47 protein-coding genes and 4 pseudogenes (2 of these 51 running past the window's edge) are annotated in these 57,671 nt (G+C 61.9%); 24 read left to right on the top strand and 27 right to left on the bottom strand.

Translation table 11 applies throughout. The features are described 5' to 3' along the window. Positions 1–429, bottom strand: the 5' end (the start) of a protein-coding gene (locus tag LU682_RS24515) for an inorganic phosphate transporter (protein WP_003251935.1). Its footprint begins 1,044 nt before the window's first position; 429 of the gene's 1,473 nt are visible here — the first part of the coding sequence; its start codon is at positions 427–429; the stop codon falls past the left edge of the window. A 312-nt stretch (positions 430–741) separates the two neighbouring features. Further along, complete coding sequence (locus LU682_RS24510) at positions 742–942, bottom strand: hypothetical protein (protein WP_003251937.1); 201 nt, start codon at positions 940–942, stop codon at positions 742–744. Positions 943–1,421: 479 nt separating this feature from the next. Between LU682_RS24510 and pcaR the strand changes: the two genes are divergently transcribed. The 8 genes and pseudogenes from pcaR to pcaC all read left to right on the top strand — a co-directional run bounded on the left by pcaR (position 1,422) and on the right by pcaC (position 9,538). Next, positions 1,422–2,297 (top strand): pca regulon transcriptional regulator PcaR, encoded by an 876-nt coding sequence (gene pcaR, locus LU682_RS24505; RefSeq protein ID WP_003251938.1) that lies wholly within the window; start codon positions 1,422–1,424, stop codon positions 2,295–2,297. 320 nt (positions 2,298–2,617) lie between these two features. Further along, positions 2,618–3,964, top strand: a complete 1,347-nt coding sequence (gene pcaK / locus LU682_RS24500; RefSeq protein ID WP_010952484.1) for a 4-hydroxybenzoate transporter PcaK — start codon at positions 2,618–2,620, stop codon at positions 3,962–3,964. Between the two features lie 231 nt (positions 3,965–4,195). Next, positions 4,196–4,291, top strand: a pseudogene (locus LU682_RS24495) (CoA-transferase subunit beta); the annotation flags it as partial. Beyond that, entirely contained in the window at positions 4,288–5,493 is a 1,206-nt protein-coding gene (pcaF, locus tag LU682_RS24490; RefSeq protein ID WP_172835047.1) for a 3-oxoadipyl-CoA thiolase, read from the top strand. The pseudogene LU682_RS24495 and the gene pcaF, both read left to right, overlap by 4 nt. A 187-nt stretch (positions 5,494–5,680) precedes the next feature. Then, the gene (locus LU682_RS24485; protein ID WP_010952486.1) at positions 5,681–6,970 is read left to right on the top strand and encodes an MFS family transporter; all 1,290 of its coding nucleotides are present in this window, start codon (positions 5,681–5,683) and stop codon (positions 6,968–6,970) included. Positions 6,971–6,979: 9 nt separating this feature from the next. After that, positions 6,980–8,332 carry a 3-carboxy-cis,cis-muconate cycloisomerase gene (locus tag LU682_RS24480; protein WP_010952487.1) on the top strand — a complete coding sequence of 451 codons (1,353 nt, stop codon included), beginning with the start codon at positions 6,980–6,982 and terminating at the stop codon, positions 8,330–8,332. Between the two features lie 11 nt (positions 8,333–8,343). Next, complete coding sequence (gene pcaD, locus LU682_RS24475; RefSeq protein ID WP_010952488.1) at positions 8,344–9,135, top strand: 3-oxoadipate enol-lactonase; 792 nt, start codon at positions 8,344–8,346, stop codon at positions 9,133–9,135. A gap of 10 nt (positions 9,136–9,145) precedes the next feature. Beyond that, a complete protein-coding gene (gene pcaC / locus LU682_RS24470) occupies positions 9,146–9,538 on the top strand; it encodes a 4-carboxymuconolactone decarboxylase (RefSeq protein WP_010952489.1) in 393 nt (130 codons plus the stop codon). A 52-nt stretch (positions 9,539–9,590) separates the two neighbouring features. Here the strand turns inward: pcaC and LU682_RS24465 are convergent, their stop codons facing one another. The 5 genes from LU682_RS24465 to ttgA form a co-directional block, all read right to left on the bottom strand. Further along, positions 9,591–10,115, bottom strand: coding sequence for an Mpo1 family 2-hydroxy fatty acid dioxygenase (locus tag LU682_RS24465; RefSeq protein ID WP_010952490.1), 525 nt, complete (start codon positions 10,113–10,115; stop codon positions 9,591–9,593). A gap of 209 nt (positions 10,116–10,324) precedes the next feature. Next, complete coding sequence (locus LU682_RS24460; RefSeq protein ID WP_010952491.1) at positions 10,325–11,581, bottom strand: OprD family porin; 1,257 nt, start codon at positions 11,579–11,581, stop codon at positions 10,325–10,327. 312 nt (positions 11,582–11,893) lie between these two features. Then, positions 11,894–13,348 (bottom strand): AdeC/AdeK/OprM family multidrug efflux complex outer membrane factor, encoded by a 1,455-nt coding sequence (locus LU682_RS24455; RefSeq protein WP_010952492.1) that lies wholly within the window; start codon positions 13,346–13,348, stop codon positions 11,894–11,896. Continuing rightward, positions 13,345–16,497, bottom strand: a complete 3,153-nt coding sequence (gene ttgB / locus LU682_RS24450; protein WP_232885694.1) for a multidrug efflux RND transporter permease subunit TtgB — start codon at positions 16,495–16,497, stop codon at positions 13,345–13,347. Before ttgB ends, LU682_RS24455 begins: the two co-directional genes overlap by 4 nt. Positions 16,498–16,500: 3 nt before the next feature. Next, positions 16,501–17,655, bottom strand: a complete 1,155-nt coding sequence (gene ttgA / locus LU682_RS24445) for a toluene efflux RND transporter periplasmic adaptor subunit TtgA (RefSeq protein ID WP_010952494.1) — start codon at positions 17,653–17,655, stop codon at positions 16,501–16,503. A 257-nt stretch (positions 17,656–17,912) separates the two neighbouring features. Between ttgA and ttgR the strand changes: the two genes are divergently transcribed. Further along, positions 17,913–18,545, top strand: coding sequence for an efflux transport transcriptional regulator TtgR (gene ttgR, locus LU682_RS24440; protein WP_010952495.1), 633 nt, complete (start codon positions 17,913–17,915; stop codon positions 18,543–18,545). 117 nt (positions 18,546–18,662) lie between these two features. On the opposite strand, the gene LU682_RS24435 is transcribed toward ttgR, so the two are convergent. After that, a complete protein-coding gene (locus tag LU682_RS24435; protein ID WP_010952496.1) occupies positions 18,663–20,114 on the bottom strand; it encodes an MDR family MFS transporter in 1,452 nt (483 codons plus the stop codon). Between the two features lie 381 nt (positions 20,115–20,495). Here LU682_RS24435 and LU682_RS24430 point away from each other — a divergent pair, with 381 nt between their 5' ends. Continuing rightward, complete coding sequence (locus tag LU682_RS24430) at positions 20,496–21,365, top strand: isocitrate lyase/PEP mutase family protein (RefSeq protein WP_003251963.1); 870 nt, start codon at positions 20,496–20,498, stop codon at positions 21,363–21,365. Positions 21,366–21,597: 232 nt separating this feature from the next. Here LU682_RS24430 and LU682_RS24425 read toward each other — a convergent pair whose 3' ends face one another. Continuing rightward, positions 21,598–22,506: a LysR family transcriptional regulator gene (locus tag LU682_RS24425; protein WP_010952499.1), complete on the bottom strand. Its 909-nt coding sequence runs from the start codon at positions 22,504–22,506 to the stop codon at positions 21,598–21,600. Positions 22,507–22,689: 183 nt separating this feature from the next. On the opposite strand from LU682_RS24425, the gene LU682_RS24420 reads away from it, so the two are divergent. Next, entirely contained in the window at positions 22,690–23,304 is a 615-nt protein-coding gene (locus tag LU682_RS24420) for an NAD(P)-dependent oxidoreductase (protein WP_010952500.1), read from the top strand. A 19-nt stretch (positions 23,305–23,323) separates the two neighbouring features. Here the strand turns inward: LU682_RS24420 and LU682_RS24415 are convergent, their stop codons facing one another. Beyond that, positions 23,324–24,199 carry a LysR substrate-binding domain-containing protein gene (locus LU682_RS24415; RefSeq protein ID WP_010952501.1) on the bottom strand — a complete coding sequence of 292 codons (876 nt, stop codon included), beginning with the start codon at positions 24,197–24,199 and terminating at the stop codon, positions 23,324–23,326. Between the two features lie 113 nt (positions 24,200–24,312). Here LU682_RS24415 and LU682_RS24410 point away from each other — a divergent pair, with 113 nt between their 5' ends. Next, a complete protein-coding gene (locus tag LU682_RS24410) occupies positions 24,313–25,950 on the top strand; it encodes a 5-guanidino-2-oxopentanoate decarboxylase (protein ID WP_060488862.1) in 1,638 nt (545 codons plus the stop codon). A gap of 123 nt (positions 25,951–26,073) precedes the next feature. Here LU682_RS24410 and LU682_RS24405 read toward each other — a convergent pair whose 3' ends face one another. Next, positions 26,074–26,994, bottom strand: coding sequence for an AraC family transcriptional regulator (locus LU682_RS24405; protein ID WP_010952503.1), 921 nt, complete (start codon positions 26,992–26,994; stop codon positions 26,074–26,076). 202 nt (positions 26,995–27,196) lie between these two features. Between LU682_RS24405 and LU682_RS24400 the strand changes: the two genes are divergently transcribed. Together LU682_RS24400 and LU682_RS24395 are read left to right on the top strand one after the other, a co-directional pair. Then, positions 27,197–27,490, top strand: a complete 294-nt coding sequence (locus LU682_RS24400) for a putative quinol monooxygenase (RefSeq protein WP_010952504.1) — start codon at positions 27,197–27,199, stop codon at positions 27,488–27,490. Positions 27,491–27,506: 16 nt separating this feature from the next. Next, positions 27,507–27,773: a hypothetical protein gene (locus LU682_RS24395; RefSeq protein WP_010952505.1), complete on the top strand. Its 267-nt coding sequence runs from the start codon at positions 27,507–27,509 to the stop codon at positions 27,771–27,773. Here the strand turns inward: LU682_RS24395 and LU682_RS24390 are convergent, their stop codons facing one another. The 6 genes from LU682_RS24390 to bglX all read right to left on the bottom strand — a co-directional run bounded on the left by LU682_RS24390 (position 27,774) and on the right by bglX (position 36,284). After that, the gene (locus tag LU682_RS24390) at positions 27,774–28,379 is read right to left on the bottom strand and encodes a flavin reductase family protein (RefSeq protein WP_010952506.1); all 606 of its coding nucleotides are present in this window, start codon (positions 28,377–28,379) and stop codon (positions 27,774–27,776) included. A gap of 119 nt (positions 28,380–28,498) precedes the next feature. Then, the gene (locus tag LU682_RS24385; RefSeq protein ID WP_049587354.1) at positions 28,499–28,903 is read right to left on the bottom strand and encodes a hypothetical protein; all 405 of its coding nucleotides are present in this window, start codon (positions 28,901–28,903) and stop codon (positions 28,499–28,501) included. A 300-nt stretch (positions 28,904–29,203) separates the two neighbouring features. Continuing rightward, the gene (locus LU682_RS24380) at positions 29,204–30,523 is read right to left on the bottom strand and encodes an MFS transporter (protein WP_010952508.1); all 1,320 of its coding nucleotides are present in this window, start codon (positions 30,521–30,523) and stop codon (positions 29,204–29,206) included. A gap of 253 nt (positions 30,524–30,776) precedes the next feature. Then, entirely contained in the window at positions 30,777–32,111 is a 1,335-nt protein-coding gene (locus LU682_RS24375; RefSeq protein WP_010952509.1) for a sigma-54-dependent transcriptional regulator, read from the bottom strand. After that, complete coding sequence (locus LU682_RS24370) at positions 32,105–33,862, bottom strand: sensor histidine kinase (RefSeq protein ID WP_010952510.1); 1,758 nt, start codon at positions 33,860–33,862, stop codon at positions 32,105–32,107. Before LU682_RS24370 ends, LU682_RS24375 begins: the two co-directional genes overlap by 7 nt. A 130-nt stretch (positions 33,863–33,992) precedes the next feature. Beyond that, positions 33,993–36,284, bottom strand: a complete 2,292-nt coding sequence (bglX, locus tag LU682_RS24365; RefSeq protein WP_060494942.1) for a beta-glucosidase BglX — start codon at positions 36,282–36,284, stop codon at positions 33,993–33,995. Between the two features lie 186 nt (positions 36,285–36,470). Between bglX and LU682_RS24360 the strand changes: the two genes are divergently transcribed. Further along, the gene (locus LU682_RS24360; protein WP_010952512.1) at positions 36,471–37,088 is read left to right on the top strand and encodes a TPM domain-containing protein; all 618 of its coding nucleotides are present in this window, start codon (positions 36,471–36,473) and stop codon (positions 37,086–37,088) included. Between the two features lie 166 nt (positions 37,089–37,254). Then, positions 37,255–38,469, top strand: coding sequence for a class I SAM-dependent methyltransferase (locus LU682_RS24355; protein ID WP_014754346.1), 1,215 nt, complete (start codon positions 37,255–37,257; stop codon positions 38,467–38,469). 32 nt (positions 38,470–38,501) lie between these two features. On the opposite strand, the gene LU682_RS24350 is transcribed toward LU682_RS24355, so the two are convergent. The 3 genes from LU682_RS24350 to LU682_RS24340 form a co-directional block, all read right to left on the bottom strand. Continuing rightward, complete coding sequence (locus LU682_RS24350) at positions 38,502–39,512, bottom strand: DUF4917 family protein (protein ID WP_010952514.1); 1,011 nt, start codon at positions 39,510–39,512, stop codon at positions 38,502–38,504. Between the two features lie 132 nt (positions 39,513–39,644). Beyond that, complete coding sequence (locus tag LU682_RS24345; RefSeq protein WP_010952515.1) at positions 39,645–41,351, bottom strand: SulP family inorganic anion transporter; 1,707 nt, start codon at positions 41,349–41,351, stop codon at positions 39,645–39,647. Positions 41,352–41,726: 375 nt separating this feature from the next. Then, entirely contained in the window at positions 41,727–42,368 is a 642-nt protein-coding gene (locus LU682_RS24340; RefSeq protein WP_003158902.1) for a substrate-binding domain-containing protein, read from the bottom strand. Between the two features lie 106 nt (positions 42,369–42,474). On the opposite strand from LU682_RS24340, the gene LU682_RS24335 reads away from it, so the two are divergent. Beyond that, positions 42,475–42,795: a helix-turn-helix domain-containing protein gene (locus LU682_RS24335; protein ID WP_023464294.1), complete on the top strand. Its 321-nt coding sequence runs from the start codon at positions 42,475–42,477 to the stop codon at positions 42,793–42,795. Positions 42,796–42,893: 98 nt separating this feature from the next. Here LU682_RS24335 and LU682_RS24330 read toward each other — a convergent pair whose 3' ends face one another. The 4 genes from LU682_RS24330 to LU682_RS24315 all read right to left on the bottom strand — a co-directional run bounded on the left by LU682_RS24330 (position 42,894) and on the right by LU682_RS24315 (position 47,748). Then, positions 42,894–45,242, bottom strand: a complete 2,349-nt coding sequence (locus tag LU682_RS24330) for a S8 family peptidase (RefSeq protein WP_176031468.1) — start codon at positions 45,240–45,242, stop codon at positions 42,894–42,896. A gap of 139 nt (positions 45,243–45,381) precedes the next feature. Further along, the gene (locus LU682_RS24325; protein WP_003158906.1) at positions 45,382–46,413 is read right to left on the bottom strand and encodes an AAA family ATPase; all 1,032 of its coding nucleotides are present in this window, start codon (positions 46,411–46,413) and stop codon (positions 45,382–45,384) included. Next, positions 46,406–46,723: a helix-turn-helix domain-containing protein gene (locus LU682_RS24320; protein WP_023464296.1), complete on the bottom strand. Its 318-nt coding sequence runs from the start codon at positions 46,721–46,723 to the stop codon at positions 46,406–46,408. Before LU682_RS24320 ends, LU682_RS24325 begins: the two co-directional genes overlap by 8 nt. Before the next feature lie 134 nt (positions 46,724–46,857). Further along, a complete protein-coding gene (locus tag LU682_RS24315; protein WP_003158908.1) occupies positions 46,858–47,748 on the bottom strand; it encodes a LysR family transcriptional regulator in 891 nt (296 codons plus the stop codon). Between the two features lie 279 nt (positions 47,749–48,027). Here LU682_RS24315 and LU682_RS24310 point away from each other — a divergent pair, with 279 nt between their 5' ends. From LU682_RS24310 to LU682_RS24295, 4 genes are read left to right on the top strand one after another with little or no spacing between them, the layout of a single operon-like run. Next, on the top strand, positions 48,028–48,936 hold the full coding sequence (locus LU682_RS24310) for a WYL domain-containing transcriptional regulator (RefSeq protein ID WP_003158909.1): 909 nt from the start codon (positions 48,028–48,030) through the stop codon (positions 48,934–48,936). A 12-nt stretch (positions 48,937–48,948) separates the two neighbouring features. Continuing rightward, positions 48,949–52,170 carry a helicase-related protein gene (locus tag LU682_RS24305; RefSeq protein ID WP_003160812.1) on the top strand — a complete coding sequence of 1,074 codons (3,222 nt, stop codon included), beginning with the start codon at positions 48,949–48,951 and terminating at the stop codon, positions 52,168–52,170. Beyond that, entirely contained in the window at positions 52,167–52,973 is an 807-nt protein-coding gene (locus tag LU682_RS24300; RefSeq protein WP_003158911.1) for a DUF4391 domain-containing protein, read from the top strand. Before LU682_RS24305 ends, LU682_RS24300 begins: the two co-directional genes overlap by 4 nt. 9 nt (positions 52,974–52,982) lie before the next feature. Then, positions 52,983–53,654 carry a DUF262 domain-containing protein gene (locus tag LU682_RS24295; protein WP_232888271.1) on the top strand — a complete coding sequence of 224 codons (672 nt, stop codon included), beginning with the start codon at positions 52,983–52,985 and terminating at the stop codon, positions 53,652–53,654. Positions 53,655–53,897: 243 nt separating this feature from the next. On the opposite strand, the gene LU682_RS24290 is transcribed toward LU682_RS24295, so the two are convergent. The 3 genes and pseudogenes from LU682_RS24290 to intI1 all read right to left on the bottom strand — a co-directional run. Further along, positions 53,898–55,430, bottom strand: coding sequence for an IS91-like element ISCR3 family transposase (locus tag LU682_RS24290; protein ID WP_001747814.1), 1,533 nt, complete (start codon positions 55,428–55,430; stop codon positions 53,898–53,900). A gap of 226 nt (positions 55,431–55,656) precedes the next feature. Beyond that, positions 55,657–56,010: pseudogene (locus tag LU682_RS24285) on the bottom strand (TCP-1/cpn60 chaperonin family protein); the annotation flags it as partial. Then, positions 56,011–56,310, bottom strand: a pseudogene (gene intI1 / locus LU682_RS24280) (class 1 integron integrase IntI1); the annotation flags it as partial. It lies immediately after the preceding pseudogene. 166 nt (positions 56,311–56,476) lie between these two features. Here intI1 and LU682_RS24275 point away from each other — a divergent pair. From LU682_RS24275 to LU682_RS24270, 3 genes and pseudogenes are all read left to right on the top strand, one after another. Further along, on the top strand, positions 56,477–57,277 hold the full coding sequence (locus LU682_RS24275; protein ID WP_032492008.1) for a subclass B1 metallo-beta-lactamase VIM-4: 801 nt from the start codon (positions 56,477–56,479) through the stop codon (positions 57,275–57,277). 14 nt (positions 57,278–57,291) lie between these two features. Further along, positions 57,292–57,447 (top strand): annotated as a pseudogene (locus LU682_RS30090) (VIM family subclass B1 metallo-beta-lactamase); the annotation flags it as partial. Between the two features lie 96 nt (positions 57,448–57,543). After that, positions 57,544–57,671 carry the 5' end (the start) of a hypothetical protein gene (locus LU682_RS24270; RefSeq protein WP_152993012.1) on the top strand. The gene runs 253 nt beyond the window's last position, so 128 of the gene's 381 nt are visible here — the first part of the coding sequence; the start codon lies at positions 57,544–57,546; the stop codon falls past the right edge of the window.

The raw sequence follows: 57,671 nt of genomic DNA, 5'->3' as shown, positions 1-57,671 counted from the left end.
CAGCGGAATGTCGTTGATCAGGGCGTTGGCCAGGCCAACACCGAGGATGGAGCCGATCAGCGTGTGCGAACTGGAGGCGGGGATGCCAAAGTACCAGGTGCCCAGGTTCCAGGTGATGGCCGCAGCCAGCAACGAGAAGACCATGGCCAGGCCGTGGCCGGTGTTCACATTGATCAGCAGCTCTACCGGCAACAGGTGCACGATGGCATAGGCCACCCCTACACCGCCGAGCAGAACGCCAAGGAAGTTGAACACGCCGGAGAAGAACACGGCGAGGTGCGGCGGCATGGCTTTGGTATAGATGACGGTAGCTACCGCGTTGGCGGTGTCATGAAAGCCATTGATGAACTCGAAGGCGAGTACGAAGGTCAAGGCGAGCAGCAGGCTCACCAACACCCAGGCATCCAGTCCGCTGAATAAATCGATCATGAAGGTTGTCTGGCGGGTCTTAGGGGGGCGGGATTATGCCAGAAAACCTTGGCAATCGATGCACCTGTAACAGGCAGATGACAGTCTTCATGGTGCAAGCGTGTCATGCAGAGGGGGGCGGTACGGGAGGTAAATAGCGGCTAAAAATCACAAAGTAGGGCGAAAAAAGGCCGAAATCTTGAGAAAAATCCATTTCGCAAAAATTCAAACGGCTGTATGAAATTTGTGTGATTCCATTTCATCATCGGCCAGACAGTAAAGATCGAGCTCGCCCGGGTAGGCCGGGCGACGACGCGCAGAGGGCCCCGAGGCTCAGGGATTGTCGCTGCGCAGTTCTTTTTCGATGCGTTCCAGTTCCTGGCTGAAGGCCTGGTCGCGAACGCTGGCACGCTTGCGCCAGGGTTTGCGTTCCGGATCCGGTTGTGCGGCGTATGTGGTGACTTCGCCACCATAAACATCCTTGTAACGTTCAGCCTGGCGCTCGAGTTCCGCGCGCAGTTCATCTTTCGTCACGTGCAGTACCTGAAATAAGTGTAATGACTGTTGTCATGCATTGTGCAACATGCATTTTGCCTTGCTGGCCGCAACGGCTTGATAAAGCGGAAGGTTCAACGACCACGGTAAGCGGAGGGCCTGCGCAATCGATTATAGCAACCGATAATTCGCCGAACATCGATAATTTACGCAACCCTGACATCATCTGGCGTAAGTAGCAGATTGTGCCCGCGAACAGTTGGGACCTTTCGTACAAAGTTTGAAAGGAATGGCGGATAGAAGTTCGTTGCAATGTCAGGGCGGGCCGTAATGAAAAACGGCCTCGCCGAAAGGCGAGGCCGTTGCCTGGGGACTTCTACGGTGGGTACCTGACCAGTCTCTCCAAAGAAGCCACAAGTGGCATGGGAAAGGTATAAGCAAAAGTGTCGGCGGTCAATTGCGATTATCGGCCGTTTGTTCGATAATCGCACGAACCGGTGTTTTTTTTGAGGTGTGCGATGAGTGACGAAACCCTGGGCAACGATTCCGGCAATGCTGAGGTGGCGCGACCTGCTTCGGCTGCCATGGCGCCGCCGATCGTGGCTTCCCCGGCCAAGCGCATCCAGGCCTTTACCGGTGACCCGGACTTCATGACCTCACTGGCACGTGGCCTGGCCGTGATCCAGGCATTCCAGGAGCGCAAGCGCCACCTGACCATCGCCCAGATCAGTCACCGTACCGAAATCCCTCGCGCGGCGGTGCGCCGTTGCCTGCACACGTTGATCAAACTGGGTTACGCCACCACCGACGGGCGTACCTATTCGCTGCTGCCCAAAGTGCTGACCTTGGGGCATGCCTACCTGTCGTCGACGCCGCTGGCAATTTCTGCACAGCCGTACCTGGATCGCATCAGCGACCAGCTGCATGAGGCGGCCAACATGGCCACCCTCGAGGGCGACGACATCCTTTATATAGCCCGTTCGGCCACGGTCGAGCGGCTGATCTCGGTCGATCTGTCGGTGGGCGGGCGCCTGCCGGCCTATTGCACGTCGATGGGGCGCATTCTGCTGGCGGCCATGGATGACACCAGCCTGCGTGAGTACCTGGAACGTGCCGACCTCAAAGCGCGCACCAGCCGCACCCTGAATGACCCCGAATCGTTGTTCGCCTGCATCCAGCAGGTGCGCGCACAGGGCTGGTGTGTGGTAGACCAGGAACTGGAACAGGGGCTGCGATCGATTGCCGTGCCGGTGTATGACGCTTCGGGGCAGGTGTTGGCTGCGCTGAACGTCAGTACCCATGTCGGGCGGGTGACCCGCAGTGAACTGGAGCAGCGGTTCTTGCCGATTTTGCTGGCAGCCAGCCGGGACCTTTGCCACCAGTTGTTTGGTTGAGACCGCAGGGAGCACTTTGCGGCCCCGGATCAGAACAGGCAAAACCGTTTCCTGTGCGATAAACGCACAGTGTCGTGCCGGGTGAATTGCGTCACCTCGGCCGGCTGATTAATGTCTCTCGCAACGGTCGGCTAGCCGACCGAACAAGAAAAACACTAGAGGCACTCACTCATGAATACTGTCACCTCGCTGCTGCGGCCGCACCCGCATGCAGTATCGTTATATCCAGGCTGACCCAGGCCATATACCCCAATCATCGCCCTTGTACCGGATGCCCGCGTGCAATGGCCTGACTGTGCCCCACATTCTGGATAACAATAATGAACCAAGCGCAAACCAACGTCGGCAAAAGCCTCGACGTTCAGTCATTCATCAATCAGCAGCCGCTGTCCCGCTATCAGTGGCGGGTCGTGCTGCTGTGCTTCCTGATCGTCTTCCTCGACGGCCTGGACACCGCTGCCATGGGGTTCATCGCCCCTGCACTGTCGCAAGAGTGGGGGATCGACCGCGCCAGCCTTGGGCCGGTCATGAGTGCCGCGTTGATCGGCATGGTGTTCGGTGCCTTGGGCTCCGGGCCGCTGGCTGACCGTTTCGGCCGCAAAGGCGTGCTGGTGGGGGCGGTGCTGGTGTTCGGTGGCTTCAGCCTGGCCTCGGCCTATGCCACCAACGTCGACCAGTTGCTGGTACTGCGCTTCCTGACTGGCCTGGGCCTGGGTGCAGGCATGCCCAACGCTACCACGCTGTTGTCCGAATACACCCCGGAGCGCCTCAAGTCGCTGCTGGTGACCAGCATGTTCTGTGGCTTCAACCTGGGCATGGCGGGTGGTGGCTTCATTTCCGCCAAGATGATCCCGGCCTACGGCTGGCACAGCCTGCTGGTCATCGGTGGCGTGCTGCCGTTGCTGCTGGCGCTGGTGCTGATGATCTGGCTGCCGGAGTCGGCGCGGTTCCTGGTGGTGCGCAACCGCGGCACCGACAAGGTGCGCAAGACCTTGTCGCCAATCGCGCCGCAAGTGGTGGCCGAGGCAGGCAGTTTCAGCGTGCCTGAGCAAAAGGCGGTGGCTGCGCGCAACGTGTTCGCGGTGATCTTCTCTGGCACCTATGGCTTGGGCACCGTGTTGCTGTGGCTGACCTATTTCATGGGCCTGGTGATCGTCTACCTCCTGACCAGCTGGCTGCCAACCCTGATGCGTGACAGCGGCGCGAGCATGGAGCAGGCGGCGTTCATCGGCGCGCTGTTCCAGTTTGGCGGCGTGCTAAGTGCAGTCGGTGTGGGTTGGGCCATGGACCGTTTCAATCCGCACAAGGTAATTGGCATTTTCTATCTGCTGGCCGGGGTGTTCGCCTACGCAGTGGGGCAGAGCCTGGGCAACATCACTCTGCTAGCCACGCTGGTGCTCGTCGCTGGTATGTGCGTGAACGGTGCGCAGTCGGCAATGCCATCGCTGGCGGCGCGCTTCTATCCCACCCAGGGCCGGGCCACAGGCGTATCGTGGATGCTGGGTATTGGCCGCTTTGGTGCGATTCTCGGCGCCTGGAGTGGTGCAACGCTGCTGGGCCTGGGCTGGAGCTTCGAGCAGGTGCTGACGGCGTTGCTGGTACCGGCGGCGCTGGCGACCGTGGGAGTGGTCGTCAAGGGGCTGGTCAGCCACGCCGACGCAACCTGAGGGCGAGGGCCGCGTTGCGGCCCATTCACAGCGTAACGCCGCTCCCGCAGGGGCGGCGTTGTGCTGCAATCAGGGCGCACAGTTGCCCTGCGCGTGGGGTGGATAGTCGTGCAACAAATGGTTCGTTAATCGCACAGATAGTCGATTATCGGATTGTAAGGTACCTACCAGTCTCCTTAATCTGGGTTTACCGAAGCACCCTGACCAGGAGCCTCCAAATGCCACGCGCAGACCATTTCCGAACCCACCCAAATCGAGCTGTCCGCCATGCGTGACCTCGACGCCCGTACCGCCGCTGACCATGGCCAGCTGGCAGGAGAAGCCTGATGCACGACGTATTCATCTGTGACGCCATCCGTACCCCGATCGGCCGCTTCGGCGGCGCCCTGGCCAGCGTGCGGGCCGACGACCTGGCCGCCGTGCCGCTGAAGGCGCTGATCGAGCGCAACCCTGGCGTGCAGTGGGACCAGGTAGACGAAGTGTTCTTCGGCTGCGCCAACCAGGCCGGTGAAGACAACCGCAACGTGGCCCGCATGGCACTGCTGCTGGCCGGCCTGCCGGAAAGCATCCCGGGCGTCACCCTGAACCGTCTGTGCGCGTCGGGCATGGATGCCGTCGGCACCGCGTTCCGCGCCATCGCCAGCGGCGAGATGGAGCTGGTGATTGCCGGTGGCGTCGAGTCGATGTCGCGCGCCCCGTTCGTCATGGGCAAGGCTGAAAGCGCCTATTCGCGCAACATGAAGCTGGAAGACACCACCATTGGCTGGCGTTTCATCAACCCGCTGATGAAGAGCCAGTACGGTGTGGATTCCATGCCGGAAACCGCCGACAACGTGGCCGACGACTATCAGGTTTCGCGTGCTGATCAGGACGCTTTCGCCCTGCGCAGCCAGCAGAAGGCTGCCGCTGCGCAGGCTGCCGGCTTCTTTGCCGAAGAAATCGTGCCGGTGCGTATCGCTCACAAGAAGGGCGAAATCATCGTCGAACGTGACGAACACCTGCGCCCGGAAACCACGCTGGAGGCGCTGACCAAGCTCAAACCGGTCAACGGCCCGGACAAGACGGTCACCGCCGGCAACGCCTCGGGCGTGAACGACGGTGCTGCGGCGATGATCCTGGCCTCGGCCGCAGCGGTGAAGAAACACGGCCTGACTCCGCGTGCCCGCGTTCTGGGCATGGCCAGCGGCGGCGTTGCGCCACGTGTCATGGGCATTGGCCCGGTGCCGGCGGTGCGCAAACTGACCGAGCGTCTGGGGATAGCGGTAAGTGATTTCGACGTGATCGAGCTTAACGAAGCGTTTGCCAGCCAAGGCCTGGCGGTGCTGCGTGAGCTGGGTGTGGCTGACGATGCGCCCCAGGTAAACCCTAATGGCGGTGCCATTGCCCTGGGCCACCCCCTGGGCATGAGCGGTGCACGCCTGGTACTGACTGCGTTGCACCAGCTGGAGAAGAGTGGCGGTCGCAAGGGCCTGGCGACCATGTGTGTGGGTGTCGGCCAAGGTCTGGCGTTGGCCATCGAGCGGGTTTGACCTGTACCGGCCTCTTCGCGGGGAAGCCCGCTCCAACAGGGATCCACGCAATCACCTGTGGGAGCGGGCTTCCCCGCGAAGAGGCCTCTCCTGTGAGACATAAGGCCCATTGCCAGCCCGATAGCGGAACGAGTGTGTTACTAGGTATGTCTAGAACTACCTAGGACCCTCCAGGAGTAAACCCGTCATGACCTCAACCTATTACACCGGCGAAGAACGCAGCAAGCGCATCTTCGCTATTGTCGGTGCCTCATCAGGCAACCTGGTGGAATGGTTCGACTTCTACGTCTACGCCTTCTGCGCGATCTACTTCGCCCCGGCCTTCTTCCCCTCCGACGACCCCACCGTGCAGCTGTTGAACACGGCGGGTGTATTCGCCGCGGGCTTTTTGATGCGCCCCATTGGTGGCTGGATCTTCGGCCGCCTCGCCGACCGCCATGGTCGCAAGAATTCCCTGATGATCTCGGTGCTGATGATGTGCTTCGGCTCCCTGATGATCGCCTGCCTGCCCACCTATGCCAGCATCGGCACCTGGGCCCCGGCGCTGCTATTGCTGGCCCGCCTGATCCAGGGGCTGTCGGTAGGGGGCGAATACGGCACCACGGCCACCTACATGAGTGAAGTAGCGCTGCGTGGGCAGCGCGGCTTCTTTGCTTCGTTCCAGTACGTCACCCTGATCGGCGGCCAGTTGCTGGCAGTCCTGGTCGTGGTGATCCTGCAACAGCTGCTGACTGAAGATGAACTGCGGGCCTGGGGCTGGCGCATTCCCTTCGTGGTGGGCGCCATCGCCGCCCTGATCTCGCTGATGCTGCGCCGTTCGCTGCACGAGACCAGTAGCGCCGAAGCCCGCAATGACAAGGATGCAGGTTCGATCGGAGGTTTGTTCCGCAATCACGCAGCGGCGTTCATCACGGTACTGGGCTACACCGCGGGTGGCTCGCTGATTTTCTATACTTTCACCACCTATATGCAGAAGTACCTGGTCAACACCGCGGGCATGACCGCCAAGAACGCCAGCTACGTGATGACCGGGGCGTTGTTCCTGTTCATGGTGGTGCAGCCGTTCTTCGGCATGCTGTCCGACCGTATCGGCCGGCGCAATTCGATGCTGCTGTTCGGCGGCCTCGGTACCCTGTGCACCGTGCCGCTGCTGATGGCGCTGAAAACCGTGACCAGCCCGATCATGGCCTTCGTGCTGATCAGCCTGGCCCTGTGTATCGTGAGTTTCTACACCTCGATCAGCGGTCTGGTGAAGGCCGAGATGTTCCCGCCGCAGGTGCGTGCACTGGGTGTTGGCCTGGCCTACGCGGTGGCCAACGCAGCATTCGGCGGTTCGGCCGAGTATGTGGCCCTGGGCCTGAAAACCCTGGGGATGGAAAACACTTTCTATTGGTACGTGACGGCGATGATGGCGATTGCCTTCCTGTTCAGCCTGCGCCTGCCGAAGCAGGCGGCGTACCTGCACCATGATGATTAAGGACGCTGCATGAGCAACCAACTGTTCGACGCCTATTTCACCGCGCCGGCCATGCGCGAGATTTTCTCCGACCGAGGCCGCCTGCAGGGCATGCTGGATTTCGAAGCCGCGCTTGCCCGAGCCGAAGCCTCTGCCGGTTTGGTCCCGCACAGCGCGGTAGCGGCCATCGAGGCGGCATGCCAGGCCGAGCGCTATGACGTTGGCGCGCTGGCCAATGCCATCGCCACCGCGGGCAACTCGGCCATTCCGCTGGTGAAAGCGTTGGGCAAGGTGATCGCCACCGGCGTGCCAGAGGCTGAGCGCTATGTGCACCTTGGGGCCACCAGCCAGGATGCGATGGATACCGGTCTGGTTCTGCAGCTGCGCGATGCCCTCGATTTGATCGAGGCCGACCTCGGCAAGCTGGCCGATACCCTGTCGCAGCAGGCCTTGAAGCACGCCGATACGCCCTTGGTGGGTCGTACCTGGTTGCAACACGCCACCCCGGTGACCCTGGGCATGAAACTGGCCGGTGTACTGGGTGCTTTGACCCGCCACCGTCAGCGCCTGCAGGAACTGCGCCCGCGCCTTCTGGTCCTGCAGTTCGGCGGTGCCTCGGGCAGCCTGGCGGCGCTGGGCAGCAAGGCGATGCCGGTGGCCGAAGCGCTGGCCGAACAGCTCAAGCTGACCCTGCCCGAGCAGCCCTGGCACACCCAGCGCGACCGCCTGGTGGAGTTTGCCTCGGTATTGGGCCTGGTTGCCGGCAGCCTGGGCAAGTTCGGCCGTGATATCAGCTTGCTGATGCAAACCGAGGCGGGGGAGGTGTTTGAGCCTTCTGCGCCGGGCAAGGGTGGTTCTTCGACCATGCCACACAAGCGCAACCCGGTGGGTGCCGCCGTGTTGATCGGTGCCGCGACCCGCGTGCCGGGCCTGCTGTCGACGCTGTTCGCAGCCATGCCTCAGGAGCACGAACGCAGCCTGGGCCTATGGCATGCCGAGTGGGAAACCCTGCCGGATATCTGCTGCCTGGTCTCTGGCGCCCTGCGCCAGGCTCAAGTGATTGCCGAGGGCATGGAGGTGGATGCCGCGCGCATGCGCCGTAACCTCGACCTGACCCAAGGCCTGGTGCTGGCCGAAGCGGTGAGCATCGTCCTCGCCCAGCGTCTGGGTCGCGACCGTGCCCACCACCTGCTGGAACAATGCTGCCAACGCGCGGTGGCCGAACAGCGGCACCTGCGTGCCGTGCTGGGTGACGAGCCGCAGGTCAGCGCCGAGCTGTCTGGCGAAGAACTCGATCGCCTGCTCGACCCTGCCCATTACCTGGGCCAGGCCCGCGTCTGGGTGGCGCGCGCCGTGTCCGAACATCAACGTTTCACTGCCTGAAGGAGACCGCTGTGGCGCACTTGCAACTGGCCGATGGCGTTTTGAATTACCAGATCGATGGCCCGGATGACGCCCCGGTGCTGGTCCTGTCCAACTCGCTGGGTACCGACCTGGGCATGTGGGACACCCAGATTCCGCTCTGGAGTCAGCACTTCCGGGTGCTGCGCTATGACACCCGTGGTCACGGCGCATCGCTGGTCACTGAAGGCCCTTACAGCATCGAACAGCTGGGCCGCGACGTGCTGGCCCTGCTCGATGGCCTGGACATTCAAAAGGCTCACTTCGTCGGCCTGTCGATGGGCGGCCTGATCGGCCAGTGGCTGGGTATCCATGCAGGTGAGCGCCTGCACAGCCTGACCCTGTGCAACACGGCCGCCAAGATCGCCAATGACGAGGTGTGGAACACCCGTATCGACACGGTACTCAAAGGCGGCCAGCAGGCCATGGTCGACCTGCGCGATGCCTCCATCGCCCGCTGGTTCACCCCGGGCTTTGCCCAGGCGCAGGCGGAGCAGGCCCAGCGTATCTGCCAGATGCTGGCGCAAACCAGCCCGCAAGGCTACGCAGGCAACTGTGCAGCGGTACGTGACGCTGATTATCGTGAGCAACTGGGCCGCATCCAGGTGCCTGCGCTGATCGTTGCCGGTACCCAAGACGTGGTTACCACCCCTGAGCATGGCCGCTTCATGCAGGCCGGTATCCAAGGTGCCGAGTACGTCGACTTCCCGGCGGCGCACCTGTCCAATGTCGAGATTGGCGAGGCCTTCAGCCGCCGCGTGCTCGATTTCCTGCTGGCTCACTGAGGACAACGCCATGGACGAGAAACAACGTTACGACGCTGGCATGCAAGTGCGCCGCGCAGTGCTGGGTGATGCCCACGTGGACCGCAGCCTGGAGAAGCTCAACGACTTCAATGGCGAGTTCCAGGAAATGATCACCCGCCACGCCTGGGGTGACATCTGGACCCGCCCGGGGCTGCCGCGCCATACCCGCAGCCTGATCACCATCGCCATGCTGATTGGCATGAACCGCAACGACGAGCTGAAGCTGCACCTGCGTGCGGCGGCCAACAATGGCGTGACCCGCGACGAGATCAAGGAAGTGCTGATGCAGAGCGCGATCTACTGCGGCATTCCGGCGGCCAATGCCACGTTCCACCTGGCTGAGTCGGTGTGGGATGAACTTGGCGTAGAGTCTCGCCAGTAAACCGTGATCACGGGCAGGCCCCTGCAACAGGGCGCTTGCCCGCGAATGGCCTTTACACCGATGCCTTTTTTTGCCGCATGGCAATCGGGCCGGCGTTGGCTTCCACGGCGCGCTTCAGGGTCGGGCACAGGCCCAGCATGAACGCAGCTTCCGCCACCACGAACAGTGGCCCGATGATCAGGCCGCTCACGTCGTCGACAAATGCCGGTTTGCGGCCTTCGTAGTAATGGCCGATGAACTGGATGATCCAGCCCACCACGAACGCCCCCAGCCCGGCGCCGAGCCATAGCGTTGTCGACTGCACTGCCAGCGCCTCACCGACCCACAGGCACAGGCCCAGCAACAGCCCCATCACCAGCCCGAAGCGCAGGTCCAGGCGCAAGTAGAACCACACAGATGCCGCCGCTGCCAGCAGGGCAGGGGACAGCCACATGCCAGCTATCTCCCAGCCTGGGCGTGAAAGCAGGATGGTGACTGCCAGCACGATCATGGGGATGCCGACGAAGTGGGTGGCGATGTTGCGTGGATCGCGGTGGTAGTTGGCGTATTGGCTCAGGTGGTCGACGAGGGTTTTCATTGTTGTGCCTCCCTGTTCTGCTTTGTTTCACCTGTACCTGATAGTGATCAGGATAGCCTGCAGTCACCACCATCATCAGCTCAGCGAATGGCGGCAGCTCGCACTGGGCAATTCATGGCAGGGTTTTCATCACGCTGTTGCCAATGATGCCTTCAAAAGGGAGGGCGTCTGGCCTATTCGCGGGTTTATCCGCGAAGAGGCCAATTGAGTCACAGAAGATTCAGCGGATAACTCACAATCAAGCGGTTCTCATCGAACGCGTTGGTGCTGAAGTCGCGACGCATGGTCGAGTTGCGCCATTTCAGCGACAGGTCCTTGAAGCTGCCCGACTGCACCACATAGGCCAGCTCTGTTTCCCGCGCCCATTCCTTGCCATCGTCCACGCTGCCCACGGTGACGTTGTCACCCTTGATATAGCGGTTCATCAGGGTCAGCCCGGGTACGCCGACGGTGGCGAAGTTGAAGTCATGGCGAACCTGCCAGGAACGCTCCTTGGCATTGTCGAAGCTTGAATTGTAGCTGTCGTTGGCCAGGGTACCGCCACTGGTGCCATTGACCCGCATCCAGGCATCGTCGCCGCTGACCTTCTGCAGGCCAACGTAAAAGGTGTGGCCTTGGTAGCGCGCCGAAAGCAAGGCGGAGGCGGTGCGGTTGTCCAGCTTGCCGGCCCGTTCGGCGCCATCTTCCTTGCCGATGAAGTAGCCCAGGTTGGCGCCCAGCGTCCAGTCGCCCAGCGGCTGGCTGTGCGTCAGGTTGAGGTATTGCTGGCGGTAGATGTCCTTGAGCTGGGCATCCCACAGGCCGATCATGGTGCGCTTGTCGTTGAAGGTGTACTCACCGCCGCCGAAGTTGAAACGGTCGGAGGTGAAGGCGGCTTTACCGTTGAGCGACATGTCTTCCATGCTGGCATCGTTGCGCGGGCTGTTGCCGCGGAACTGGCCGGCGTACAGGGTCAGGCCGGCGATTTCCCTGGAGGTCAGCTGGCCACCGCGGAATGTTTGCGGCAGTGAGCGGCCATCGTCCGAACGCAGGATTGGCAGTACCGGCATCCATTCACCGACTTTCAGCTCGGTTTCGGACAGCTTGGCCTTCAGCGCCACACCCAGCCGGCCAAAGTCATCGGCCGGGCGGCCGTCGCCATGCACGGGCAGCAGGTGAGTGTTGGTGGTGCCTTTGCCGCCGTCGAGCTTGACCGAGTACAGGCCCAGTACGTCCACGCCGAAACCGACCGTGCCCTGGGTGAAACCGGAACGGGCATCGAGGATGAAGCTTTGTGTCCATTCCTCGGCCTTGCCCTGTGGGTGGGCCGGGTCGACGAAGTTGCGGTTGATGTAGAAGTTGCGCAGGTTGAGGGTGGCCTTGGCGTCCTCGATGAAACCACCTTCGTTGGCGGCGAATGCGGGGAGGGCGCAGGACATGGCCAACAGGCCAGGCAGCAGCTGACGTGCGGGTAGCGAAATGCTCATCTGTCGTGGATCTCTTGTTTTTATGGTCGAGCCGGTGCACTGCGGGATCGGGCCTGCAGGTGCGGGTGTTTTTGATGAACTTGAGTAACGTTGCGTGGGGGGATGGTGCGGGGTAGTGCGGGGGTGAGGCAATTCGCCGCAAACGGAACGGGGCGATAATCGAACGGAATGTTCCGGTTGGTTAATAACTCTTCTGGGGCGGCCTCTTCGCGGGTAAACCCGCTCCTACGACGGCTTGCGCCCAGCCGGCACAGGCAGTAAAAACAAAGCCCACCGATAAGGGTGGGCTTTCTGCTTTTGCAACAAGGCCGATCAGCCTTTCGGTGTTTCCACCGATGCCTGCTGGTTGGCCTGCCCGGTCTGCTCGTACCAGCCACCGCCAAGCGCCTTGTACAGGTTGACCTCGCTGGTCAGCTGCGACAGGCGGTCTCCGATCAGCGCTTGCTGGGCACTGAACAGGTTGCGTTGGGCATCGAGGAAGGTCAGGTTGCTGTCAATCCCGATGCGGTAACGGCGTTCGGCCAAGCGGTAGTAGTCCTGGTTCGCCTGCACCAGGTCGCGCTGGGCCTGCAACTGCTCTTCGAAGGTCTTGCGTGCCGCCAGGCCATCGGAGACTTCCTGGAAGGCCGTCTGGATGGTTTTTTCGTACTTGGCGACGTTGATGTCCTTCTGGATTTTCGAGTAGTCCAGGCTGGCTTTGAGGCTGCCGGCGTTGAAGATCGGCAGGTTGATCTGCGGCTGGAACAGCCAGGTGCCCTGGCCGCCCGAGAACAGGTGGCCCATGTCGGGGCTCAGGCTGCCGGCGTTCGCGGTCAGGCTGATGCTCGGGAAGAACGCTGCGCGGGCTGCACCAATGTTGGCGTTGGCAGCCTTGAGCAGGTGCTCGGCTTCCTGAATGTCCGGGCGACGCTGAAGAATATCCGATGGCAGGCCGGCCGGTACTTCGGCCAGTTGGTCGGCATCAAGCTCCAGCGGCTTGGCCAGGTCGGCAGGAATGCCGGTGCCCAGCAGCACGGTCAGGCTGTTGACGTCCTGGGCGACCAGGCGCTGGTACTGCGAGTACTTGACCCTGGCGCCTTCCACGGCGGTACGCGCCTGGCTGACGTCCAGGGCCGAGGCCACGCCGACTTCGTTGCTGCGACGGGTGAGGTTGTAGCTTTCCTCGTAGGTCTTCAGCGTTTCTTCGGTCAGCTTGAACAGGGCCTGGTCGGCCTGCCAGGTGTAGTAGGCGTTGGCCACGCTGGCTACCAGGGCGATTTGCGTGGAACGACGCGCCTGCTCGCTGGAGAGGTAGGTTTCCAGGGCCTGCTCGGTCAGGCTGCGCACGCGGCCGAACAGGTCCAGCTCGTAGGCGCTGACGCCCAAGGTGGCCGAGTACTGGCTGGTGATGCCAGATTCGCCCGTTTGCGACATGTTCGCCGGGACACGCTGGCGGCTGCCGCTGCCGGTGGCCGAAACCGCCGGGAACAGGTCGGCGCGCTGAATGCGGTATTGCGCACGGTAGGCGTCGAGGTTCAACGCCGCGACGCGCAGGTCGCGGTTATTGACCAGCGAGGTCTGGATCAGCTGTTGCAGCGCCGGGTCGTGGAAGAACTGGCGCCAGCCCTGTTCAGCAGCGGCAACATCCGCCGATTGCGTCGGCGAGTAAGCAGGGCCTTGCGGCCACTGCGCAGCCACCGGCGCCTCCGGGGTCTGGTAGTCAGGGATCAGCGAGCAGCCGCCAAGAATGAAAGCGGTTACCGCCAGGGACAACAAAGACTTGGTCATTGCCCAGCCTCATAACGTGGATTTTCAGGGGTGACGTCTTTTTCCGGCTCTTTGCTGCCGAACAGCGACGACACTGCGACGAAGAACAGTGGTACCCAGAAGATAGCCAGCACGGTCGCACTGATCATGCCGCCGATCACGCCAGTACCGATGGCGTGCTGGCTGCCGGCGCCGGCGCCGCTGGCGATGGTCAACGGTACCACGCCCAGGATGAACGCCAGCGAGGTCATGATGATCGGGCGCAGACGCATGCGGCACGCCTCGATCGCTGCGTCGTACAGGCTGCGGCCTTGTTCGTGCAGCTCCTTGGCGAATTCCACGATCAGAATGGCGTTTTTCGCCGCAAGACCGATGGTGGTCAACAGGCCAACCAGGAAGTACACGTCGTTGGACAGGCCGCGCAGGCTGGTGGCGATCAGCGCACCGATGATACCCAGCGGTACTACCAGCACCACAGCGATCGGGATCGACCAGCTTTCGTACAGGGCCGCCAGGCACAGGAACACGAACAGCACCGAGAGGGCGAACAGCGCCGGCATCTGCGAGCCGGAGAGTTTTTCCTCGTAGGACATGCCGGTCCAGGAGAAGCCGATACCGCTTGGCAGCTCGCCTGCAATGCGCTCGACCTCGGCCATGGCTTCACCGGTACTGTAGCCAGGCGCCGGTGCACCGAGGATTTCCATCGCTTCGACACCGTTGTAACGCGACAGCTTCGGCGAACCGTAGGTCCATTCGCCTTTGGCGAAGGAGGAGAACGGCACCATCTCCCCTGCGCCGTTGCGCACGTACCATTTTTGCAGGTCTTCCGGGCTCATCCGCGCGCTGGGTTCGCCCTGGATGTACACCTTCTTGACCCGGCCACGGTCGATGAAGTCGTTGACGTAGCTGGCACCCAAGGCAATCGACAGGGTGTTGTTGATGTCGGCAATGGTCACGCCCAGGGCGCTGGCACGTTCGTCATCAATGGTCAGCTGGTACTGCGGTTCATCGTTCAGGCCGTTCGGGCGCACGGCGCTGAGGATCTTGCTCTGCGCAGCTTTGGCCAGGAACTGGTTGCGCGCCTCCATCAACTTCTCGTGGCCGACACCGCCGCGGTCCTGAAGGAACACGTCGAAGCCGGTGGCGTTACCCAGTTCAAGCACCGCTGGCGGGGCGAAGGCGAACACCATCGCATCACGGAAGGTAAAGAAGTGCTGCTGGGCACGCTGGGCCAGGGCGAACACGCTGTTTTCCTTCGAGCGTTCATCCCAGGGTTTGAGCATGATGAAGGCCATGCCCGAGCTCTGGCCGCGGCCTGCGAAGTTGAAACCGTTGACCGTGAACACCGACGATACGGTATCGGCTTCGTCCTTGAGCAGGTATTCACGCATCTGGTCGACCACGACCTGCGTGCGTTCGGCACTGGAGCCGGCCGGGGTCTGCACCTGAGCGAACAGTACGCCCTGGTCTTCTTCTGGCAGGAACGCGGTAGGGATGCGGGCGAACAGCCAGATCATGCCGACCACGATCAGCGCATAGGCCAGCAGGAATGGCACCTTGTTGCGCAAGATGGCGCCTACACTGCGCTCGTAGCCGTTGACGCTGCGGTCGAAGTTGCGGTTGAACCAGCCGAAGAAGCCACCTTTGGCGGTGTGGTGCTCGCCCTTCTTCAGCGGTTTGAGCATGGTTGCGCAGAGCGCCGGGGTGAAGATCAGCGCAACCAGCACCGACAGGCCCATGGCCGAGACGATGGTGATGGAGAACTGCCGGTAGATCACACCCGTGGAGCCGCCAAAGAACGCCATGGGCAGCAGTACGGCCGAGAGCACCAGGGCGATACCCACCAGGGCGCCCTGGATCTGTTCCATCGAGCGTTTGGTCGCATCCTTGGGCGGCAAGCCTTCCTCGGACATGACCCGCTCGACGTTCTCCACCACGACGATGGCGTCGTCCACCAGCAAGCCGATGGCCAGAACCATGGCGAACATGGTCAGGGTGTTGATGCTGAAGCCCGCGGCGGCAAGGATGCCGAAGGTACCCAGCAATACCACCGGTACGGTCATGGTGGTGATGATGGTGGCGCGGAAGTTCTGCAGGAACAGGTACATCACCAGGAACACCAGCACCACGGCTTCGATCAGGGTGTGGATCACGCCGCTGATCGATTCGGTGACCACTGGGGTGGTGTCATACGGGAATACCGCCTTGACTCCCGGCGGGAAGAACGGTTCCAGGCCTTTGATGGTCTCGCGCAGTGCCTTGGCGGTGTCCAGCGCGTTGGCGCCGGTTGCCAGTTTTACCGCCAGGCCGGAAGCCGGCTTGCCGTTGAACTGGGCGCTGACGGCGTAGTTTTCACCCCCCAGGCCTACTTGGGCGACATCGCCCAGGCGCACCTGTGAACCGTCTTTGTTGACCTTGAGCAGGATACTCTCGAACTGCTCGGCGGTTTGCAGGCGGGTCTTGCCGATGATGGTGGCGTTCAGCTGGGTGCCCGGCAGGGCTGGCAGGCCGCCGAGCTGGCCGGAAGACACCTGCACGTTCTGTGCGGCCACAGCGGTCTTGACGTCGACCGGGGTCAGCTGGAACTTATTCAGCTTGGCCGGATCGAGCCAGATACGCATGGCGTACTGCGCACCGAACACCTGGAAGTCACCTACACCCGCGGTACGCGAGATCGGGTCCTGCATGTTCGAGACGATATAGTTGGCCAGGTCGTCCTTGGTCATGCTGCCGTCTTCGGAGACCAGGCCGATCACCAGCAGGAAGTTCTTCACTGCTTTGGTGACGCGGATACCTTGCTGCTGCACTTCCTGCGGCAGCAGCGGGGTGGCCAGGTTCAGCTTGTTCTGTACCTGTACCTGCGCGGTGTCGGGGTTGGTGCCCTGTTCGAAGGTGGCGGTAATGGTCATGCTGCCGTCGGAGTTACTTTCCGACGACACATAACGCAGGTTGTCGATACCGTTGAGCTGCTGCTCGATCACCTGCACCACGGTGTCCTGCACGGTTTGCGCCGACGCGCCCGGGTAGGTCACGGCGATGGCGATGGCTGGCGGCGCGATACTGGGGTACTGGTTGATCGGCAGCTTCAGGATGGACAAGGCCCCGACCAGCATGATCACCAAGGCGATCACCCAGGCGAAGATCGGGCGATCGATAAAGAACTTCGACATGGTTTACTCCGCTTTGGCGTCTGCTTTCGCCGCGTTGGCCTGATCAGGACCGGCCGGCTTCTTGACGTTGGTGGCATCGCTGACCTTCACCTCGACGCCTGGGCGCACGTACTGCAGCCCTTCGGTGATCAGGCGGTCACCCGGGTTGAGGCCTTCCTCGATCAGCCAGTCGCTACCCAAGGTGCGGCTGGCCTTGAGCTGGCGCAGTTCGACCTTGTTCTCCTGGTTGACCACCAGGGCGGTGGGTGCGCCCTTGAGGTCGCGGGTCACGCCTTGTTGCGGTGCCAGGATGGCGTTGGCGTTGACCCCGGCCTTGAGCCGCGCATGCACGAACATGCCTGGCAGCAGGGTGTGATCGGGGTTGGGGAACAGGGCGCGCAGGGTCACCGAGCCGGTGGTCTCGTCCACCGCGACTTCGGAGAATTCCAGGCGACCTTCCTGCTTGAACAGGCTGCCGTCTTCCAGTACCAGCTGAACCGAGGCGGCGTTGTCGCCGGCCTTCTGCAACTGGCCGCTTTCCAGGTCACGGCGCAGCTTGAGCAGCTCGGCGGTGGACTGGGTAACGTCGACATAAATAGGATCGAGCTGCTGGATGGTGGCCATGGCGTCGGTCTGGCCATTGCTCACCAGTGCACCCTCGGTGAACGAAGAGCGACCGATACGGCCGCTGATTGGCGCCAGAACCTTGGTGTAGCGCAGGTCGATCTGTGCGCTCTTGAGCGAAGCCTCAGCCTGCAATCGTTTGGCATTGGCGTCGTCGTATTCCTGTTTGGAGACGGCCTGTTCGTCAATCAGTTGCTTGTAACGTTCGGCCAGTGAGCGTGTAGCCAGCAGGTTGGCCTTGGCATTGGCCAGGGTGGCTTCGTACACGGCAGGGTCGATCTGATACAACTGCTGGCCTTCCTTGACCTCACTGCCTTCCTTGAACAGGCGCTTGAGGATGATGCCGTTGACCTGCGGGCGCACTTCGGCGACGCGGTAGGCACTGGTTCGCCCCGGCAATTCCGAGGTGAGGGTGAAGGCTTGCGGCTGGATGGTCACGACGCCGACCTGAGGAGCCTGCGCCGCTGGCGCTGCTTCTTCTTTCTTACAGCCACTGAGCAGGGTTGCCAGGGCGACGGCGGAAACCAGAGCGGTAACGGCTGGCTTGAATTGCATGAGGATCCTCGGGTCGCTGGAGCAGGGAGACGCTCAAGAGTAATGGAAGAGATCTTGATCTGGAAAAAATGCTATCCGGTGGATAAATAGCTTGCTAAGGAATATACTTACATTCATGGTTGTTTGTAAATACTGCTGGGTGGTACTCAGGTACAGCCTCAGCGCTTGATTAGCTTATCCGAGAGGCCCCGGCAGAGGTGCCCCCGGAGCGTTCCCCGCACGCGCTGCGCGTTCGGGCCAGATGAGGTTGTACTGCCATGGTCCGTCGAACCAAAGAAGAAGCCCAGGAAACCCGTGCCCAGATCATCGAGGCGGCGGAAAGGGCCTTCTACAAGCGCGGGGTTGCGCGAACCACCCTGGCCGACATCGCCGAACTGGCGGGTGTGACGCGGGGGGCGATCTACTGGCACTTCAACAACAAGGCCGAGCTGGTGCAGGCGTTGCTCGACAGCCTGCACGAGACCCATGACCATTTGGCGCGCGCGAGCGAAAGCGAGGATGAACTCGACCCGCTTGGCTGCATGCGCAAGCTGCTGTTGCAAGTGTTTAACGAGCTGGTGCTCGATGCCCGAACCCGTCGTATCAATGAAATCCTGCATCACAAGTGCGAGTTCACCGATGACATGTGTGAAATTCGCCAGCAGCGCCAGAGTGCGGTGCTGGATTGCCACAAGGGCATCACCCTGGCGCTGGCCAATGCCGTACGCCGGGGCCAGTTGCCTGGCGAGCTGGATGTCGAGCGCGCGGCGGTGGCCATGTTTGCCTATGTCGATGGCCTGATCGGGCGCTGGCTATTGCTGCCTGACAGTGTCGATCTGTTGGGTGATGTCGAAAAATGGGTCGACACCGGGCTGGATATGCTGCGCTTGAGCCCGGCTCTGCGCAAATGACACTTTGTTAAGGATTGTGAGGGAGTGTTTCCCCTTTGTGTTAAGGGGGTATTAAGGGCATGGCCGCCCTGCGGCTGTTCGCAGCACAAGGCGGCTCTTGCAGCGAGTGCGTAGCCTTCAGCGGCCGCGCAATTGCCGGTCGGGCAAGGCCAGTGCCGCAAGCAGTCCCAGCACCGCGACGACCGCACTCCCCATCAGCAGCTGCCGGAACGTTTCCAGCAACCGCCCCTGCGTCCCCGGGTCCACCTCTGCGGCCTTCAAGCTCCCCAGCAACGGATTACCCGACAGTTCGAAACCACCCTGATGCAGCAGTGCCAGCAACAAGCTGGACATGCACGCCACGCCCATGGCTCCACCCAACGAACGGAACAGGTTGGTGGTGCTGGTGGCCACGCCGATGTCCTTGCTGGCCACCGCGCTTTGTGTGCCCACCAGTGAGGTCGGGAATTGCAGCCCGCAGGCTATGCCGGTCAGCAGCATGAATAGCGCACTGAGCAACGCTGATTGCGGCGGGGTCAGTGCCATCGCGAAAATGGCCACTGGCATCAGCAGTGCACCGGCCAGGATCTGTGGCTTGTAGCGCCCGGTCCGGCTGGTCATGCGGCCTCCTGTGAAGGCGCCCATGGGCAGCCCCATGGCCAGCGGCAGCAGATGCAGGGCGGCGCTGTCGGCACCGGCGCCGGTAATGCCCTGGTAACGCAGGGGCATGAGCATGGTCAGCGAAATGGACTGGAAGCTGGCGAAGAAGATCACCGCCCAGCACAGCACTGCCACACGGTTGCCGAACAGGCTGAGCGGCAGCAGCGGCTCCGGGCAGCGGCGTTCGTGGGCGATGAATAGCGCCAGGCCCAGCAGGGCGCAGCCGAACAGCGCCAGCACGGCCGGGTCGGCCCAGGCGTGGCCCTGGCCCACCAAGGTGATGCCCAGCAGCAGGCTGCCAAGGCCGAGAATCAACAGCATGGCGCCAAGGTAGTCCACCTGTGCCTCACGACGCTGCACTGGCATGTCAGCGAGCGCACGGCGAATGGCCCACAAAGCAACCAGCCCCAGCGGCAGGTTGATCCAGAACACCCAGCGCCACGACAGGTACTCGGTCAACCAGCCGCCCAGCACTGGCCCGGCCACGCTGGCCGCGGCGTACATGCTGCTGAAGTAGCCCTGGTAGCGGCCGCGTTCGCGCGGGGGCACGAAGTCGCCAATGATTGCCTGGCTCACCGAGACCATCCCGCCTGCGCCGATACCCTGCAGTACACGGGCCAGCACCAATTGCGGCATGTCCTGGGCCATGGCGCAGGCAATGGAGGCCAGGGTGAACAGGCTGATACCGGTGAGGATCATCCGGCGCCGGCCGTAAAGGTCGCCCAGTTTGCCGTAGATCGGCACGGCCACGGTCATGGCCACCATATAACCGGAGATGACCCAGGCCAGCAGGCCGACATCGCTGAACTGCGCCGAGATGGCGGGCAGCGAGACAGCGACGATGGTCTGGTCCAGTGCGCCGAGGAAGATGGCCAGCATCAGGGCGGTGAGCACGTTGCGCAGGGCGGTGGGGGGCAGGGCGGCGGTCACGGGAATACCTTGTTTTGTCTATGGCGGCCCTTCGCGGGCAAGCCTGCTCTCACAGAAGCCCTCGGATTGTAACCTGAGTTAGGTAGCTTCCTATGTACTATCTGCATCCCCTATGCAAGATCGGCATTGGCGCATTCATCCAGTGCTGCATGGCTGCGTGATATCGTTGGTATGCCACAGAGGCTGAAATCCGGGGCTTGCACCAGGTTGGTGCAGCATATTGCCGCAGGTTTTTCAGTCCGCTGTCTCCCACACCTTTTATTCCTCTGCCTGCATGTCGAGCATGACCGCCCAGATGGCGACGGTTGGAACAGGTCAGGTAGACCCGATTACAGGGGTCGGTAGTTACCGTTCAAATTTCAACTTTTTTGCGGAGTGATCATGCCCAAGGCTTCCCACCAAGATCTGCGTTTTGCCTTCCGCGAGCTGCTCGCTTCAGGTTCCTGTTTCCACACTGCCTCGGTGTTCGACCCAATGTCGGCACGCATTGCCGCAGACCTGGGCTTCGAAGTCGGTATCCTCGGCGGTTCGGTCGCTTCGTTGCAGGTACTGGCTGCTCCGGACTTCGCTCTGATCACCCTCAGCGAGTTCGTCGAGCAGGCCACCCGCATTGGTCGGGTCGCGCAACTGCCGGTACTGGCCGACGCCGACCACGGCTATGGCAACGCACTGAACGTGATGCGCACGGTGATCGAACTGGAGCGCGCCGGTGTGGCCGCACTGACCATCGAGGACACCCTGCTGCCTGCCCAGTTCGGGCGCAAGTCCACTGACCTGATCCCGGTCGAGGAGGGCGTTGGCAAGATCCGCGCGGCGCTGGAGGCACGAGTCGATTCGTCCCTGTCGATCATTGCCCGTACCAACGCGGGCGTACTCAGCACCGAAGAAATCATCGTGCGTACCCAGAGCTACCAGAAGGCGGGCGCTGATGGCATCTGCATGGTCGGGGTCAAGGACTTCGAGCAGCTTGAGCAGATTGCCGAGCACCTGACCGTGCCGCTGATGCTGGTCACCTATGGCAACCCGAACCTGCGCGATGACGAGCGCCTGGCGCGTTTGGGCGTGCGCATCGTGGTCGATGGCCATGCGGCTTACTTTGCCGCGATCAAGGCCACTTACGACTGCCTGCGGCTGCAGCGTGGTCGGCAGAACAAGTCGGAAAACCTCAGTGCCACCGAGCTCTCGCACACCTACACCCAGCCAGAAGACTACATTCGCTGGGCCAAGGAATACATGAGCGTCGAAGAGTGATCGGCAGGGCGCCGTTCATTCAACGGACGGCGCTCAAGGTTGCACTGTGAGGCACGCAATGTGCCTGCTCGCAGCTATTGGCGACGCTGGGCTGGCTGCGTAGCAGTTCGGCGCGCCAGCAGGCTGAGCCATACAGCCCTGCGGCAGCGGTAAGGGCCATGACAAGGGCGACTCTTCTGGATTTGATGCCCATGGTGCTCACCTCCCGTGACCGCGATAGGGGTGTACGCCACTAGTATAGATCCCGATCCCACGCCGGTTCGTCCTTGAAACGCTGCACCAGGAAATCCAGCATGCTGCGCAAGGTCGCCGGCATGTGTTTGCGCGACGTATACACCGCATTCAGGTTCAGTTCACGCGGTTTGGCCTCAGGCAGCAGACGCACCAGTTCACCCCGGCGTATGGCGTCTGCGGCCTGGTAGGTTGGCAGCATGGTGATACCTGCGCCAGCCAGCGCAGCCCTTTGCAGGGTCATCACCTCGTTGGCACTGATGTTTCCGGATACGGGCACGGCGACCTGCTGGCCGGCTACCGCGAAATGCCACAAGCTGTGTCCGAAGTAGGCATGGGTCAGGCAGTTGTGCAGGCTCAGTTCCTCAACCCGTTGCGGCGTGCCTCGCTCATTCAGGTAGGCGGGTGCCGCGCACACGACCGAGCGGCACACACTCAGGCGCCGGGCGATGAGGCTGGGGTCCACGTCATTGCTGGTGCGAATGGCCAGGTCGATGCGCTCGTCCACCAGGTTGACGGTGCGGTCGAGCATCTGCAGTTCGACCTTCACGTCAGGAAAGCGCCGCACATAGGCGGCCACTGCATCCACCAGCTGTGCCTGGCCGAATGAGGTACTGACGCTGATACGCAGTGCCCCCCTTGGTGCGTCTTCCGGCTGCTGCACGGCGGCCTGCAGGTCGCCGGCCAGTTCCAGCAGTTGCCGGCAGCGAGGCAGGGTTTCCTGGCCGGCTGCCGTGAGGCTGAGCTTGCGCGTGGTTCGCTGCATCAGCCGCGTGCCAACCCAGTCTTCCAACTCTGCCAGGTAGCGCGACACGACCGGCCGCGATAATTGCAGATAATCCGCCGCCGCCGACTGGCTGCCCAGGTCGATGACTGTGACGAATACCCGCATGGCGTTGAGACGGTCCATGATTTGCCCGATTTCAGAAACAAACTATGTCTGAGCATCGCATTTTTTGTGACGAATCGGGTAACTAAGCTGTGCGCATTGTTTGCCGGAAGGCGTTATCCGAAGCCGGCAGACGAGAGCCCTGGCGCTGGCGGCGAAGGTCGCCAAGGGCAGTCATTTCGTTCAACTGATGGAGAGTATTTCATGAGCAAGATCGCAATCATCGGTGCCACTGGCCGCGCTGGCAGCCAGTTGCTGGAAGAGGCCCTGCGCCGTGGTCACCGTGTACTGGCCATTGCCCGCGACCCTTCCACGCTTGAAGGGCGAGAGGGTGTGACCGTCAAGTCGCTGGATGCCACGGATAGCGCGGCCCTGCAAGCAGCCGTCGCAGGTATGGACGCTGTGTTGAGTGCTGCGCATTTCTCGACAATGCAGCCGCACGCCATCATCGAGCCGGTGAAGCGCGCCGGGGTCAAGCGCCTGCTGGTGGTGGGTGGCGCCGGTAGCTTGTTGCTGCCGTCAGGGCATCGGGTGATCGACAGCCCGGATTTCCCAGAGGCGTATAAAACCGAGGCCAGTGCCGGCGTGCGTTTTCTGGAGGCGCTGCGGCGCGAGCCGAACCTGGACTGGACCTTCCTCTCGCCTTCGGCTGAGTTCGTTGAGGGTGAGCGCAGAGGTCACTATGCGCTGGGCAAGGATCATCTGTTGATCGGTGCGGACGGCAAGAGCTGGATCACGTTTGCCGACTATGCGATTGCCATGCTGGATGAGCTGGAGAAGCCGAAACACTCGCGGCAACGGTTTACAGTCGGCTATTGAGTCGCCTGCGAAAGGGCCGTCACAGGCTGGCCTGGCCCTCCAGCCAGTCCAGCAGTTCCAGCAGCCCGGGCGGTAAGCTCCTGGCCTGGCTCACCAGGTAATACCCCTTGCCTGTCAGCACCTTCAGCGCAAACGGCATGCACAACCGCCCACCGCGCAGGTCATCGCCAATCAGCGACCAATCGCCGATCGCCACCCCAGTCCCCTGCGAGGCCATGGCCATCGCCATGTCCAGTGTCTCGAAATGCTGTTTGGGTCCATGCGTGGCCAGCGTCATTCCAGCCGCCTGCAACCACAACCGCCAGTCGTGTTCATCCCGCGAGGGATGCAGCAGCATGTGCCTGGCCAGGTCTTCCACCTGCTGCAACGGCACCGGCCCTTCACGCAGTGACGGTGCGCACACAGGGGTCAGCTGCTCATCGAACAGCTTGCGCACCTGCAGCCCGTGGTTCGGTGCATCGCCGTAGACCACTGCCGCATCGAAGCCCTCGCGCCGCAAATCCACCCCGTGCTGCACGGTCGTGGTCAGCTCCACCGGTACGTCCGGGCGCAGTGCCTGCCACTCCATCAGACGCGGCAGCAGCCAGCGCATTACGCAGGTTGGTGCCTTCAGCTGCAAGGTAGTGCTGTGCTCACCCACCTCGCGCACCCCTTGTTCGATCAGGGCGAACACCTGCTGCACCCGTGGCAGCCAGTCCAGGCCTTCACGGGTCAGGCTCAACCCACGCGCCTCGCGCTTGAACAGGGCATAACCGAGGTGTTCTTCGAGGGCTGCAATCTGGCGGCTGACAGCGCCCTGGGTGATATGCAACTGCTGCCCGGCGCGGGTGAAGTTGCAGTGCTGGGCGGTGACCAGAAACGTGTGCAGGGCAGGCAGGGGCGGGAGACGTTTCATTGCAGTAAGCCATGATCAAAGGACATGGCTAGTATGTGTTTTTTTACATTGTGGCGATAGCCGTGGCTTGGGTCCAATAAGGGCATACCTAACAAGATTCATGGTGATCCCTGATGGCAACCTGCGGCGAAGTACTGGTCAAACTCCTTGAAGGCTATGGCGTCGATCATGTCTTCGGCATCCCCGGTGTGCATACCGTGGAGCTCTATCGTGGCCTGGCGGGCTCTTCCATTCGCCACATCACCCCGCGTCATGAGCAAGGTGCCGGGTTCATGGCTGACGGCTATGCGCGCACCCGCGGCAAACCCGGGGTATGCTTCATCATCACTGGCCCGGGCATGACCAATATCACCACTGCCATGGGCCAGGCCTATGCCGACTCGATCCCGATGCTGGTGATTTCCAGCGTGCAGTCCCGTGACCAACTGGGCGGTGGCTGTGGCAAGTTGCACGAGCTGCCCAACCAAGCCGCGCTGGTATCGGGGGTGGCGGCGTTTTCCCACACCCTGATGAGTGCAGCCGACTTGCCGCAGGTGCTGGCCCGGGCATTTGCCGTGTTCGACAGTGCCCGGCCACGCCCGGTGCATATCGAAATCCCGCTCGATGTGCTGGTTGAACCGGCCGACTTCCTGCTGCCGGGCCGCCCTGTACGTGGCAGTCGGGCTGGGGCTGCACCGCAGGCCGTGGCGCAGATGGCTGAGCGACTGGCCAGTGCACGTCGGCCGCTGATTCTGGCCGGTGGCGGGGCGTTGGCTGCGGGCGCTGCGCTGGCACGCCTGGCCGAACACCTTCAGGCCCCGGTGGCGCTGACCATCAATGCCAAAGGCTTGCTGCCAGCCAGCCACCCATTGCAGATCGGCTCGACCCAGTCGTTACCCGCCACACGGGCGCTGGTGGCCGAGGCCGACGTGGTGCTGGCGATCGGTACCGAACTGGCTGAAACCGATTATGACGTGACCTTCAAGGGAGGCTTCGAGATCCCGGGCAGGCTGCTGCGTATTGACATCGACCCGGACCAGACCGTGCGCAATTATCTGCCGGAGCTGGCGCTGGTAGCCGATGCCGAGCTGGCAGCCGAAGCGCTGCTCGGTGCCGTGCAAGCCCAGCCGCAGCCAGTGCACGAAAGCACTTGGGGCGTGGCCCGCGTGGCCGACCTGCGCAAGGTCCTGGCAGCAGACTGGGACCAGCCAACCCTGAGCCAGACACGTTTGCTGAGCGCCATACTGGAGCGCCTGCCTGATGCGATTCTGGTGGGCGACTCGACCCAACCTGTGTACACCGGCAACCTGACACTCGACATGCAGCAGCCACGCCGCTGGTTCAACGCCTCGACCGGTTACGGCACCTTGGGTTACGCGTTGCCAGCAGCCATGGGCGCCTGGTTGGGCAGTGCCGAGCAAGCCGTCGAACGCGCTCCGGCGGTGTGCCTGATTGGTGATGGTGGTTTGCAGTTCACCCTGCCGGAACTGGCCAGTGCAGTGGAGGCGCAGGTACCGCTGATCGTACTGCTGTGGAATAACCAGGGGTACGAGGAAATCAAGAAATACATGGTCAATCGGGCGATCGAGCCAGTCGGGGTGGATATCCATACCCCGGATTTCATCGGCGTGGCGCGGGCGTTGGGCGCGGCAGCAGAGAACGTGGCCGATATCGCCCAATTGCAGGCCGCGCTCGGGCAAGCGGTGGAGCGCAAGGGGCCGACCTTGATTCAGGTGGACCAGAATCAGTGGCAGGCCGCGGTGTTGGGTTGAAGCATTGCGATTGCCTGTTTCGGCCTCTCGCGCCTGCAGGCAGCGCGCAATTTTCGCATCTGTGCAAAAACCTGTAGGAGCGGGTTTACCCGCGAAAGCGCCGGTGCAGGAGAATGTTGAGCTTCAGACCGCAGTAGCCCGCAACCGAGCCACATCGCGAATCGGCGGCGCGCCGTAAAGCCGGCTGTATTCACGGCTGAACTGCGACGGGCTTTCATAACCCACCCGATAAGCCGCCACCGCCGCCTCCAGCCCGTCGTTCAACATCAGCCGCCGCGCCTCCTGCAGGCGCAGCTGCTTCTGGTACTGAAGCGGGCTCATCGAGGTCACGGCCTTGAAGCGGTGGTGCAAGGTCGAGGTGCTGAGGTTGACCTCACGGGCCAGGTCCTCGATACGCAGCGGTTGTTGGAAGTTGTTGTTGAGCCAAGTGATGGCCTGGCAAACCCGGTGGGTCTGGCTGTTGGCCAAGGCAATTTCATACAGCCGGTAACCCTGCGGCCCACGCAGCAGGCGGTAGAGAATCTCGCGGCGGAACAGCGGCGCCAGCATTGCGATGTCGCGAGGGGTGTCCAGCAGCCGCAGCAACCGCAGCAGGGCATCGAGTAACGCGGCATCTGTCCTTTCCACATACAAACCACGGCCGGAAGGTCGATTGGGTACCAGCATTGGCCCGCTCTCGGCGATCAGTTGGCTGATCTCCGCCGGGTCCAGGTCCATGCGCAGGCCCAGGCTTGGGTTCTCGGGGCTGGCATCCAGCCTCACGGCGCTGAGTGGCAAGGTCACCGAAACGACCATGTAATGCAGTGGGTCGTAGGCGTACTGCTCGTCACCCAGGAACAGGCTTTTGCTGCCCTGGGCAAGGATGCACAGGGCAGGCTGCGCCAGGGTGGGTACAGAACGTACATTTTCGGTGTAACGCACCAGGTACAGGTCATCGATGGCCGATGCTGGACCAAAGGGCTCGCCCGCATGGCGGTTGATCAGCTCGGCCAGCTCCAGGCGCTGCAGTTCCAGGGTCGGTTCGGTGGACGTGGCGGTGGTCATGATGGCTTTCCTCTGCTGACCGACGCAGCATAGGTTTGGGCAAAGACGGGCGCTAGTCGAAAGCTGCATGTGGATTGCCTGATCCTGCCGCGCTGCAGGATCAGGCAATCGACATGCAGTAATGGCCTAACGCGCCGCGCGGGTGAGCGCCTAACCTTGGCAGCCTGGCTTTTCCGTCCGCCTGCTTCAAGGAGATTGTGCAATGACCCTTAAACAACCGGTCACCCACCTTGCTTTCATCCGTGCCAGCAGCGGGCGCTCGGCAGAGCTGGGCGCGCGCCTGCGTGACCTGCTCGAGCCCTCGCTGCGTACACCGGGTTGCCTGAGTTTTACCGTGCAGCGTTCTCAGGCTGATGCTGACCTGTGGTTGCTCAGCGGAAGCTGGCAGGACCAGCAGGCGATGAGTGGTTACTTTGCTTCGCCGACACTGGAGGTGTTCGGTGAACTGGTGCAGGCCCAGGTGGTCAGCAGCCTGGACTTGCATACCTTCGACTGAGCGTGGATGAGGTAAAGTGACGCTCTTGTTCAACAACCCGGACAGCAACATGGCACGTAGGGAATTCACTCATTTCGAAGCGGTATCGGCGATGGTGCCGGTGGAAGGTGGCGGCTATCACGCGGCCATCGCGGTCAAAGCCTTGGGCATGGGCGGCGCGCCGCGCTTTCACAAGGTTCTCGACGGGCAGGTGTTCAAGGGCGCCGTGGCCGCCGACGAGGCGGCCACCGCCGAGCTGCAACGCCTGCAGGGCGTCAGCGAAGAGGGTGAGCTGGTCTGGTGATCAGGCCGGCGGCCGGGCCATCTTGAACAGGTTGCCCAGCTCGAAATAATCCGCCGGGCCACCCCCACGCAGGATCGGCTCGGCGGCAGCGGTATCGTAGATGCCGTTGTTCAACAGGTGCTCGGCAATGTGCACCGCCACCACTTCTCCAAGGATCAGCCAGCTGGGCACCTGTTCCTGGTCGGCCCGCTTGAGCTGGACGATCTGGCTGACCTTGCACTCGAAGGCTACCGGCGTTTCACCCACGCGCGGCACCTTGACGATGCTAGACGGTGCGGCAGTGAGGCCGCTCAATTCGAATTCGTTCACTTCGGCAGCGACCGGTGCGCAGCTCAGGTTCATTTGCTCGGCCAGTGGGCGGGTGGCCAGGTTCCAGACGAACTCACCGGTCTGCTCGATGTTGTTCAGGCTGTCTTTGCGCCCGACGCTGCAGAAACCGATGATCGGCGGGATGTAGTTGAACGCATTGAAGAAGCTGTAAGGCGCCAGATTCAGGCGGCCTTCGCGGTCCTGAGAGGAGATCCAGCCGATCGGGCGGGGACCGACGATGGCATTGAACGGGTCGTGCGGCAGGCCGTGGCCTTTGGCGGGTTCGTAGTAATACATCTGTGCTGGGCTTGTTGGCCCTACCTCCTGGTGGACAAGGTGCCTAGTGTGCCAAGCCTGAGCTCGCCTGCAAATGATCAAGCCCGGCCGAAGCCGGGCTGGGTGCTCGCAATCAGGTATCAGCTGATGCGGTGCGCGTTGGTGCGGTCGAAGCCGTCTTCAGCGAAGCGTTGGCCACCGGTGCGGTCGAAGCCGTCTTCAGCGAAGCGTTGGCCACCGGTGCGGTCGAAGCCGTCTTCAGCGAAGCGTTGGCCACCGGTGCGGTCGAAGCCGTCTTCAGCGAAGCGTTGGCCACCGGTGCGGTCGAAGCCGTCTTCGGCGAAGCGCTGGCCGCCGGTGCGGTCGAAGCCGTCTTCGGCGAAGCGTTGGCCACCGGTGCGGTCGAAGCCGTCTTCAGCGTAGCGGGGCGACTGGGTTTGAACTGCGGCAAAGGTGTGAGCGTCGGTCCGGTCGAAGCCATCTTCGGCGAAGGCGCCAGCTGCGAAAACCGAGAGGGCCAGGGTAAGGATCAGTTTGTTTTTCATGGTCGTTGCTCCAGGGGTTTGTGAGTTGTTTGTTTCTATGGGTTTAATCCTACGCCGAATAATTTGATTAAAAAGCGCAAAAAATAGTGCTAAATAATCCATTTGTTCGATGTATTTGGGCGCGTATGTCGTGCTTCAGGCCGCAAGGCTGGCTTGGGAGCGTTCGCGCGGGCGCCAACGTTCTGCCAGCCATTGCAGCTTGATAAGGTGGAATTAATAGGGCGTTAAGAAGGAAAAGTCTGAATAGAAAAGGGGCGCTCCATGCAATGGGGCGCCCCTTTTAGTACTGCCAGGCCAGCGTTACTCAGTGGTAATCCGCGAGTGCTGCTTGGTGTCTTTCATGGTCGCGTAAACCAGCAGCGAGCAGGCGATACAGGCGGTGACGTACCAGTAGAAGCCGCTCTCCATCCCGGCGCTCTTGAACCACAGGGCCACGTATTCGGCGGTGCCGCCGAAGATCGACACCGTCAGGGCATACGGCAGGCCAACGCCCAGGGCGCGAATTTCGGTAGGGAACAGCTCGGCTTTGACCACGGCGTTGATCGAGGTATAGCCGCTTACGATGATCAGTGCGGCCATGATCAGGAAGAACGCACCCCACCAGGTCTGGATGGTGTGCAGGGTGCTGAGGATGGGGACGGTGAACAGGGTGCCGAGCACACCGAAGGCGATCAGGATCGGACGGCGGCCGATCTTGTCGGACAGACCACCGATCATCGGCTGCAGGCACATGAACAGGAACAGCGTGGCGGCCGAGATGGTGGTCGAGTCACTGATGCTCATGCCCACGGTGTTGACCAGGTATTTCTGCATGTAGGTGGTGTAGGTGTAGAAGGCCAGGGTGCCGCCCATGGTCAGACCGACGACGGTCATCAGCTCCTTGGGGTGACGCAGCAGGGTGCGCATCAGGCTTTCCTTGGCCTTTTCCTTCTTGGTGAACGAGGCGGTTTCTTCCATGCCGCGACGCAGGTACAGGGCCACCACGGCGCACAGCGCACCGATCACGAACGGCACGCGCCAGCCCCAGGCGTACAGCTGCTCGGTGGTCAGGGTCTGTTGCAGGACGATCAGTACCGCCAGGGCGATGAGCTGGCCGGAGATCAGGGTCACGTACTGGAAGCTGGAGAAGAAACCACGGCGCTCCTTGCTGGCCATTTCGCTGAGGTAGGTGGCCGAGGTGCCGTATTCACCACCCACCGACAGGCCCTGCAGCAGGCGCGCGATGACCAGCAGGACAGGTGCGGCGACGCCGATGGTTTCGTAACCCGGGGTCAGGGCGATGACCAGCGAGCCTGCGCACATGAGCAGGACCGACGCCATCAGCGCGGCCTTGCGGCCCTTGCGGTCGGCGTACAGGCCCATCAGCCAGCCACCGATCGGGCGCATCAGGAAGCCCACGGCGAAGATCGCGGCGGTATTGAGCAGTTGTGCGGTGGAGTCGCCGGCGGGGAAGAAGGCCTTGGCGAAGTACAGCGAGAATGCGGCGTAGACGTACCAGTCGTACCATTCGACCATGTTGCCGATGGACCCGCTGAAAATCGACTTCAGGCGGCTGGCGGTGGTTTTTTCTGCGGCAGGCGCGGTGGCCGCCCCGGCAGGCAGGGAGGTGGCGTTATCCATCAGGGATACCTTCTCGTTGTTTTTGTGGAGCGCGCCGTGGCGCAGCTTGCCAAGGCAATTGCAGAAGGTGTGCCAAATGGGTGCGGGCTGATTCATTTGAGGGCATCAAATAGCCCGAGCCGGCATAGCGGTGGGTGTTGCGCCGCCCTTTGCAGGAGCGGTCCTGACCGCGAAGGGCTGCAAAGCAGTCCAAAACCTTGAGCTTATGAGCGGTTTTTTGCCTATCAGGTGCAGGTCATAAGCGGATTTCCGCTCATGCCTGCCCAATAAAATCCTCGCGCACCAGCCCATGCCGTTGCATCTTCTCGTTAAGCGTGCGCCGAGGCAGTTGCAAGGCCTCCATCACCGACTTGATCTCGCCCCCATGCTGACGCAAGGCCGCACGCAGGCATTGCGCCTCGAATGCTTCCATCTGCTCGCCCAGCGACTGCCCGGCAGGTGCCACCTCGATATTTGGCGAACCCAGCCCCAACGCATGCCGCTCCGCCGCATTGGCCAGTTCACGCACGTTGCCAGGCCAGTCATGTGACAGCAGCTGCGCCAGCTGTGCACCCGATAGCGGCGGGGCCGCGCGACCAAGCTTTTCACCGGCAGCACGGGCAAAGTGTTCGAACAGCAGCGGAATGTCCTCCCGCCGCTCGCGCAGCGGTGCCAGGCGCAATTCGGCGACGTTCAGGCGGTAGGCCAGGTCTTCGCGGAAGCGCCCGGCACGAGCCTCCTCGAGCAGGTCAGGCTTGGTCGCAGCAATGATGCGCAGGTCGACGCTGATGCTCTGGTTTGCCCCCAGGCGCTCCAACTTCTGCTCCTGTATCACCCGCAACAGCTTGGCCTGTTGGGCCAGGGGCATGCTCTCGATTTCGTCGAGGAACACGGTGCCACCGTTGGCATACTCCAGCTTGCCGATGCGTTTACCCTGGGCGCCCGTGAAGGCGCCGCTCTCATGGCCGAACAGTTCGGCCTCGAACAGCGACTCGGGGATGGCCGCGCAGTTAAGGGCTACAAAGGGCTTGGCGGCACGGGGGCCGAAGTCGTGCAGGCAGCGGGCCACCCGCTCCTTGCCACTGCCGGTTTCACCGCGGATCAACACGTTCACCGGCAGGCCGGCCAGGTCCAGCACTTGCCGGCGCAGCTGTTGCAGGCCCTGGGACATGCCCAGCAGCGTGCCTTCCAGGCGTGACTTGAGGTCGGCCTGCTCGTGGAGCCGGCGGTTCTCAAGCACCAGCTGGCGTTTTTCAAGGGCGCGGCGCAGGCTGCCCAGCAAGTCTTGCGGCGTGAAGGGTTTTTCCAGGAAGTCATAGGCCCCGCTGCGCATGGCTTCTACCGCCATCGGTACATCACCGTGACCGGTCAGCAGAATTACGGGCAGGTCGGGGTCGTTCGCCTGCAGGCGTTCGAGCAATTGCAGGCCATCCATGCCCGGCATGCGCACATCGCTGATGATCACCCCAGGGAAGTGCTGCGGCAGGTGTGCCAGGCACGCTTCGGCGCGAGCGAACAACTCCACGCTGAAGCCAGACAGGCTCAGCCATTGCTCGACAGCAGTGCGGATACTAGCTTCATCATCGACGACGATCACCGAATTCAACATACAGGCTCCAGGTCACGGGGCAGGGTAAGGCTCAGGCGCGCGCCGCCAGGCAGGTTTTCGGCCCGCAGCTGGCCGCCGGCCTCGTGGACGATGCCGTAGGAAATGGCCAGGCCCAGCCCTAGCCCTTCCCCCACCGGTTTGGTGGTGAAGAACGGGTCGAAGACCTTGGCCAGGTCGGCTTCGGCAATGCCGCCACCCGAGTCGAGCACACTCAGGCGCCATAGGTCCTCGTCGGGTTCGATGCGGATCTCCAGGCGTTTGTAACGCTTGTCGAGCATGGCGTCGAGTGCATTGTGCAGGAGGTTTATCAGCACCTGCTCCAGGCGGATGGCATCGCCGCGTACCCAGGCTGGGCGTGCCAGGTACAGAGCCACTTCCACTTCCTCGTTGCGAAGGCGCGCTTCCAGCAGATGCAAGGCCTGGTCGACTACGGTTGCCAGGTCAAGGCGTTCGCGCAGGCCCATCGGGCTGTTGCGGGCAAAGGTTTTCAGGTGGCTGGTAAGTGCTGCCATGCGCGTGAGCATCTGTTCCAGTGGCTCCAGCGCTTGCCGCGCTTCGTCATGGCGACCATGGTCAAGCAGCAGGCGCAGGGTTTCCAGCTGCATACGTTGGGTGGTCAGCGGTTGGTTGATTTCGTGGGCCATGGCCGCCGACATCTGCCCGAGTGCGGCCAGCTTGGCTGATTGCACCAGGCCTTCCTGGGCAGTGCGCAGCTCGCGGGTGCGCTCCTCGACCTGGCGTTCGAGTTCTTGCCGGCTGCGCTGGCGCAGGCGTGCCAGGCGCAGGCGTTGGCTGACGAAAAGGGCGGCGAACACCAGGCTCAGCCAGACGGCGGCGGCGCCAAGCGCGGCATTACGGCCGTCGGCAGCGACCTGCGGTTTGCGCAGCAGGTGCAAGGTCCAGTTTTCGCCTTCCAACGGCAGGCTTTCCCACAGGTACTCGGTACTACCCTCGGGGCCTTGCACGCGGCTAAGGGTGCTGTAGGGGGCAAACCGCGTCAGCACCTGATGGTGTAGCGGCACCAGCGGTTGCTTGTCGTACTGGCGGGTTTCGGCCAGATCGGCACGGTCGGCGCCACTGAGCGGCTGAAGTTCGCGGTAGCGCCAGCCATCCTGGTTTGCGATGAAAGTGATGCCGCGGGCGTCGCTGACCAACAGGATATCGTTGCCCTGTCGCCATTCGCGTTCCAGCTCGGGGAACTCCAGCTTCACCACCATGGCGCCAAGGAATCGGCCGTGCTCGTCGTTCACCGCGCTGGCGAGGAAGTAGCCCGGCACGCCACTGGTCACGCCCACGGCATAGAAGCGGCCACTGCCCTGGCTGCGGGTTTGCTTGAAGTAGGGGCGGAAACCGTAGTTGGAGCCGACGTAGCTGCTGGGCAGCCGCCAGTTGCTGGCGGCAATGGCCAGCCCGGTGCGGTCGAGCAGCTCGAGGGTGGAGGAATTGGCGGCGCCATTGATGCGTTCGAGCTTGAGGTTCAGGGCGTTCTGAACCTTTTCGTCGACCGGGCCGCGCAAGGCTGCGATCAGCTCCGGGTCCAGCGCCAGCACGGCGGGGAGGGCACGGTAGCGATCGATCAGGGTGTGCAGTGCGTTGGCGTACAGGCCCAGTTGCTGGCTGGCACGCTTGGCGTCGTCTTCCATGGCCTGGCGCTTGGCCTGGTGCATGGCCCAGCCGGCGCTGAGTGCGGTACCCAGCACGATCAGCAGGGTGATCAGCCCCAGACGCAGGGCGCGAAAGGAAAAGGGCATCGGGGGCGGATCCGGTGGTGGGATGTCGGGGCCTGCCTCTTCGCGGGTAAACCCGCGCCTACAGGTACTCTGCAGCACCTGTAGGCGCGGTTTTACCCGCGAAAAGGCCGGAACAGGCGGCCTTTTTCAGTCAAAGCAATTCAAAGCTCTGCTGCTGCACCGCCTGGGAATCCAGCCCTACCTGGACATTGAACTCCCCTGGTTCGGCAACCCGCTGCAACTGGCCATTGTAGAACTTCAGGTCGTCCTCGCTGATGCGGAAGGTCAACGTGCGGGTTTCACCCGGTTCAAGCATCAGCTTCTGGAAGTTTTTCAGCTCTTTCACTGGGCGGCTCATCGACGCCGACACATCCTGCAGGTACAGCTGCACCACCGTCTCGCCTGCAACCTTGCCGGTGTTCTTGACCGTTACCTTGGCATCCAGCGTATCGCCGCGCTTGAGATCCTTGCTCGACAGGTTCAGGCCTGACAGCTCGAAGCTGCTGTAGCTCAAGCCATAGCCGAACGGATAAAGCGGCCCGTTGGGTTCTTCGAAGTATTGCGAGGTGTAGTTGCCCGGCTTGCCCGGCGTGAACGGCCGGCCGATGCGGGTGTGGTTGTAGTACATCGGGATCTGCCCCACCGACCGTGGGAAGGTAATGGCCAGCTTGCCGGAGGGGTTGTAGTCGCCAAACAGCACGTCGGCGATGGCATTGCCGCCTTCGGTGCCGGCGAACCAGGTTTCCAGGATGGCGTCGGCCTGCTCGCGCTCCCAGCTGATCGACAGCGGCCGGCCGTTCATCAGCACCAGCACCAGCGGTTTGCCGGTGGCCTTGAGCGCCTTGATCAGCTCGCGCTGGCTGGCCGGGATCTCCAGGGTGGTGCGGCTCGACGACTCGTGGGACATGCCGCGGGACTCGCCGACCACTGCGACCACGACGTCGGATTGCTTGGCTGCCTTGATTGCTTCATCGATCAGCACCGCAGGCGGGCGTGGGTCGTCGACGATTTCCGGGGCATCGAAGTTGAGGAAGTTCAGGTAATCGAAGATCGCCTTGTCGCCCGTGACGTTGGAGCCTTTGGCGTAGACCAGCTTGGCCTTGCCTTCCACGGCGCGGCGCAAGCCTTCGCGCACGGTCACCGAGTGGACGGGTTTACCGTCGGCGGCCCAGCTGCCCATCATGTCGATCGGAGCATCGGCCAGCGGGCCGACCAAGGCAATGGTGCCGGCCTTTTTCAGCGGCAGGGTCTGGTTGCGGTTTTCCAGCAGCACCAGGCTGCGGCGTGCCACGTCGCGCGCAGCTTCGCGGTGCAGGCGGTCGTTGCCGTAGTAGTCCTTCAGATCGGTTTCGGCCTTGCCGATGCGCACGTACGGGTCCTTGAACAGGCCCATGTCGTACTTGGCACCCAGCACTTCACGCACCGCCTGGTCCAGCTCGCGCTGGGTCACCTCGCCGGACTTCAGCAGGCCCGGCAGCTCTTCGCCGTACAGGGTATCGTTCATGCTCATGTCGATGCCGGCCTTGATCGCCAGCTTGGCGGCTTCACGGCCGTCACGGGCGACGCCGTGGCGAATCAGCTCCTGGATGGCACCGTGGTCGCTGATGGTCACGCCCTTGAAGCCCCACTCCTTGCGCAGCAGGTCGTTCATCAGCCAGGTGTTGGAGGTGGCCGGTACGCCGTTGATCGAGTTCAGCGCCACCATCACGCCACCGGCACCCGCATCGAGCGCGGCGCGATAGGGTGGCAGGTAGTCGTTGTACATTTTCGGCAGGCTCATATCGACCGTGTTGTAGTCGCGCCCGCCTTCCACGGCGCCATACAAGGCGAAATGCTTGACGATGGCCATGATGCTGTCGGGGTTGGCCGGGCTGTTGCCCTGGAACGAGCGCACCATTACCTGGCCGATTCTCGAAGTCAGGTAGGTGTCTTCGCCGAAACCTTCGCTTGTGCGGCCCCAGCGCGGGTCACGGGCGATATCCACCATTGGCGCGAACGTCATGTCCAGGGCGTCGGCCGAGGCTTCGATCGCGGCGGTGCGGCCGACCTTGGCGACGGCCTCCATGTCCCAGGTCGCGGCCATGCCCAGGCCGATCGGGAAGATGGTGCGCTCGCCGTGGACGGTGTCGTAGGCGAAGAACATCGGGATCTTCAGGCGGCTGCGCATGGCCGCGTCCTGCATCGGCCGGTTTTCGGGGGCAGTGCGTGAGTTGAAGGTGCCACCGATACGGCCGGCGGCGATTTCCTCGCGGATCTTGTCGCGGGGCATTTCCGGGCCGATGCTGATCAGGCGCAACTGGCCGATTTTTTCGGCTTCGGTCATCTGGCTGATCAGATGCTCGATAAAGGCCTGCTTGTCCTGTAGGGGCGGGGCGGTGGGGGCGGCGAGGGCCGCCTGACTGGCAAGGCCCATGGCCAGGCCCAGCAAAGACAGTTTCATCATCAATTCCGTTTTGGGGCCTCTGCCGTATCCACGGTGATACGTGCGCGACCGAAGTTTTCAGGCGGCTATTGTTGTACGATTTGCAGGCAATTCTTCCAGCGGCGGATTATGCCTGAATATGTCGCCTGCGGATGAAGCCCCGAATGCCGGGATAACAACTATAAGAACGCTCAAGAGACCGACGGCATGACCCCCTTCGACGAATACCATCAGCGGCAGATTGCCGAAGCCATTGCCCGTGCCGAACGGCATACCGATGCCGAACTGGTGACGGTGCTTGCCCGTCGTGCCGACGATTATGCGTATTGGCCGTTGTTGTGTGCCGCCGTGCTGGCACTGACCGTGCCCGGTCTGTTGCACTGGCTGGCGGCTTGGCCCAGCGTGCGTGGCGTGCTGATGGGCAACGTGCTGCTGTTCGTCGTTTTGTGCCTGCTGCTGCGCAACCCACGCCTGGCCGACTGGCTGATCCCCCGTGCCTTGCGCCGCTGGCGTGCCTCGCGCCTGGCTCAGCAGCAGTTTCGCGAGCAGAATCTGCAGCGCACAGCAGGCGCCACGGGCGTGCTGATTTTCGTCAGCGAGGCGGAGCGGCATGTGGAGATCCTGGTCGATCGGGGTATCGAGCACTGCCTGGATGCCGAAGCCCGTGCGGCCATCGGTGCCCGCTTGGCCGAGCAGGTGCGCCAGGGCCGTACCTTGCAGGGCTTTGTCGAGTGCATCGAAGCGTGTGGCGAGCTGCTTAGCCAGCACGTGCCGCCAACCCATGCACGCAACGAGTTGCCCAACCGCTTGGTGATTCTCGACTGAAGGAGCGTCCAGCCTTGCTGGATTTCCTGTGGGCACAGGCTTGCCTTGGAAACAGGCGACAGGGTGTCTGGCACCGGCTTTGCCGGTGTTCGCGGGCAAGCCCGCTCCCACAGGGTGCTTGGGGCACGTTAGAATAGGCGTTCCGCTTCCCAAGGCCCCCTTTTTCATGTCCGCCAGTACTTCTGCCTCTTGCGCGCCGGATGCGCGCGCTCAGTTTCTCGACCTGCTGAACGCCGCCCTGCACGGCGAAACCCTGGTCAAGCTGGTGCTGGCGCGCCATGTCGGTGCCGACCAGACCTTGCAACGGATCATTGCCAAGCCGCTGCAGGTCAAGGGCCAGCCGTGCCTGTCGCTGGTCTACCGCCACCAGACCCGCGACATCACCCGCAACCTGCCGCTGGACCAGGCCCAGGTGCTGGTTGCCGAACTGCTGCCGGACAGCTTCCGCAATGCCCACCTGTTCGATGCTGACGGCGAAGTGCAGCTGACCTTCAGCAAGAAGGGCAAACCGATGCTCCAGCGCCACGGTGCCCAGGCACCGCGCGTGGCCGATGCGGGCAGCGGGCATGACCGCGAGAAGAAGCGTTATCTGGAGCTGTCGCGGCCGTTTCTGCGCGACCTCGGTGTGACCGACGCACAAGGCGCACTGATCCCGTCCATGTCGCGCAAGTGGAAGCAGATCAACAAGTTCATCGAGGTTTTCGACCACGCCCTGGCCAATGCACCGGTGTCGACGGAACAGGCGCTGCGGGTGGCCGACTTCGGTTCGGGCAAGGGCTACCTGACTTTTGCCATGCATGACTACCTGCGCAACAGTTTGGGCCGCGACGCACAGGTCACCGGCGTGGAGCTGCGCCAGGACATGGTCGACCTGTGCAACGCCGCGGCCGCACGCCTCGACCACCCAGGCCTGGAGTTCCAGTGTGGTGATGTGCGCAGCGTGGTGCCTGAGGCCATCGAGGTGATGATCGCCTTGCATGCCTGTGACATCGCCACCGACTACGCCATCCACACTGGCATCCGCTGCAACGCCGCGATCATCATGTGCTCGCCGTGCTGCCACAAGCAGATCCGCCCGCAACTGCACAGCCCGGGGTTGCTGCAACCCATGCTGCAGTACGGCCTGCACCTGGGCCAGCAGGCCGAAATGCTGACCGACAGCCTGCGTGCGCTGTACCTGGAAGCCTGTGGCTATGAAACCAAGGTGTTCGAGTTCATTTCGCTGGAGCACACCAACAAGAACAAGATGATTCTTGCGGTGAAGCGGCGGCAGGCGGGAGATAACGGGGCGTTGCTGGAGAAGATTGCCCAGCTCAAGGCGTTCTATGGGGTGCAGGAGCATTGCCTGGAAACGTTGTTGCGCGCGGATGGGTTGCTCTGACGCCACCCACCGGCACGCCTCCGGGGATGCTGTCAGCGCCGAGCAGAGGGCACTTCGATAGCCAATGCTGCCTGCCCCAACGGGTGGGTGCTGGCATCGAAGAAATGCACCGCCGTCCCCGGCAAATCCCCGAAACGATCTGCAAAATGCTGCTTCTGATTGATCACCGAAGCCTCGCCCAGCGGCCGAATGGCAATGGATAGCTGTTGCGGACGGGCTTGGCGCACAGCGTCGAGCAGGTGCCGGTCACTGCTGTCCAGATGCTGTCCGAACAGGCATATCCCGTGGTTTTCCTGCGCCAGCTGCCCCAGGCACCAGCTCAGGTAGTCCGAGTTGCGGATAGCGCGCAGTTTTTCATCGCTGCGGTCTTCGTTGACGAAAAGCGGTACTTCACCCGGGATGTTCACGGCAAACCCATCGAGCAGTTCGGCACTTTCAGCGCTGCGCTGGCGGGTGGTGCCGTCGGGCAGCTTGAGCAGGTGCAGGCCGCCATGCAGGTGCAGCACCCGGGTGCCTTCGCTGCCGGTGCGTCGCACGTCGAAATAGCCTTGTTCGTCGAACAGTTCGGCGAAGCCACTCGGGGCGTGCTGCACGGCCCATGGCAGCAGCAGGTCGTAGTTGCTGGTGTAGACGCTTCGATAGCCGCGCAGCGCCTGATTGAGGGTTGCCAGTGTGGCCTTCGGCATCAGCGGCCAGGGCAGATGCACCGTGCGCACGGCGTGAATCAACGCTTCCTTGATCGAGTAGTAGCGGTTCAGCGGTGCGGTGGAGTTGATGGCCAGGGCGGCATTGGTCCGCACGGTGGTGTTGAGGGCGCTGAGCACCGGCTCGAACAGTTCCGTGGCCAAGGACTTGAACAGTGCCTGGTCGCTGACCGCCAGGCCTTTCTTGCGGCCTGCGCGTTGCGCTTGCTCGAACAGCGAGAAGTAGCCGAACGGCTTCCATACTGCGCGGCTGGCGCCATTGCCCAGCAGCAGGGCGTCGCAGGGGTGGCGGGCGGCAAGTTCTGGCCAGGGGGTAAGGGTGGCATCAAGTGCGGGCATGCTGGATCCGTTGGGTGGTGCGGGGAACGGGGCGACTTTAGCATGTCATGCGAGGTGTGCGAGGGTTGGTGTCAAGGCGAGGTTTTGTGTTGCCTGTGCTGGCCCTTTCGCGGGTGAACAGGATGAAAGCCGCTAACCCTGTTCGGTCACTTGCACACTGCGGTTTCGGTTGCGCCACACGCGGTACGCACGAATCCCCGCGCGTACCGAGCCGAATAGCAGTTTTTCTTCCATGTCCCGCGCCATCCCCGAGCGCACCAGCATGCGCAGGAAAGTGCCACGGGCGCGGGCGATGGCGAAGAGGATGCCTTGAGCCGCCAGGGTGTCACGCACTTCGCGCAGGGCGGCGATGCCGCTGACATCAATGCTGGTTACCGCTTCGGCATCGAATAGCACGGCTTTAGGCTGGTCCTGGCTTTGCACGGCTTCTAGCAGGCGCATCTTGAAGTAGTCGGCATTGAAGAACAGGATGGCGTCGTCGAAGCGGTACACCACCAGGCCAGGTACGGTGCGGGCGTCTTTGAACTTGCGGATGTCCACCTGGCCTTCGGTGCCCGGCAGCCAGCCCAGTACGGCATCGGTGGGTTGGTAGATGCTGTAAAGCAGGCGCAGGATCGCCAGGGTCACGGCAAACACGATGCCGGGCAGCACGCCCAGGCTCAGTACGCCCGCCGTGGTCAGCAGGCACAGCCAGAACTCGAAGCGGCTTAGACGCCGGATATGCCCCAGCGATTTGATGTCGATCAGCCCCCAGCCCGCCATCAGCAGCACGGCGCCCAGCGCAGCCTGCGGGATCCAGGCCATGGGCGCGGTGAAGAACAGCAGGATCAGGGCAATCACCAGTGCCGCGATGATGCCTACCAGCTGGCTTTTGCCACCGACCATGTCGTTGACTGCAGTGCGCGAGTCGGCACCGCTGATGGCAAAGCCCTGGGAAACCCCGGCCGCCAGGTTGCTCACGCCCAGGGCGACGAATTCGTGGTTGGCGTTGATCGCATAGCCATGCCGGGCGGCAAAGCTGCGTGCGGTAAGCATGGCGCTGCAGAAGCTGACGGTGGCGATACCCAGGGCGTCGCGCAGCAGGCTCTTCATTTCCGCCAGGTTGCTGTGTGGCCAGGCCAGTTGCGGGATGCCTGCAGGTACCGGCCCAAGGACGGCAACGCCGAAGCGGTCGAGGCCGAACAGGCCAACCAGCAGCATGAACAGCGCCACTACCGTGAGGGCTGCGGGCAGGCGCGGGTAGCGCCGTGGCAGCCAGATGAGCAGGCCCAGGGCGGCCAGGCCGATGATCAATGTGACCCAGTGAATTTCCCCCAGGCGCTGGAAGAAGTTGATCAGGCTGAGGATGAAACCGTCGCCCTCGATCTTGAAGCCCACCACCTTGGACAGCTGCCCGGCGATCAGGCTCAGGCCGATACCGTTGAGGTAGCCGATCAGGATCGGCCGCGAGAAGAAGCTGGCGATGAACCCGGCCCGCGCCAGGCCCGCGGCAATCAGCATCACGCCGACCAGCACGGTGACGATCACCGACAGTTCGACGATGCGCTGCGGGTCACCCATGGCCAGCGGTGCCACGGCACCGGCGATCATCGCGCAGGTGGCGGCGTCGGGGCCGACCATCAGCTGGCGCGAGCTACCGATCAGCGCGTAGACCATCATCGGTAGCACACAGGCGTACAGGCCATATTGCGGCGGCAGCCCGACGATCTGCGCATAGGCAATGGCAATGGGAATCTGGATCGCGGCTACCGACAGGCCCGCTTGCAGATCGGCGTGGAACCATTCACGGCGGTAGTGCAGCAGGTTGGCAAGGCCCGGTAGCCAGCGGGAGAGAAACATGCGTTGTCCTTTCGAATAGTTTCACGAATCCAGTGAGCATATCCGCCACAAGCCGTTTCGCTTGCGCACGCAAAGGCCCGATGCGCATTGAAGCGGATCGGTGGGTAATTGGCCATGGGCCAGGTCAAGGCAGGATGAAAAACGAAAAAAGGAGCCAAGGCTCCTTTTGACTGCGATGACGTTGCTGGAACGCCATGCGGGACTGCGATGTGGAGCGGGTGATGGGAATCACCCAAGGCAGCCAACCCATTGATTAATAAAGATTTTTTCTGGTTATTAAAACCAGAAGTGGCCTCTGAATGTACCACATCACCCCTCTTGGCGAAAGGCATAAATCCACCGCCTTCTGCTGGCAGCTACCGACAGCCACTGCGATCAGGAAGGGAGCGCTTTTGCGATCTGCAGTGCCCTGCGCTCGAACCGTTCGGAAACAGGGTTCGCTTGCCCCTGGGGCCTATGCAGGTGCGCCACGATTTCGTAGGGGCCGTCGTCCAGTGGTCGCATGCTGACTCCCCATCCAGGGGCGTGCTTGATACGCGATTGTGCGGATACCCCGACACCGTAGCCGGCAGAAACCCATAGCGCCATCATCTCGAAGGAAGTCACGTACTGAAGGTTCTGCGGGTCAGCAGGCAGACGCGCGAGCAGCCGACGATCCAGCGAAGAACAGGTCTCAGCCTCCCAGCGAAAGATCGGATAGTTCTGGAGGTCGGCGATGGTGAGCGATGCCTGCTCAAGCAAGGGAAGCCTCAGCGGTATCGCAACGGCCATGTGCTCAATCCACAAGGGCTGGGTTTCCAGGGCCGGATCGCTCGCTCCTTGAAGCGACATTCCCACGTCGTAGCGGCCTTCACGAAGCCCATCAAGCAGCTCGTCACCTGCCACTTCAAAGAACGTGATGCTGACCTCGGGTTCTTCCGCTCGTTGCAGCGCGAGCAGCGCCGAGAGCTGAGATGACGATACGCCTGGCGCAATCGCAAGCCTGAGGTGGGCGGGTTGGCTGGTGATGTTGTCCACGGAGAACCTACAGAAGCGACGAAGCAGGTCAAGGGCAAACCAGCATCATAGTAAAGAGAGAAGTTTAACGTCTATATGTTTAACGTGGTTAATTTAAGAGGATTGTTTGACGCTTCTGTTGATGCAGAAGCTTACTATTCAGCCAGGTCGTCCACCTGGCACACCCACATATGAATCCGAACCAGCATTAGCTTTCGGGCGGGCCGTGCGTGCCGCTCGCGTCGCGCAGGGGGTCGCTCAAGACGATTTTGCGTATCAGGCGGGAATATCGCGTTCGCACATGGGCAAGATCGAACGCGGGGAGCATGTGCCGACGCTGCCTTTGATACTGAAAATCGCTGCCGCACTCGGGATAAGCGCCAGCGAATTGATGGCCGCGACTGAAAAGAACCTCAGCGCGGGCAGTGAGCCGCAAGATTCGGCATAGCGGTCGTAAGTGTCTTTTCGGATATTGGCAGCGCAAGCTGTCGCAGCCAACGGCGCCGGGCGGGTGCTTAGCCCGACAGCGGAACACTGGAATGCCTCTTACGTATCGACAACCACAACATTAGCCACAGGGATTTTCTGGGAAATAGCAGCGTAAAGATCAACGTCCGTCTGCTGGGTCTGAATGGATACCACCAAGCTATATCGCGCCGGCAGGCCATAACGTTCCAGCGCAGGCCGTGTCCGCCACCACCCAGCCGAAGGATACACAGCAATGAAGCCACGGCTGGCCAAGTCAGCCGCCGTACCTTTCCAGACATCCTGATGCAGCGAACCACGATGCCGCTGCCGTTCGCCCAACAGCCAATTGGGATCTGAGGGGTTCACAGGGTCACCCTCATCCTCGCGCTGCGCTGCCGCATTCACCCGTGCGACAAAATGCTCGGTGGATGCATCCAGCGGACGCTGCACATCGAATCGCAGGCGATGCGAAGGGTAGTGATACTTCGAGGCCACACCACGTGCCGAAGGATTGGGTTCGATGAAGTAGGAGAGCGTGACACGCATCTCGACGGGCGTGTCCTGCAATGCCTCCAACTCATCCTTCGGCCAAGGCAAGGAATGCAAATTCATGTCGCGCGTCACGACCTTGCCTGAAACCTTCGCGTAAGGCTGTACCACGTCCTCAACCAGCAAGGTCAGCGAGTCTCCCGCGCTCCATAGTGCCCGGTTCAAATCCGGGACTCCCCAGCCGCAATGGCGAATCAAGTGAACGTAATCGTCCTTGTTCGGCACCACGGGCAGGAACATCCCGCGCATGGCCTCGCTCCATTGCGCAGAATGCACCAGCAACGCACGCACGGTTTCCGGCCGGAGGTGCGGATAGGCCGCCATGATCTGAGCCACCATTCCCGCACACAATGCCGACGCGGCACTGGTGGCGTTGCTGGTGGTGAACAGGCGATCCAGCGGCTGGTTGTGGGTCGTCAGCAAGTTCAGGCTGGCCATACCGACCGCACCCAGTTCATCCTTGGCCGTATTGCCTCCTTCCAGCACAACCTCGGGCTTCAACGGCCATGCCCGATCCCACGTTCTGGTTGTCGTCGTGAAGGGGCTGAGGCCGCCGGCTTCGGCGACGGGGCTCAAGGAAGGATGACCTTCCGTGTCGATCTTGTCAGTACAAGCACCCACCGTGATTGCGTTCCATGCCTGGCCGGGGTCATGCACGAGATTGGTGGAAAGGCTATCGGGATATCCAGCCCACGCATTGGGGTCGCGCGTGTTGCCGGCGGACAGCACGAACAGGCGCGGACTTTCACCAGCCCCATCGGTATCCGCAGCAAGGCCATCGACAGCAGCAGACCACGAGGAAGGACGGCCACGGTCACGGTAGTCCGAAGCCGTCACCGCCGAAGCAAACACGCGCGACCGATTCGGCGCAGAGATTTCAGGCCGCGCGACGCCTTCCGTGAAAAGATAAGCGTGGTGGCGCGCATCACCTTCATTCGCACCTTCCGCCGGTATCAGCTTCACCGACTCCAGTCGATGAGGGACATTGATTGAATCAGCAGAGGCCAGAGCATCCGTGAGATCGCCATAGGCAGCCAAGCCCGCCAGGCCGGTGCCATGATCAGCCTCATCATCCACGCCCCAGGCCGGCTCCACGGTATGCAAATCGCTCGCATCCATCAAAGGCGCCAAGAGCGGATGCGCACGAGTCACTCCGGAATCCAACAGGCAGACGCGGGGAGCCGTATCGTCCGACGGCTGCAACCGGGCACGACGCAGCAAGTCGTCCGCCCACGCCTGCTGCTCGCGTACGCCCATGCCATCGAAGAACTCAGCAGTCTCCTTGGCATAGCGAAGTTCAGCCACACAGTTCAGCGTCATCACCGACCGCGAGAACTGCTGCTGCGATCCATACATCAACAGCACCGTGCGTTCGGGGAAATTGACCTGCTTGTCACTGACGACACATTCCGCCAATCGAGCAAGTTTCTTGAAGTCCTCTACAACGATTTGCCGCTGTCCCGCCCCTCGAACCGGAAGCCAGACCTCCCACCAGAAGGCGGTCGCGAGATCGTCAGGCAGCAATTCGGGGGCGTCAGTCCACAGAGCCCTGATTTCTGCTGCCCGGATGGATTCGATGGCATCGATCAGCTTGCGGTGATCTCGCGCCTTGCCGTTACGATCCTTTTTCTCTTCGAGGTAGTCGGAAATGTATTTCTCGAAATGCGCCAGCTTTCCATCAGGGACAAAGACATTGGCGAAGGTCCGGTTGCCCTCGTGACGAACACTGAGAAGCTCAATCCTCTTGCGAGCATCCGCCAAGCTCTCGAACGCCAGCTCAACATCCGGTTGACTGGAAAACTGGATTTGCAAGCCAAGGCCACTTTCCAGTTGCAGTTCCCCTTGAACTCGCACCGCCTCTGCCACAGCAGGCTTCAAGATCTCGATTTGTGCTCGGAGGGACGCACTCTGTTGCGGCCGAGGCAAGGCCGGTACGTTTTGCGTTGGGCCACCGCCCGGAGAATGTGCGGTAAACCCGACGGTCTTTGATGTATTTCGAAGAATGAAGTGTGGGCGTTTAGCTTGTGGCTGATCCGGCATGGTTCGGTACGGCCTTCTTGTGATTCATTCTGAAGCTTAATTTGCGGCGCTCATCGAGAGCGCGTGTCAGCATATCCACCTTCACACACGCCTCGTCGTGCATCACCGCTTCCTTGATGGACTCATCCACTGCACGTTTAATCTCTGCGTAGCTCAAACCCTCCGCTCTGCTTGTAAGCGCCTTGAGTGGAAAAGGTTTGGGCGCGAACTTCCCAAGCCGCGACTGGATCAGCCTGGCGGCTTGCGGCGCACCTGGAAACCGATACTCGATCACATCATCAAACCGGCGGAAAAGTGCGTAGTCAAGGATCTCCACATGGTTCGTCGCTGCGACGATCAGGCTATGGGATTGATCGCTTTCAATCATTTGCAGAAAGCTGTTCAGTACCCGCCGAATCTCACCCACGTCATTGGCCAGCCCTCTTTGCGAGCCGATGGCATCGAACTCATCAAAGAAGTAAACACCCCGCACATCATTGATGGCATCGAATATTTGACGCAGCTTGGCGGCGGTCTCTCCCATGAACTTGGTAATCAGGGCATCCAGCCGAACAGAAAACAGCGGGATACCCAGTTCACCGGCCAGCACAGAGGCCGTCATCGTTTTGCCGGTGCCAGGCGGGCCGACCAGCAACAATTTACGTCTCGGCGACAGGCCATGCTCGCGGATACGCGAATGGTGCTTCTGTTCCTTCATGATGCGGCCAAGCTGTTCGGCCATCTCCGCATCGAGCACCATGTCCGACAGTCGATTCTTTGGGTAGGACACCGTCAGCAAGTTCGCCAGTTCACCGCGTGGACGGGCCAATGGCACCAGTTTGCCCTCGGTGCCATGCGATGAGACACGGGCTTTCGCCGCGTCGATCATGTCGCGCAGTTCTTCGGCAAGCTTGCCATGCCCCACCTTGGCTTCACGAGCCGCGACCTGCATGGCGACGGAATAGAAGTGCTGGTCATCCCGCTCGATATGGGATTTCACCAACGCCTTGAGTTGTTCGGCATTAGCCATAGTGGCCTCCCACCTGCGCTGTCATGTTGGCCGATGCTCCCAGTGATGCCAGCGCAGACTGCATTAACTGATCGGCGACGTGCTCGTCTATCGCACCCAGTTCGCTTTGGTCGGCAGCCAGAACGAACAGCAGGCCGACAGGCACATGCAATGCCTCGGCAATTCTTGTAACCGTCGAAAGTGTCGGGTCGCGCTTATTGTTCTCAAGCATCGACAAGTACGACACGGAGCAATTGGCTCGGTTCGCAATGGTGCTTTGAGAGACGCCCCGTTGCGTTCGGCACAGTCGAATGGCTTGTCCAACATTCATGGCGCTTGCTTTCTCACGGGTTGCGACGAGCGTAAGTACCCTGGAATTTTACCACCAGTGAACATTATTGACGAGACTTCTCCTCCGGATACCGCACTGGCAGGCTTCAGGCAGCCAGTCCTGGCCGCTGCGGATCAATCGTCCGAGTGCGCGCGCAGGCGCGCGATGAATCGTTCCACCGACACCGGCGAGTCCTCGCCGGCGGGCCGTAGCAAGTAGGTCGTGATGACTGCGGAATCCATGGCCAGAGGGCGGATCACCACGTCGGGGCGCAGGCTCGCCGCGATCCTGGTTTCGGTGATGAAGCCTACCCCGTAGCCGGCACCGACCAGGGTGAGCATCATGTCCAATGACGACACGTGCTCGGCGACGTCGGGTGGACGCTCCAAAGGCCGCAGCAGCCGCGCCAGTTCACGATGGTAGCCTTCGCATGCCTGCGGGTCACATAAGACCAGTGGGTAGATCGCAAGCTGATGCAGCGGAACAGCCTTGTGTGAAAGTAAAGGATGCCGGGCGGGCACGGCTACCACCAGCGGATCGTGCCAGAGTGGCTCGGTAACGATGTCGTCGCCGACTTCCGCCGTGTGCGCAAACCCGATCGAGAAGTCACCTGAGCGCAAACCACGCAACTGATCGGCCAACGGCACTTCGGACAGGCGAATCTCGATCTCCGGCTCTTCCTCGCGGCAGCGGGCCAGGAGGGCCGACAGCCTGGGATCGATTGCACCGTCGGATACGGCAATGCGAAGGCTTCCGCTCAGGCCCGCAGCGACCGCCTGTACGTTCTCCTGAGCCTGTTTGAGGACGGCGAACACTCTGCGCACATCTTGCAGGAACGTTGCTCCCGCCTCGGTCAGTACCGTGCCTCGGCGGTTGCGCTCGAAGAGCACCACACCCAGATCATCCTCAAGCTCTTTGATGGCGCGGGACAAGGGTGGCTGTTCGATATGCAGGCGCTCTGCGGCCCGTGTGAAGTGCAGCTCTTCTGCGAGAGCCACAAAGCAGCGAAGGTGTCGCAGTTCCATGGGTCGTGCTCCTGTTCCGTATCAGCGATCTATTCGCACCAGCTCTCGTCCGCAGTGACCTGCTGGATGCACGTCCAGTCCACGTCACTCCTGGCGCGCTGCGCTGGACTGAAGCGCCTGCCAGTCCACGCCGGATCACTCATTTGCGCCTCAAAAATGGTTATCATAATACAGCTAACTAGTGAATCAACTTAGATTTATAGACGTCTTTCCACACAGACCATATACTTTCTGCAGAAATTTACACGAGCATTCGCTAACCCGAACGAGCCAGTCAGGATGCCCCACCAACAGCTTGCCGATCTCACCCAGCCACAGCGTGACCGCCTCGCGTTCGTGGAATTGCGTCTGCGCTTCATTGGGGAGATGCGCCGCCAGGACTTGGTCGCGCGTTTTGGTATCCAGTCCGCTGCCGCGTCCAGGGATCTGGCGCTGTACAAGGACTTGGCTCCGGGCAATATCGACTACGACGGCAAAGGCAAGTTCTACGTCCTGGGTTCGAGCTTCCAGCCGATCTTCGATTTCCCACCCGAGCGGGTGTTGTCGTGGCTGACCCAGGGGTTTGGCGACGGTGAACCGATGCACATCAAGGCGTGGGTGGCCAGCGAGAGCCCGTCCCGGCTCACTCACCCTGACCTGGCAATCTTGGCGAGCGTCACTCGGGCCATTCATTACGAGTGCCCGCTCGGCATCGAGTACCACTCCATCTCAAGCGGTCGCACGGAGCGCGAGATCGTTCCGTTTGCGCTGATCGACAACGGTCTGCGCTGGCACGTTCGCGCGTTCGACCGCAAATCCCAGGATTTCCGGGATTTCGTCATCACCCGGATCAGACGCCCTGTCGTGCTCAAGGGCCAGCCAGTGGCGGCTCACGAGATGAGCGATCAGGACATTCAGTGGACACGGATCGTCGAGCTGGAACTGGTTCCCCATCCGGACCAGCCCCGGCCAGAGATCACCGAAATGGACTACGGCATGCAGGGCGGCGTGCTGCGGATGAAGCTGCGTGCAGCCACGGCCGGGTACATCCTGCGCAAATGGAGTGTCGATTGTTCCCCCGACCATAGCCTGCGCGGCCCCGAGTACCGGCTTTGGTTGAAAGACCACCTTGCCATCTACGGTGTGCGCAATGCTGTGCTGGCGCCGGGATATGCATCGCCAAGTACAGAGGCGTCGATAGACGACTGAACGGGAACGACCATGAAGCTGATCCACAACACCGGTTCGCAGCGCGTCATCGATTTGATCCGCCCTCATCTCAAGCGTGGCAATCAGCTCGGTTGCGTGACGCCTTCGTTCTCTCTTTACGCCTTCGCTGAAGTCCGAGAGGCTCTGTCCACCCTGGAACGGGTCCAATTGATTGTGCCTCCCGACGATGCGGTGCTTGAACTCCTTGGTTCGGAAGGTGACCGTGCCGCGCGCAATCGTCTGCAGGCACGCTGGTTGGCCAATCAGTGCGCGAAGTGGATCAGTGAGAAGGTTGATCTGCGGCGGGCATCAAGATCAGTGCCTCAAGGTGCAGCAGTCATGCGCAGGCTCGATGGAACGCCTGAACAAGTGGTGCTGGGGTCGTTCGCCTTCAGCACATCAGGCCTTGGCCTGACGCCAGGCAACCCATTGAGCTTGATTCAGGCATCGGAATCTGCTGACGAGGCCGCGCAGCTTGCCCAATGGTTCGATCACCAGTGGGCAAATCTGCAAAGCGTTTCTGCCACCGATTCGGAGGACAAGAGCAAAGGGCGTGATGCCGTTCTCGAAGCGCTGCGAGCCCTTGGTGAGCACCGCGACCCGTTCACCATCTACACATTGATGTTGCATCACCTGTTTCGTGACAGTGGCGACGAGATGGATGAAGAGCGCATCGTCAAGTCCGCCACCGGCATTCGCAATACCGTGGTGTGGAAGAAGCTCTTCAAGTTCCAGCGCGACGGCGTGGTGGGCGCGATCGACAAACTCAACCGCTTTGGCGGCTGCATCATTGCCGACAGTGTCGGCTTAGGCAAAACCTTCGAAGCCCTGGCCATCATCAAGTACCACGAACTGCGCAACGACCGCGTGCTGGTGCTGGCGCCCAAGCGCCTGCGCGATAACTGGACGCTTTACAAGGCCAACGACAAGCGCAACGTCCTTGCAGGCGACCGTTTCAACTACGACGTCCTCAACCACACCGACCTGTCACGCGATGGCGGCACATCCGGCGATATCGATCTGTCGCATGTGAATTGGGGCAACTACGACCTGGTGGTGATCGACGAATCGCACAACTTCCGCAACAAGGCCACCCACAAAGGCAAGGAGTCGCGCTACGACCGCCTGATGCGGCGGATCATCCGCGAAGGCGTCAAGACCCGCGTGCTGATGCTCTCGGCCACACCGGTCAACAACCGCCTGGCCGACCTGCGCAACCAGATTGCCTTTGCCACCGAAGGCGATGACACCGCCCTGATGGAGCACGGCATCGCCAGCATCGAGGCCACGACCCGCAAGGCGCAGGCGCAGTTCAACCGCTGGCTGGCGCTGGACGAAGCTGAAAAAACACCGACCCGGCTGGTGGAGATGCTGGGTTTCGACTACTTCACCTTGCTGGACCATCTCACCATCGCCCGCTCTCGGCGGCACGTGGAGAAATACTACGGCACCAGCGAGACAGGCCGCTTCCCGGATCGCCTGCCACCGATCAACATCAAGGCCGACGTTGACCTTGCGGGCGAGTTCCGCGCCATCCGCGACATCAATCAGGAAATCCGCCGACTCACCTTGGCCAGTTATGCGCCGCTGCGCTATGTCCTGCCCCACAAACAGGAAGCCTACGACGCCAAGTACAGCACGCAGATTCGCGGCGGAGAAAGCTTCTTCCGCCAAGCGGACCGCGAAGAAAGCCTGATTCATCTCCTGCGTGTGAACGTGCTCAAACGCATGGAAAGCGCCGTTTCTTCCTTCACCCTGACACTGCAAAGGCAGCTCAAGGACGTGGAGGCCACGCTGGGCCGCATTGAGTCGCATGCCGATGCACTGGAGGAAATCGACATTGCCGACGTCGATATCGACGACCCCGCGTTCGAGTCCTTGTTGGTCGGGCGCAAAGTCAAGGTGCTGCTGGATGACGTGGATCTGATCCGCTGGAAGCAGGATCTGCTGGAAGACCGCAACCGCCTGGCAACCCTGCTGGCGGCTGCCAAACAAATCGATGCCGCCCGCGACGCCAAGCTGACCGCACTGCGCGACTTGATCCAACGCAAGTGCCACGATCCGATCAACCCCGGCAACCGCAAGATCATCGTGTTCACTGCTTTTTCCGATACGGCGCACTATCTCTATGCGCAGCTCGCTCCCTGGGCCAAAAGCACGTTGGGTGTCGATGCTGCGCTGGTCACCGGGAGCGCCGGCATACAGACCACCTTGCCCGGTCTGCGCAAAGGCATGAGCGATGTGCTGTCGGCATTTGCGCCGCGCGCCAAGGAGCGCCCGGCCGAACTGGCCGCTGAAGGCGAGATTGACTTGTTGATCGCCACCGACTGCATTTCCGAAGGGCAGAACCTGCAAGACTGCGACTGGCTGATCAACTACGACATCCACTGGAACCCGGTGCGCATCATCCAGCGCTTCGGACGCATCGACCGCATCGGCTCGCCCAACCAGCGCATCCAGCTCGTGAACTTCTGGCCCAACATGGAGTTGGAGGAATACATCAACCTGGAACAGCGCGTCAGCGGTCGCATGGTGCTGCTCGATGTCTCGGCCACAGGGGAAGAAAACCTGATCGAGCAACAATCCGGCAACGCCATGAACGATCTGGAATACCGGCGCAAGCAGTTGCTCAAATTGCAGGACACCGTCATCGACATGGAAGACCTGTCCACCGGCGTGTCGATCACCGACCTCACCCTGACCGACTTCCGCATCGATCTGGCGCAATATCTGAAGGCGCACCCCGGCAAGCTCGACACCCAGCCCCTTGGAGCCTATGCGGTGACCACGACACTGGATGCCGATATTCCCCCCGGCGTGATCTTCTGCTTGCAAGCCTGCGGCCCGGCAGCAAAGCCCGCCGCATCGTCCGACTACCCGCTCGCGCCGCACTACCTGGTGCATGTCGGCGATGACGGAACCGTATTGCTGCCTTACCCCCAGGCCAAACGCATCCTGGACCGCCTCAAGCGCCTTTCGCTGGGGCGCGAACGACCTGATGAAAGTGCCTGCGCGCGGTTCGACAAGGCCACCAAAGGGGGCGAAGACATGCGCCATGCCCAGAAGCTGCTCGCGGCGGCAGTGGCATCCGTCGCCGGCAAGCACGAGGAACGGGCCGTGGCCAGTCTATTCACGCCCGGCGGCACGCACGCCATGAAAGGCGAATTCGCCGGCAGCGGTGATTTTGAGGTGGTGGCATTCCTGGTGGTGCTGCCGGAAAGGGAGGCAGCATGACGGTCATCGACGCGCACGCCGTTATCCAGGCATTGGGCCTGCCCGACAGTTGCCGGGTAGAGCAGCGCGTCCCCAAGAAACTGCTGTTGGAGAATGGTGTGCCTACGGCGTCCGACAAACGCTTGATCACCGATGCCATTGAAGAAATCCAGTGGTTCGCCGCGCTCAAGCCCAACACCATCGGCGTGCCTGACTACCGGGACGCGCAGCGCGAGTACCTTGAGATCGCAGTGCTGGTTGTGACCTTGCGGGGTACCGTCAAACCCGCCAGTTGCTCGCGGCTGGCTGAACTGGTGCACCGTGCGGTGCCTTATCCGGTGCTGTTGCTGTTGGTTGAAGGACAAACGGTGGCCTTGTCCCTGGCCCACAAGCGCTGGGCGCAGAACGAGGCCAGCAAAGTGGTGCTCGACGGCAGCCTTACGTTGGCCTTGCTATCCCACGCAACCGCCAATGCCACGGCGACCGATGCCGCAGCACGCTCCGAAGCCGAGCATGCCTTCGTGCAATCCCTGTCGATTGCACACCAGCCCCAGACCTCGTTGCACGCCCTCTATCAAGGCTGGATGGATTGCGTGCAGGCCCTGCAGGCTGCGCGGCGGACAGGAAACTACCGAACCACGGCAACGCCGGAGCAGGCGGCGGCGCGTCGGCAGGCGCTGGCCGATTGCGAGCGGCTTGAAGGCGAGATCAGCCGCCTGCGGGCACAAGGCGCGAAGGAAAAGCAGATGGCACGCCAAGTCGAAATCAATCTCCAATTAAAAGCACTGTTGGCCGAGCGTCAGCAGATCGCTCAATATCTCTGAGGAATAGAAGTGAAGGCCACAGAAACCAACCTGCTCAAGTTCTTGAAGAAATCTCCGCAGTTCGTCATTCCCATCTATCAGCGCAATTACTCCTGGACGGAAGCCCAGTGCCAACAGCTGTGGTCAGATTTGCTGAGGTCGGGTCGTGACGAGCAGATTAATGGCCATTTCATCGGTTCCATCGTTTATGTGGAGCGTGGTCTGTCCACCGTCACCACCCAGGAAGCACTGCTGGTCATCGACGGACAACAACGTCTTACCACGTGCACCTTGTTGATTGCAGCACTGGCCAAGCACTTTGAAGCCAATCAGCTGCCTGAATTGCTGGACAGTTTCTCCGCGCGAAAGCTGCACAATTACTACCTGCTCAATCCTGAAGAGGACGGCGAGCGCCACTACAAACTCATTCTGTCGGAAACTGATAAGAAGACGTTGTTGGCCATCATCAAATCCGCACCGATGCCTGCGGAGATCAGTACCCGCATAGAGCAGAACTACACGCTCTTTCAGGCGCTGATAAACAAGCATCAGGACGAGCTCAAAGCCATCTGCCAAGGGTTGGCCAAATTGCTCATCGTCGAGGTGTCGCTCGATCGCACTCAGGACAATCCTCAGCTCATCTTCGAGAGCATGAATTCCACCGGCCTTGAGCTCAGCCAGGCCGATCTGATTCGCAACTAGCGTATAGGAAGTTCAAACGCCCTTTTCGGGCAGTCTGCTGGGTAGGCGGCGGTCGCGCAAGCCCCGTTTTGGGCACGGATCGGACGTCTGTGAGTGGGATTTCGGCATCGCGGGGCCACGCAGCGGCGTTGTCAGCAGCCATGCTTCGCTGATTCCCGACAGCGGGCCGAGCGCCGCCCTGCGGATCGTGGCCGCATCGGCTCGGATTCCGGTTTCGCCGTCGGCTGTGCAGCCGGCAGATCGTCACGCGGCTTGCACTGGCGGCGCGCGCGCTGCGGGCCTGTAGTGCGCTTCTTCCCGCGCGCCGTGCTTCTCGAAGTGGGCGAGGATGGCGCGGATGGCGGTGGGTTCCTCGATGCTGGCGACGATCCGCACGGTGCCACCGCAGTGGACGCAGGCGGTGACGTCGATGGAAAAGACCCGCTTGAGCCGTTGCGCCCAGCTCATCGCACGGCGCTTCTCCTCGGGGCTGCGCGGCGCGTCGTGGGCGCTGACGTCCACTGGCGCCGCATCGCCCGCAGGCCGCTTGCCGCGCCCCGAGGGCGTCAGCTGCGCACGCAGGTTTGCATTCGGGGCGAATACGCCGTGGAAGCGGGTGAGATGCGCGCGAGGTGGCGGGACCAGCGCCGCCAGCTTGGCGATGAAATCCACCGGATCCCATTCCACATGCGTGGTGCCATTGCGCCACGGGGTCTTGAGCTGGTAACGCACCCTGCCCTGGAGCGCTATCGACAGCCGCTTCTCGCTGATCGCCGGGCGCGTGATGTAGCGGCACAGCTTTTCCAGCTTGTGGCTTTCGTGTGCTTCGGCCGCCACGCCGGCATGCAGTGAGAAGCCGCCGACCTTGCCGGCTTCGCCCTCCAGCGAACCGGCGTCACCGGGCAGCGTTTGCAGCGTGACGACCTTGCAGCCAGCGTCGCGGCCGGTGGCGATGCGGTAGGTGATCGAACTCATCCGCAGCCCATCCATGCTGTCGTCGCCTGCAGCGCTGTCTGCCAGGAAGGCCGATTCGCCCTCCCCTTCGAGCCAGCCTTTGCGCGTCAGGTGCCGACACACCCGGTGCGCGATGGTAGCTGCCAGCTGGGTCAACTGCGCGGTGGTGGGCGCACGGGCGCGGTGCAGGCGCAGTTCGCGCCGCGGCAGCTCGGTGGCTTCCACGTACACGCCGTCGAGCCACAGCATGTGGAAGTGGATGTTCAGGTTCAGCGCGCTGCCGAAACGCTGGATCAGCGTCACCGCGCCGCACTGGGCGCTGGCGCGGTCGATGCCGGCTTGATCGGCCAACCAGCCGGCGATCACGCGCTGCACGATGCCCAGCACCGGGCCAATGGCTTCTGGCTTGCTGGCGAACAGGAAACGCAAGGGGTACGGAAAGCTCAGCACCCATTGCCGCACAGGCCGCGGGCCGAACACCTCCTCGACCAGGTGCCGCGCACTCTCGGCCATGCGTCGCGCGCCGCAACTCGGGCAGAACCCGCGCTTCTTGCAGGAGAAGGCCACCAGCCTCTCTGCACGGCAGTGCTCGCACACCACCCGCAGGAAGCCGTGCTCGAGTACGCCGCAACGCAGGTAGGCATCGAACGCCTCGCGGACATACCCGGGCAGCGAGCGGCCCTCCGCTTCGATCCGTGCAATGAAGTCCGGGTAGTGCGCCTCTACCAACGCGTACAGCAGCGTGCGCTCGGGCGCGTGGCGCGCGTACCGCGAACCGGTGTGGGCGGACGGCAGTGGCGCGCATCCCGCGGCTTGCCGCCGGGATGTGGCGAGGCGCGGCACGCAGCGCTCCGGTGCGGGGACGGCTGCTCAGTGTTGCGCCTGTGTTCGCACGTTCGTATCGGTGCGTTCTGATCTTCGCGTCAGACATTGCCGCGGCGCGGGCACAACAAAAAGCCCGGCATCGCTGCCGGGCTCCGGCCCCGTCCTTGGGGCCTTGATGTCGGGTCGTTGCCGGGATCGGACCGCGCTGGCGCGGTCCGGTTCCCTGACGACCGGGCCAACCGGATCAGAAATCCATGCCGCCCATGCCGCCCATACCGCCAGCACCCGGCATGGCCGGCTCTTCCTTCTTCGGCACTTCGGCCACGACCACTTCGGTCGTGATCGCAAGGCCGGCGACGGAAGCGGCGTGCTGCAGGGCCGAGCGGGTCACCTTGGTCGGGTCCAGGATGCCCATGGCGATCATGTCGCCGAACTCGCCGGTGGCGGCGTTGTAGCCGTAGCTGCCTTCGCCGGCCTTGACGTTGGCCACGATCACGCTCGGTTCTTCACCGGCGTTGGCCACGATGGCGCGCAGCGGGGCTTCCAGCGCACGGCGGGTGATGGCGATGCCCAGGTTCTGGTCTTCGTTGATGCCCTGCCAGGGCAGATCCGTGCACAGCACCTTGCCGTAGAAGAACAGCAAGGCCGCCAATGCCTGACGATGCGTGGAGACCGAAACCTTGCGCTCGTTCGCCAGCCAGGACAGAAATGCCTCGACTTCGCTGCTGCCCAAGGTTGCCGGGTGACGCACACCGTGGAAACGGATGAAGGCACGAACCCAGTGGACATAAGCCTGTTCGGTTCGTAAACTGTAATGCAAGTAGCGTATGCGCTCACGCAACTGGTCCAGAACCTTGACCGAACGCAGCGGTGGTAACGGCGCAGTGGCGGTTTTCATGGCTTGTTATGACTGTTTTTTTGTACAGTCTATGCCTCGGGCATCCAAGCAGCAAGCGCGTTACGCCGTGGGTCGATGTTTGATGTTATGGAGCAGCAACGATGTTACGCAGCAGGGCAGTCGCCCTAAAACAAAGTTATGCCGCACCCACCCCTATGGAGTCTTGATGTTAAAAGTTATTAGTAGTTTATTGGTCTACATGACCGCGTCTGTCATGGCTGTCGCAAGTCCGTTAGCCCATTCCGGGGAGCCGAGTGGTGAGTATCCGACAGTCAACGAAATTCCGGTCGGAGAGGTCCGACTTTACCAGATTGCCGATGGTGTTTGGTCGCATATCGCAACGCAGTCGTTTGATGGCGCGGTCTACCCGTCCAATGGTCTCATTGTCCGTGATGGTGATGAGTTGCTTTTGATTGATACAGCGTGGGGTGCGAAAAACACAGCGGCACTTCTCGCGGAGATTGAAAAGCAAATTGGACTTCCCGTAACGCGTGCAGTCTCCACGCACTTTCATGACGACCGCGTCGGCGGCGTTGATGTCCTTCGGGCGGCTGGGGTGGCAACGTACGCATCACCGTCGACACGCCGGCTAGCCGAGGCAGAGGGGAACGAGATTCCCACGCATTCTCTAGAAGGACTCTCATCGAGCGGGGACGCAGTGCGCTTCGGTCCAGTAGAGCTCTTCTATCCTGGTGCTGCGCATTCGACCGACAATCTGGTTGTATACGTCCCGTCAGCGAACGTGCTATACGGTGGTTGTGCCGTTCATGAGTTGTCACGCACGTCTGCGGGGAACGTGGCCGATGCCGATCTGGCTGAATGGCCCACCTCCGTTGAGCGGATTCAAAAACACTACCCGGAAGCAGAGGTCGTCATTCCCGGGCACGGTCTACCGGGCGGTCTAGACTTGCTCCAGCACACAGCGAACGTTGTCAAAGCACACAAAAATCGCTCAGTCGCCGAGTAGCAGATGCGGCATAACTGGCTGAATGGCCCACCTCCGTTGAGCGGATTCAAAAACACTACCCGGAAGCAGAGGTCGTCATTCCCGGGCACGGTCTACCGGGCGGTCTAGACTTGCTCCAGCACACAGCGAACGTTGTCAAAGCACACAAAAATCGCTCAGTCGCCGAGTAGCAGATGCGGCATAACAAATCGTTGGAGCGGGACTTTTGCTACGCAGGCTGCGCCTACTCCGCAAAAGCCCCTCAACTCAGGCGTTAGACCTAGCCCATGAAAACATCGACCCTGTGTAAAGCTCTCTTAAAAGACGCATGTGACGAAACGCTGTCGTTTTACAGAAGCATGCTCACTACACAAGATTTGGCCTCCGTAAAAGACGAAGAGTGGCGGGCAATTAT

The organism is Pseudomonas alloputida, from assembly GCF_021283545.2.
GTDB lineage: Bacteria > Pseudomonadota > Gammaproteobacteria > Pseudomonadales > Pseudomonadaceae > Aquipseudomonas > Aquipseudomonas alloputida.
The sequence above is the reverse complement of the archived record's forward strand: the minus strand, read 5'-3'. Positions and strand labels throughout refer to the sequence as shown.

Coding starts and splice junctions, on each gene's coding strand:
- LU682_RS24355 (WP_014754346.1), top strand. CDS start 37,255: ATGTCCGCCAGTACTTCTGCCTCTTGCGCGCCGGATGCGCGCGCTCAG.
- LU682_RS24320 (WP_023464296.1), bottom strand. CDS start 46,723: ATGAATGTTGGACAAGCCATTCGACTGTGCCGAACGCAACGGGGCGTC.
- ttgR (WP_010952495.1), top strand. CDS start 17,913: ATGGTCCGTCGAACCAAAGAAGAAGCCCAGGAAACCCGTGCCCAGATC.
- LU682_RS24360 (WP_010952512.1), top strand. CDS start 36,471: ATGACCCCCTTCGACGAATACCATCAGCGGCAGATTGCCGAAGCCATT.
- LU682_RS24380 (WP_010952508.1), bottom strand. CDS start 30,523: ATGGATAACGCCACCTCCCTGCCTGCCGGGGCGGCCACCGCGCCTGCC.
- LU682_RS24430 (WP_003251963.1), top strand. CDS start 20,496: ATGCCCAAGGCTTCCCACCAAGATCTGCGTTTTGCCTTCCGCGAGCTG.
- bglX (WP_060494942.1), bottom strand. CDS start 36,284: ATGATGAAACTGTCTTTGCTGGGCCTGGCCATGGGCCTTGCCAGTCAG.
- LU682_RS24485 (WP_010952486.1), top strand. CDS start 5,681: ATGACCTCAACCTATTACACCGGCGAAGAACGCAGCAAGCGCATCTTC.
- LU682_RS24390 (WP_010952506.1), bottom strand. CDS start 28,379: ATGTATTACTACGAACCCGCCAAAGGCCACGGCCTGCCGCACGACCCG.
- ttgA (WP_010952494.1), bottom strand. CDS start 17,655: ATGCAATTCAAGCCAGCCGTTACCGCTCTGGTTTCCGCCGTCGCCCTG.
- LU682_RS24275 (WP_032492008.1), top strand. CDS start 56,477: ATGTTAAAAGTTATTAGTAGTTTATTGGTCTACATGACCGCGTCTGTC.
- LU682_RS24300 (WP_003158911.1), top strand. CDS start 52,167: ATGACGGTCATCGACGCGCACGCCGTTATCCAGGCATTGGGCCTGCCC.
- ttgB (WP_232885694.1), bottom strand. CDS start 16,497: ATGTCGAAGTTCTTTATCGATCGCCCGATCTTCGCCTGGGTGATCGCC.
- LU682_RS24415 (WP_010952501.1), bottom strand. CDS start 24,199: ATGAAACGTCTCCCGCCCCTGCCTGCCCTGCACACGTTTCTGGTCACC.
- LU682_RS24310 (WP_003158909.1), top strand. CDS start 48,028: ATGCCCCACCAACAGCTTGCCGATCTCACCCAGCCACAGCGTGACCGC.
- LU682_RS24410 (WP_060488862.1), top strand. CDS start 24,313: ATGGCAACCTGCGGCGAAGTACTGGTCAAACTCCTTGAAGGCTATGGC.
- LU682_RS24400 (WP_010952504.1), top strand. CDS start 27,197: ATGACCCTTAAACAACCGGTCACCCACCTTGCTTTCATCCGTGCCAGC.
- LU682_RS24405 (WP_010952503.1), bottom strand. CDS start 26,994: ATGACCACCGCCACGTCCACCGAACCGACCCTGGAACTGCAGCGCCTG.
- pcaR (WP_003251938.1), top strand. CDS start 1,422: ATGAGTGACGAAACCCTGGGCAACGATTCCGGCAATGCTGAGGTGGCG.
- LU682_RS24425 (WP_010952499.1), bottom strand. CDS start 22,506: ATGGACCGTCTCAACGCCATGCGGGTATTCGTCACAGTCATCGACCTG.
- pcaC (WP_010952489.1), top strand. CDS start 9,146: ATGGACGAGAAACAACGTTACGACGCTGGCATGCAAGTGCGCCGCGCA.
- LU682_RS24370 (WP_010952510.1), bottom strand. CDS start 33,862: ATGCCCTTTTCCTTTCGCGCCCTGCGTCTGGGGCTGATCACCCTGCTG.
- LU682_RS24305 (WP_003160812.1), top strand. CDS start 48,949: ATGAAGCTGATCCACAACACCGGTTCGCAGCGCGTCATCGATTTGATC.
- LU682_RS24385 (WP_049587354.1), bottom strand. CDS start 28,903: ATGAAAAACAAACTGATCCTTACCCTGGCCCTCTCGGTTTTCGCAGCT.
- LU682_RS24375 (WP_010952509.1), bottom strand. CDS start 32,111: ATGTTGAATTCGGTGATCGTCGTCGATGATGAAGCTAGTATCCGCACT.
- LU682_RS24420 (WP_010952500.1), top strand. CDS start 22,690: ATGAGCAAGATCGCAATCATCGGTGCCACTGGCCGCGCTGGCAGCCAG.
- LU682_RS24480 (WP_010952487.1), top strand. CDS start 6,980: ATGAGCAACCAACTGTTCGACGCCTATTTCACCGCGCCGGCCATGCGC.
- LU682_RS24460 (WP_010952491.1), bottom strand. CDS start 11,581: ATGAGCATTTCGCTACCCGCACGTCAGCTGCTGCCTGGCCTGTTGGCC.
- LU682_RS24465 (WP_010952490.1), bottom strand. CDS start 10,115: ATGAAAACCCTCGTCGACCACCTGAGCCAATACGCCAACTACCACCGC.
- LU682_RS24315 (WP_003158908.1), bottom strand. CDS start 47,748: ATGGAACTGCGACACCTTCGCTGCTTTGTGGCTCTCGCAGAAGAGCTG.
- LU682_RS24345 (WP_010952515.1), bottom strand. CDS start 41,351: ATGTTTCTCTCCCGCTGGCTACCGGGCCTTGCCAACCTGCTGCACTAC.
- LU682_RS24350 (WP_010952514.1), bottom strand. CDS start 39,512: ATGCCCGCACTTGATGCCACCCTTACCCCCTGGCCAGAACTTGCCGCC.
- LU682_RS24325 (WP_003158906.1), bottom strand. CDS start 46,413: ATGGCTAATGCCGAACAACTCAAGGCGTTGGTGAAATCCCATATCGAG.
- LU682_RS24455 (WP_010952492.1), bottom strand. CDS start 13,348: ATGACCAAGTCTTTGTTGTCCCTGGCGGTAACCGCTTTCATTCTTGGC.
- pcaK (WP_010952484.1), top strand. CDS start 2,618: ATGAACCAAGCGCAAACCAACGTCGGCAAAAGCCTCGACGTTCAGTCA.